The 56,617-nt window shown below is 71.6% G+C and carries 54 protein-coding genes, 1 tRNA gene and 1 pseudogene (1 of these 56 cut by a window edge); 40 read left to right on the forward strand and 16 right to left on the reverse strand.

The annotated features are described in order from the left end of the window. The 5 genes and pseudogenes from IOE58_RS00005 to proC form a co-directional block, all read left to right on the forward strand. A pseudogene (locus IOE58_RS00005) lies at positions 1-499 on the forward strand (DeoR/GlpR family DNA-binding transcription regulator); the annotation flags it as partial. Between the two features lie 104 nt (positions 500-603). Next, positions 604-5,367 carry a hypothetical protein gene (locus IOE58_RS00010; protein ID WP_193864374.1) on the forward strand — a complete coding sequence of 1,588 codons (4,764 nt, stop codon included), beginning with the start codon at positions 604-606 and terminating at the stop codon, positions 5,365-5,367. After that, entirely contained in the window at positions 5,364-5,654 is a 291-nt protein-coding gene (locus tag IOE58_RS00015) for a hypothetical protein (protein ID WP_193864375.1), read from the forward strand. The genes IOE58_RS00010 and IOE58_RS00015 overlap by 4 nt, the downstream gene beginning before the upstream one ends. 31 nt (positions 5,655-5,685) lie before the next feature. Continuing rightward, on the forward strand, positions 5,686-6,681 hold the full coding sequence (locus tag IOE58_RS00020) for a DUF368 domain-containing protein (protein ID WP_193864376.1): 996 nt from the start codon (positions 5,686-5,688) through the stop codon (positions 6,679-6,681). 75 nt (positions 6,682-6,756) lie between these two features. Next, complete coding sequence (proC, locus tag IOE58_RS00025; RefSeq protein ID WP_193864377.1) at positions 6,757-7,701, forward strand: pyrroline-5-carboxylate reductase; 945 nt, start codon at positions 6,757-6,759, stop codon at positions 7,699-7,701. Positions 7,702-7,704: 3 nt separating this feature from the next. Here the strand turns inward: proC and IOE58_RS00030 are convergent, their stop codons facing one another. Both IOE58_RS00030 and IOE58_RS00035 read right to left on the reverse strand, forming a co-directional pair. Beyond that, entirely contained in the window at positions 7,705-8,373 is a 669-nt protein-coding gene (locus IOE58_RS00030; protein WP_193864378.1) for a potassium channel family protein, read from the reverse strand. Between the two features lie 54 nt (positions 8,374-8,427). Next, positions 8,428-9,843, reverse strand: a complete 1,416-nt coding sequence (locus tag IOE58_RS00035) for a TrkH family potassium uptake protein (RefSeq protein WP_431831678.1) — start codon at positions 9,841-9,843, stop codon at positions 8,428-8,430. Between the two features lie 98 nt (positions 9,844-9,941). On the opposite strand from IOE58_RS00035, the gene IOE58_RS00040 reads away from it, so the two are divergent. The 4 genes from IOE58_RS00040 to IOE58_RS00055 all read left to right on the forward strand — a co-directional run bounded on the left by IOE58_RS00040 (position 9,942) and on the right by IOE58_RS00055 (position 15,069). Further along, complete coding sequence (locus IOE58_RS00040; protein WP_193864379.1) at positions 9,942-11,186, forward strand: acetoin utilization protein AcuC; 1,245 nt, start codon at positions 9,942-9,944, stop codon at positions 11,184-11,186. Positions 11,187-11,286: 100 nt separating this feature from the next. Beyond that, the gene (locus IOE58_RS00045) at positions 11,287-13,134 is read left to right on the forward strand and encodes a dynamin family protein (RefSeq protein ID WP_193864380.1); all 1,848 of its coding nucleotides are present in this window, start codon (positions 11,287-11,289) and stop codon (positions 13,132-13,134) included. Then, complete coding sequence (locus IOE58_RS00050) at positions 13,131-14,828, forward strand: dynamin family protein (protein WP_193864381.1); 1,698 nt, start codon at positions 13,131-13,133, stop codon at positions 14,826-14,828. The genes IOE58_RS00045 and IOE58_RS00050 overlap by 4 nt, the downstream gene beginning before the upstream one ends. Before the next feature lie 142 nt (positions 14,829-14,970). After that, entirely contained in the window at positions 14,971-15,069 is a 99-nt protein-coding gene (locus IOE58_RS00055; RefSeq protein WP_003792170.1) for a 30S ribosomal protein bS22, read from the forward strand. Between the two features lie 84 nt (positions 15,070-15,153). Here IOE58_RS00055 and IOE58_RS00060 read toward each other — a convergent pair whose 3' ends face one another. After that, positions 15,154-15,456 carry a glutaredoxin family protein gene (locus tag IOE58_RS00060; RefSeq protein WP_193864382.1) on the reverse strand — a complete coding sequence of 101 codons (303 nt, stop codon included), beginning with the start codon at positions 15,454-15,456 and terminating at the stop codon, positions 15,154-15,156. Between the two features lie 132 nt (positions 15,457-15,588). Continuing rightward, positions 15,589-16,128, reverse strand: a complete 540-nt coding sequence (locus tag IOE58_RS00065; protein WP_193864383.1) for a YceI family protein — start codon at positions 16,126-16,128, stop codon at positions 15,589-15,591. A 119-nt stretch (positions 16,129-16,247) separates the two neighbouring features. Here IOE58_RS00065 and IOE58_RS00070 point away from each other — a divergent pair, with 119 nt between their 5' ends. The 6 genes from IOE58_RS00070 (at position 16,248) to ccsB (ending at position 21,670) form a co-directional block, all read left to right on the forward strand. Then, positions 16,248-16,790 (forward strand): MarR family winged helix-turn-helix transcriptional regulator, encoded by a 543-nt coding sequence (locus IOE58_RS00070; protein ID WP_193864384.1) that lies wholly within the window; start codon positions 16,248-16,250, stop codon positions 16,788-16,790. Between the two features lie 66 nt (positions 16,791-16,856). After that, positions 16,857-17,510 (forward strand): histidine phosphatase family protein, encoded by a 654-nt coding sequence (locus tag IOE58_RS00075; RefSeq protein ID WP_193864385.1) that lies wholly within the window; start codon positions 16,857-16,859, stop codon positions 17,508-17,510. Beyond that, complete coding sequence (locus IOE58_RS00080; protein WP_193864386.1) at positions 17,507-18,082, forward strand: TlpA family protein disulfide reductase; 576 nt, start codon at positions 17,507-17,509, stop codon at positions 18,080-18,082. The genes IOE58_RS00075 and IOE58_RS00080 overlap by 4 nt, the downstream gene beginning before the upstream one ends. After that, on the forward strand, positions 18,079-18,909 hold the full coding sequence (locus IOE58_RS00085; protein ID WP_193864387.1) for a cytochrome c biogenesis CcdA family protein: 831 nt from the start codon (positions 18,079-18,081) through the stop codon (positions 18,907-18,909). Before IOE58_RS00080 ends, IOE58_RS00085 begins: the two co-directional genes overlap by 4 nt. Then, on the forward strand, positions 18,909-20,561 hold the full coding sequence (gene resB / locus IOE58_RS00090) for a cytochrome c biogenesis protein ResB (RefSeq protein WP_193864388.1): 1,653 nt from the start codon (positions 18,909-18,911) through the stop codon (positions 20,559-20,561). The genes IOE58_RS00085 and resB overlap by 1 nt, the downstream gene beginning before the upstream one ends. Further along, complete coding sequence (ccsB, locus tag IOE58_RS00095; protein ID WP_193864389.1) at positions 20,558-21,670, forward strand: c-type cytochrome biogenesis protein CcsB; 1,113 nt, start codon at positions 20,558-20,560, stop codon at positions 21,668-21,670. Before resB ends, ccsB begins: the two co-directional genes overlap by 4 nt. A gap of 72 nt (positions 21,671-21,742) precedes the next feature. On the opposite strand, the gene IOE58_RS00100 is transcribed toward ccsB, so the two are convergent. Then, entirely contained in the window at positions 21,743-22,123 is a 381-nt protein-coding gene (locus IOE58_RS00100; protein WP_193864390.1) for a PLD nuclease N-terminal domain-containing protein, read from the reverse strand. A 77-nt stretch (positions 22,124-22,200) separates the two neighbouring features. Between IOE58_RS00100 and IOE58_RS00105 the strand changes: the two genes are divergently transcribed. After that, on the forward strand, positions 22,201-22,521 hold the full coding sequence (locus IOE58_RS00105; RefSeq protein WP_193864391.1) for a DUF4229 domain-containing protein: 321 nt from the start codon (positions 22,201-22,203) through the stop codon (positions 22,519-22,521). On the opposite strand, the gene IOE58_RS00110 is transcribed toward IOE58_RS00105, so the two are convergent. The 4 genes from IOE58_RS00110 to IOE58_RS00125 form a co-directional block, all read right to left on the reverse strand. Further along, positions 22,489-23,394 (reverse strand): 1,4-dihydroxy-2-naphthoate polyprenyltransferase, encoded by a 906-nt coding sequence (locus tag IOE58_RS00110; protein WP_193864392.1) that lies wholly within the window; start codon positions 23,392-23,394, stop codon positions 22,489-22,491. The two genes, IOE58_RS00105 and IOE58_RS00110, sit on opposite strands and share 33 nt — an antisense overlap. Positions 23,395-23,473: 79 nt before the next feature. After that, complete coding sequence (locus IOE58_RS00115) at positions 23,474-24,709, reverse strand: AMP-binding protein (RefSeq protein ID WP_259890534.1); 1,236 nt, start codon at positions 24,707-24,709, stop codon at positions 23,474-23,476. 7 nt (positions 24,710-24,716) lie between these two features. Further along, positions 24,717-25,700 (reverse strand): 1,4-dihydroxy-2-naphthoyl-CoA synthase, encoded by a 984-nt coding sequence (locus IOE58_RS00120; RefSeq protein WP_193864393.1) that lies wholly within the window; start codon positions 25,698-25,700, stop codon positions 24,717-24,719. Then, positions 25,678-26,295, reverse strand: a complete 618-nt coding sequence (locus IOE58_RS00125) for a GNAT family N-acetyltransferase (protein WP_193864394.1) — start codon at positions 26,293-26,295, stop codon at positions 25,678-25,680. Before IOE58_RS00125 ends, IOE58_RS00120 begins: the two co-directional genes overlap by 23 nt. A gap of 50 nt (positions 26,296-26,345) precedes the next feature. Here IOE58_RS00125 and IOE58_RS00130 point away from each other — a divergent pair, with 50 nt between their 5' ends. From IOE58_RS00130 to IOE58_RS00140, 3 genes are all read left to right on the forward strand, one after another. Beyond that, entirely contained in the window at positions 26,346-27,323 is a 978-nt protein-coding gene (locus tag IOE58_RS00130) for an o-succinylbenzoate synthase (protein ID WP_193864395.1), read from the forward strand. Positions 27,324-27,341: 18 nt separating this feature from the next. Further along, a complete protein-coding gene (locus IOE58_RS14035; RefSeq protein ID WP_228018416.1) occupies positions 27,342-28,250 on the forward strand; it encodes a thiamine pyrophosphate-binding protein in 909 nt (302 codons plus the stop codon). Positions 28,251-29,328: 1,078 nt separating this feature from the next. Next, positions 29,329-30,429: a S1C family serine protease gene (locus IOE58_RS00140; RefSeq protein WP_259890529.1), complete on the forward strand. Its 1,101-nt coding sequence runs from the start codon at positions 29,329-29,331 to the stop codon at positions 30,427-30,429. Here IOE58_RS00140 and IOE58_RS14040 read toward each other — a convergent pair. Both IOE58_RS14040 and IOE58_RS14045 read right to left on the reverse strand, forming a co-directional pair. Beyond that, entirely contained in the window at positions 30,426-31,226 is an 801-nt protein-coding gene (locus IOE58_RS14040; RefSeq protein WP_348981819.1) for an isochorismate synthase, read from the reverse strand. The genes IOE58_RS00140 and IOE58_RS14040 overlap by 4 nt on opposite strands. Next, positions 31,163-31,738, reverse strand: a complete 576-nt coding sequence (locus tag IOE58_RS14045) for a hypothetical protein (RefSeq protein WP_228018417.1) — start codon at positions 31,736-31,738, stop codon at positions 31,163-31,165. The genes IOE58_RS14040 and IOE58_RS14045 overlap by 64 nt, the downstream gene beginning before the upstream one ends. Positions 31,739-31,905: 167 nt before the next feature. On the opposite strand from IOE58_RS14045, the gene IOE58_RS00150 reads away from it, so the two are divergent. Next, a complete protein-coding gene (locus IOE58_RS00150) occupies positions 31,906-33,333 on the forward strand; it encodes a cell division protein PerM (RefSeq protein WP_193864397.1) in 1,428 nt (475 codons plus the stop codon). On the opposite strand, the gene IOE58_RS00155 is transcribed toward IOE58_RS00150, so the two are convergent. After that, on the reverse strand, positions 33,311-33,739 hold the full coding sequence (locus tag IOE58_RS00155) for a hypothetical protein (RefSeq protein WP_193864398.1): 429 nt from the start codon (positions 33,737-33,739) through the stop codon (positions 33,311-33,313). The genes IOE58_RS00150 and IOE58_RS00155 overlap by 23 nt on opposite strands. 178 nt (positions 33,740-33,917) lie before the next feature. Between IOE58_RS00155 and purN the strand changes: the two genes are divergently transcribed. From purN to ppk2, 3 genes are all read left to right on the forward strand, one after another. Then, positions 33,918-34,514: a phosphoribosylglycinamide formyltransferase gene (gene purN, locus IOE58_RS00160; RefSeq protein WP_193864399.1), complete on the forward strand. Its 597-nt coding sequence runs from the start codon at positions 33,918-33,920 to the stop codon at positions 34,512-34,514. Then, a complete protein-coding gene (gene purH, locus IOE58_RS00165) occupies positions 34,511-36,175 on the forward strand; it encodes a bifunctional phosphoribosylaminoimidazolecarboxamide formyltransferase/IMP cyclohydrolase (RefSeq protein WP_193864400.1) in 1,665 nt (554 codons plus the stop codon). Before purN ends, purH begins: the two co-directional genes overlap by 4 nt. A gap of 117 nt (positions 36,176-36,292) precedes the next feature. Then, on the forward strand, positions 36,293-37,198 hold the full coding sequence (gene ppk2 / locus IOE58_RS00170; RefSeq protein WP_193864401.1) for a polyphosphate kinase 2: 906 nt from the start codon (positions 36,293-36,295) through the stop codon (positions 37,196-37,198). A 4-nt stretch (positions 37,199-37,202) separates the two neighbouring features. Here ppk2 and IOE58_RS00175 read toward each other — a convergent pair whose 3' ends face one another. After that, positions 37,203-38,705 (reverse strand): aspartate ammonia-lyase, encoded by a 1,503-nt coding sequence (locus IOE58_RS00175; protein WP_193864402.1) that lies wholly within the window; start codon positions 38,703-38,705, stop codon positions 37,203-37,205. 163 nt (positions 38,706-38,868) lie between these two features. On the opposite strand from IOE58_RS00175, the gene IOE58_RS00180 reads away from it, so the two are divergent. Continuing rightward, positions 38,869-39,159, forward strand: a complete 291-nt coding sequence (locus IOE58_RS00180) for a DUF3017 domain-containing protein (RefSeq protein WP_193864403.1) — start codon at positions 38,869-38,871, stop codon at positions 39,157-39,159. 39 nt (positions 39,160-39,198) lie between these two features. Here the strand turns inward: IOE58_RS00180 and IOE58_RS00185 are convergent, their stop codons facing one another. Then, on the reverse strand, positions 39,199-39,807 hold the full coding sequence (locus tag IOE58_RS00185) for a carbonic anhydrase (protein ID WP_193864404.1): 609 nt from the start codon (positions 39,805-39,807) through the stop codon (positions 39,199-39,201). 27 nt (positions 39,808-39,834) lie between these two features. Between IOE58_RS00185 and IOE58_RS00190 the strand changes: the two genes are divergently transcribed. The 3 genes from IOE58_RS00190 (at position 39,835) to galK (ending at position 43,745) form a co-directional block, all read left to right on the forward strand. Beyond that, on the forward strand, positions 39,835-41,292 hold the full coding sequence (locus tag IOE58_RS00190) for a threonine/serine exporter family protein (protein WP_193864405.1): 1,458 nt from the start codon (positions 39,835-39,837) through the stop codon (positions 41,290-41,292). Next, positions 41,292-42,359, forward strand: a complete 1,068-nt coding sequence (locus IOE58_RS00195) for a lactonase family protein (protein ID WP_193864406.1) — start codon at positions 41,292-41,294, stop codon at positions 42,357-42,359. Before IOE58_RS00190 ends, IOE58_RS00195 begins: the two co-directional genes overlap by 1 nt. 111 nt (positions 42,360-42,470) lie before the next feature. After that, complete coding sequence (gene galK / locus IOE58_RS00200; RefSeq protein ID WP_228018419.1) at positions 42,471-43,745, forward strand: galactokinase; 1,275 nt, start codon at positions 42,471-42,473, stop codon at positions 43,743-43,745. 17 nt (positions 43,746-43,762) lie between these two features. On the opposite strand, the gene IOE58_RS00205 is transcribed toward galK, so the two are convergent. Together IOE58_RS00205 and IOE58_RS00210 are read right to left on the reverse strand one after the other, a co-directional pair. Beyond that, positions 43,763-44,737, reverse strand: a complete 975-nt coding sequence (locus IOE58_RS00205; RefSeq protein ID WP_250646938.1) for an adenosine deaminase — start codon at positions 44,735-44,737, stop codon at positions 43,763-43,765. An 86-nt stretch (positions 44,738-44,823) separates the two neighbouring features. Further along, positions 44,824-46,068 (reverse strand): pyridoxal phosphate-dependent aminotransferase, encoded by a 1,245-nt coding sequence (locus IOE58_RS00210; protein ID WP_193864407.1) that lies wholly within the window; start codon positions 46,066-46,068, stop codon positions 44,824-44,826. A gap of 190 nt (positions 46,069-46,258) precedes the next feature. Between IOE58_RS00210 and IOE58_RS00215 the strand changes: the two genes are divergently transcribed. The 13 genes from IOE58_RS00215 to IOE58_RS00275 all read left to right on the forward strand — a co-directional run. Further along, positions 46,259-46,331, forward strand: a tRNA-Trp gene (locus IOE58_RS00215). Between the two features lie 63 nt (positions 46,332-46,394). Continuing rightward, a complete protein-coding gene (gene secE / locus IOE58_RS00220) occupies positions 46,395-46,667 on the forward strand; it encodes a preprotein translocase subunit SecE (RefSeq protein WP_193864408.1) in 273 nt (90 codons plus the stop codon). Between the two features lie 74 nt (positions 46,668-46,741). Further along, complete coding sequence (gene nusG / locus IOE58_RS00225) at positions 46,742-47,689, forward strand: transcription termination/antitermination protein NusG (RefSeq protein ID WP_193864409.1); 948 nt, start codon at positions 46,742-46,744, stop codon at positions 47,687-47,689. Positions 47,690-47,869: 180 nt separating this feature from the next. Next, the gene (rplK, locus tag IOE58_RS00230; protein WP_193864410.1) at positions 47,870-48,301 is read left to right on the forward strand and encodes a 50S ribosomal protein L11; all 432 of its coding nucleotides are present in this window, start codon (positions 47,870-47,872) and stop codon (positions 48,299-48,301) included. A gap of 4 nt (positions 48,302-48,305) precedes the next feature. After that, positions 48,306-49,025 carry a 50S ribosomal protein L1 gene (gene rplA, locus IOE58_RS00235; RefSeq protein ID WP_193864411.1) on the forward strand — a complete coding sequence of 240 codons (720 nt, stop codon included), beginning with the start codon at positions 48,306-48,308 and terminating at the stop codon, positions 49,023-49,025. 728 nt (positions 49,026-49,753) lie between these two features. After that, positions 49,754-50,773, forward strand: a complete 1,020-nt coding sequence (locus tag IOE58_RS00240; RefSeq protein WP_259792147.1) for a peptide MFS transporter — start codon at positions 49,754-49,756, stop codon at positions 50,771-50,773. A 109-nt stretch (positions 50,774-50,882) separates the two neighbouring features. Next, positions 50,883-51,353, forward strand: coding sequence for a hypothetical protein (locus IOE58_RS00245; RefSeq protein WP_193864412.1), 471 nt, complete (start codon positions 50,883-50,885; stop codon positions 51,351-51,353). 105 nt (positions 51,354-51,458) lie between these two features. Continuing rightward, entirely contained in the window at positions 51,459-52,871 is a 1,413-nt protein-coding gene (locus IOE58_RS00250) for an IS1380 family transposase (RefSeq protein WP_431831679.1), read from the forward strand. Positions 52,872-53,090: 219 nt separating this feature from the next. Further along, on the forward strand, positions 53,091-53,810 hold the full coding sequence (locus IOE58_RS00255; RefSeq protein ID WP_193864413.1) for a sensor histidine kinase: 720 nt from the start codon (positions 53,091-53,093) through the stop codon (positions 53,808-53,810). A 225-nt stretch (positions 53,811-54,035) separates the two neighbouring features. Then, positions 54,036-54,716 carry a response regulator gene (locus IOE58_RS00260; protein WP_193864414.1) on the forward strand — a complete coding sequence of 227 codons (681 nt, stop codon included), beginning with the start codon at positions 54,036-54,038 and terminating at the stop codon, positions 54,714-54,716. A gap of 110 nt (positions 54,717-54,826) precedes the next feature. Then, positions 54,827-55,177 (forward strand): hypothetical protein, encoded by a 351-nt coding sequence (locus tag IOE58_RS00265; protein ID WP_193864415.1) that lies wholly within the window; start codon positions 54,827-54,829, stop codon positions 55,175-55,177. Positions 55,178-55,270: 93 nt separating this feature from the next. Beyond that, on the forward strand, positions 55,271-55,942 hold the full coding sequence (locus tag IOE58_RS00270) for an ABC transporter ATP-binding protein (RefSeq protein WP_193864416.1): 672 nt from the start codon (positions 55,271-55,273) through the stop codon (positions 55,940-55,942). Beyond that, positions 55,939-56,617, forward strand: partial view of an ABC transporter permease family protein gene (locus tag IOE58_RS00275; RefSeq protein WP_228018421.1) — the 5' end (the start) only. 1,562 nt of this gene lie beyond the right edge of the window; only the first 679 of its 2,241 coding nucleotides appear in the window; its start codon is at positions 55,939-55,941; its stop codon lies off the right edge, out of view. The genes IOE58_RS00270 and IOE58_RS00275 overlap by 4 nt, the downstream gene beginning before the upstream one ends.

Here is a 56,617-nt window from a genome sequence, read left to right on the forward strand (position 1 = left end):
GTCCAACGGCGGTCGACCCCCCCCCCCCCCTGCCCGCCGTGCCGTGGCGCGGCCCGACATCGACTCGCGCGACGGCCGCCCGGGCCTGACCGTGGTGTGCGCCGCGCTGAACATCGCCACCGAGACCGTGCTGCGACCGGCCGTGCGCACCGTGGTGCTGGGAGGCGTGGCCGAGCCCTACTCCTTCGAGCTCATCGGCCCCCTGGCCACCGCCACCATGCGGGACCTCTGGCTGGACACCATGTTCGTGGGCACCGTCGGCCTCGACGTCCACGCGGGCCTGACCTGCAACTCCGATGCGGAAGCGGGGGTCACCCGGATCATGATCGGCCACTCCCGCCGCGTGGTGGGCCTGGCCACGGCCGAGAAGATCGGGCACCGTGCGCTCGCCGGCATCTGCCCCGTCTCCGCACTCACCGACCTGGTGATCGCCGGGCCCGTCACCCCGGAGCTGCGCGAGCACCTCGAGGAGTCCTCAGTGCGCCTGCACGAGGTGTGAACACGGCACCCGTGCCGAGCGCGACCCCGCTGTGAGGCACGCCTGACGCTCCCTACGGCACGCCTGCGCCTGCCTGTGGCGCGACCCCGGTAGCGTTGCGGGCTATGTGGAGATTCCTGCGCGGGAAGAAGAGCCCCGACCCGTCGGCCCCGCCTGCCGACCGCCGCGACGACGCCCCGGCGGCGACCCGCGGCAGCACCCGCGCCCCCTCCGCCACGGATGATGCCCACGGCGACGGCCCGTCCGTCCCGGCCGCCGGACCCCACAGCGCCGACGCCCCCGGCGGCGCCCGCCACGGTGCACACCTGGCCGAGCGGCGACGCGCCGGCGGTGAGCCCCCGCGCCACCCCGGGGTCGACGTCGTGGTCGAGCAGCGCCTGGGCGCGGCCGATGCCGGCACCGCCCCCGAGCAGGAGGAGGACTCTCTTCCCCGGCTCCCGCGCGAGCACCGCCCCCTCAGCCGCGAGGACGTGGTGGCCGATGCCCTGGACCGCTGGCGCCAGCAGATCACCGGCGGTCAGACCGCGCCTTCGTTCCTCACCCAGATGCGCGCCGGCACCACCTTCCTGGACCTCACCCATTCCCACCCCTCGGGCCTTGCGCAGCTGCTGGCCGGGCGGGGCCCCACCCGGCTGTCCTCGCTGGTGCGGGAGGTGGGCGCGCTGGCAGATGCACGCGCCCATGCCCGCACCCTGCGGGAGATCGCGGAGCGTCACGCCGAGGAGGTGGGCCTGACCACCTGCCACCTGGGCATCGGCGAGGCCACCTGGCACCCGGAGGACGGCTCCGAGCCCGTGCACGCACCGGTGCTGGTGCGGCCCATCACCCTGCGTCTGCGCGGCAACGCCCGCGAGGACGTCGACCTCGACCTCGACGCCACCGCAGATCTCAACCCGGTGCTGCTGCGCGCCCTGCGCGAGGCCGGCGTCGCGGTCGATGCCCGAGCTCTCCTGGCCACCACCGACAGCACCCACGGCTTCGACCCCAACCCGGTGCTGGACGCCTTCCGCGCCCTCGGCCAGCCCCTGCCGGGCTTCCGCATCACCCACGCGCTGGTGGTCGGCAACATCATGGACGCCGCCGGTTCGGTGGGGGAGGACCTCGCCTCCGACCTGGGCGACTGGGCGAGCAGCCCCGTGGTGGCCGCACTCGCCGGCCACGGGCCCGCACGGGACGAGGTGCGGGCCGGAGTCCGGGAGCAGGAGGAGGGCCACCAGGACCAGGACGACACCCTTCGGCGGGACCCGGGCCGGGACGCTCCGGAGCAGGACGCCCCGGATCTGGACGTGCTGGTCCCGGAGGACGAGCTGGTCGCCGCCGTGGACCCGGACCACCGGGAGGCACTCGCCCACGTGCTGGCTGGCAAGCACCTGGCGATCGCGGCGCCCCCCGGCGCGGACACCCTCGACCTGGTGGTGGACCTGGCCGAGGAGCTCAACGCCCGCGGCCGCAGCGTGCTGGTGGTCTCCCAGCGCCGCCGCAACCTCGCCCAGCTCACCGCCAGCGCCGAGCAGCGGGGCATCGACGAGCTGGTCTTCGACCTCTCCCCGGATCCGTCCCTGCAGCGCAACGCCTCCGCCTCCCTTCTGCGCAGCCTGCGGAGGGCAGGAACCTTCGGCCTGGGAGCCGAGGACTCCGCCGCCGAACCGGAGGAGCTCACCCGCACCCGCGAGATCCTCACCGGCCACGTCGAGGCCATGCACCGGATCCAGCAGCCATGGGGTGCCTCCGCCCACGATGCGATCTCCGCGCTTGCGGCACTGACCCGCCAGCGGCCCGCGCCGCGCACCACCGTGCGGCTGCGCTCGGATGTGGCCGCCCAGATGATCGGCCAGGAGCGCGAGAGGTACGCCTCCGCCCTGCGCGAGGCGGCGACCGTGGGCGTGCTCAGCACCGGCCCGGAGACCACCGCCTGGTACGGGGCACCCATCAGCTCCGACACCCAGGCCGAGCGTGCCGCCGCCCTGGTCGACGAACTGCGGGAGGGCATGCTGCCCCAGCTGCACCGCGCCGCCACCGCCACCGGGGAGAGGATCGGACTGCGCCCCGTCGACTCCCTCGACGAGCTGCTGGGGCGCCTGTCGATGCTGGAGCGCGTGCGCGGCGTGCTCACGATCTTCCAGCCGGCCGTGTTCCGCGCCGAGCTCGCCGACCTGGTGGCCGCCACCGGAGACAAGACCTGGCGCGCCGAGAACGGCGTCACCATGGGGTGGGGAGTGCGGCGCCGACTGCGCAAGGAGGGCGAGGCGCTGCAGCGCCCGGCCTCCCTCACCACGGACCTGCACCGCGACCTGATGGACGCGCGCCGGGTGCGCGACTCCTGGCGGCAGGTCGCCCAGGAGGACTCCGTCCTCCCCTCCGTCCCCGAGAACCTCGATCAGGTGCGCTCCACCGCGCAGCACGCCCAGCGGATCCTCGATGAGCTCTCCGTGCTGCTGGACGGCACCGAGGCCGGTCACGCCCTGGCCCGCACCCCCTTCGAGCAGCTCCAGCAGCGCCTGGACGCCCTGGACCGCGACCGCGACGACCTGGAGACCCTGCCGCGCCGCACCGAGCTGCTGCGCCGCCTGGACTTCGACGGGCTCGGTGAGCTGGTGGAGGACCTGCGCGCGCGCCGCGTACCGGCCGTCCACGTCACCAGCGAGCTGGACCTGGCGTGGTGGCGCAGTGTGCTGGAGTTCATCGCCGGCGCGGAGCCCACCATCTCCCAGTACGACGGCACCTCCCTCTCCCAGGTCGCCGAGCGGTTCCGGCGCCTGGACGCCGAGCACCTGGCCGGCTCCTCCGCCCGCGTCCACGCCGCTGCCGACGAGGTGCGGGTGCGCACCATGAAGGCCTACCCCGACACCTCCCGGGCGGCGATCGCCGAGCTGGCCCGGGCCTCCACCGTCTCCATCCGGGACCTCTCCGCGAAGTACGAGGACATCCTTTTCCGCTCGCGCCCCACCTGGCTGGCCTCGCCGTACCTGGTGCCCCAGGTGATCCCGCGCGGCCGTCACTTCGACGTGGTGATCGTGGCCGACGGCGGGCGGCTGCCCACCGCTGCGGCGCTGCCGTCGATCGTGCGAGCAGCCCAGACCGTGGTGGTCGGTGACCCGCTGGAGTACGGAGGGGACCAGCAGCCCAGCCTGCTGGACGACATGCTGCGGATCGCCACCCACGTGGAGCTGGGGCGGGACGACCGCCCCGCCGCCGAGGGGCTCCGCGCCTTCGCCCAGCGCCGCGCGCTGGTGCGCGAGGTGCAGGCCGTGCCCAGTCCGGTCGCCTCCGAACCGGACCGCCTGGTGCTGGTGGAGAACGGGCGCGGCCCGGTCACCGCCGGCATGGAGTACGTGGAGAGCACCGAGGGTGAGCTGCGCCGGGTCACCGACCTGGTGATCGAGCACGCCCGCAGCCGCCCGGAGCGGTCCCTCGCGGTGCTCACCTTCACCGAGGAGCATGCCCGGCGCCTGATGGAGCGGATCATGCAGACCGTCGCGGTGATCCCGGCACTGCGCGGCTTCTTCGACCCTGCGGCCAAGGAGTTCTTCACCGTGCTGCCGGCCGCCCACGCCTCGAGCATCGTGCGCGATGACGTGATCGTCTCGGTGGGCTTCGGCCGCACCCCGCACGGACGCCTGCTGCACCGCTTCGGCCCGCTGTCGGAGGCCGGGGGCCGCAAGGCCCTGGGCACCGTCATCACCCGAGCGCGGGGTCGCACCACCGTGGTCTCCTCGATCGATGTGCAGGACCTGGACCCCGCGCGTCTGCGCTCCGACGGCGCCCGGGATCTGCGCGCCATGCTCTGGGTGCTGCGCGGCGGGGCCGACGTCGAGGTGGTGCCGCAGGTGGCGGCCCTGACCGGAAGCGATCAGGTGACCCCGGCGCAGCCCGCCCCCGCACCCACCCCCGACCCGACTCCCGTCTCCGGCCCCGCGGCCGAGCCGGCGCCGGAGGCCGCGCACAGCAGCCCCGCCGAGGCCGAGACGTCGATGCCCGCAGAGGCCCCTGATGGCGGCCGCGCCGAGGGGGCGGAGATGTCCGACGAGGACTTCGACGCCGCCCTCGAGGCCGCCCTGGCCCGCAAGTCCACCGGCGACACCGCAGCGAACGATGCCACCGCCGAGGATGAGTCGGGCCCCGGGGCGCAGGCGGCGGCAGTCGGCAGCTCGTCCGAGGCCGCGGCACACGCCGAGGCGGAGGGCACGGCGGAGCAGCCAGCAGACGACGCCGTACAGGAGCCCGTCGACAGCGCCGGGCAGGAGCCCGTCGACGGCCCCGCCGGGGAGCTGGAGACCGATGCCCTGGTGCGGGACCTCGCCGATCGCCTCTGGCGGCTGGGACTCGTGGTGGAGAGCGACTTCGGCTCCACCTCGGACCGCATCGAACTGGCCCTGGGCCACCCCGAGCTGCCCGGTCGCCTGCTGCTGGCCGTGGACACCGACGGCTCCCGCTACGTGGGCACCGCCAGTCAGCGCGAGCGCGACCGCCTGCGCGCCGAGCGACTGGAGGAGGCAGGCTGGGCCACCGAACGGGTGTGGTCCTGGGCGCTGTTCATCGACCCCGACGGGGAGGCCGAGCGGATCCGCCGCGCCGTGGAGCGGGCCCTGCGCCTGGTGCAGACCGACGAGCAGGCCGATGCCCTCACCGGTGTGGGCACCGTGCGCCACCGCCTCCCGCGGCCGCAGATCCCCGCCGGGCACCCGCTCTCGTTCTACTCCAGTGAGGACTTCGACGCGGTGGTGGAGTACATCTGCTCCGACGGCCGTGCCCGCCTCGAGGAGCACCTGGCCACGGAGGTGCGCAGCTTCCTGGGCTTCGAGCAGCGCTCCGTGCTGCTGGACGTGTCCGTCTCCAGCGCGATCCGCCGCTATCAGGAGCGGCAATGAGCACCGAGCGCCCCGGGGGAGGGGAGCACCGGCCTCGGCGCGGGCCGGTGGTGATCTCCTCCCTCACCGGCAAGCCGATGGAGTGGGATCCCGATGCGGGCACGACGCGTGACCCGGGCGCATCGGCCGGCGCGGGTTCCCCGCGCGCCACCGGCAGCGCTTCGGGCCGGCGGCGCCCGATCCTCCCGGACCGTCTGGACGAGGACCAGCCGGAGCCGGGCGCCGATGAGTCCAACGACGCCCGCATCGCGGGTGATGTGCCTCCCCACTGGGGCCGCGGCCGCTGACCCCCGGCCCCCCGAGACGTACGCTGGAGCGATGACCGAGAGCGCGGCCACCACGACCACGACGTCCCCCTCCCCGCAGGAGACCGTCCGCGGGCCACGCCACCGCAACGTCCTCGGCAATGCCGCTCGCGGCGCGCTGATCGGCCTGGTGGAGACCATCCCCGGTGTCAGTGGGGGCACCGTAGCCCTGGTCACCGGGATCTACGACGAGCTGATCGATTCCGGCCACCACCTCACCTCCGCGGTGCGGCGCCTGGTCACCGGGCCTGACCGCCGCCAGGGTGTCCTCAACGAGCTCCGGGCGGTGCCCTGGGTGCTGGTGGTGCCGCTGATGATCGGCATGGCGCTGGCCGTGCTGCTGGTTGCCGGTCCCATGGCCCACCTGGTGGAGACCAGTCCCCAGCTGATGCGGGCCCTGTTCTTCGGCCTGGTGCTGGGCAGTGTGCTGGTGCCGATCAAGCTCTCCGGCGGCGCCTGGCGCGCGCCCGAGCTGGCACTGTTCGCCGCCGGTGCCCTCGGAGCGTTCGTGGCCACCTCCCTGCCCGGGGCGGCCCTCGAGCCGAGCCCGTGGGTGATCGCCCCTGCCGCCGCGATCGCCGTGTGTGCCCTGGTGCTGCCGGGCCTGTCCGGCTCGTTCATCCTGCTCACCCTGGGTCTCTACCAGCCCACGCTGCGCGCGGTCGATGCGCTGGACATCGGCTACATCGCCTGGTTCGGGCTGTGGGCGCTGGTGGGCCTGGTGGTGATCGTGCGGATCATGCGCGTGCTGCTGGTGCGGCACCACCGCGGCACCATGGTGGTGCTGGCCGGTCTGATGATCGGAGCCCTGCGCACCCTGTGGCCCTGGCAGGACGCCGGCGGAGGCCTGCTGGCACCGGAGGCGAACTGGCCGCTGCTGATCGCCACGGCGATCGGCGGAGTGGTCCTGGTGCAGCTGCTGGTGCTGATCGAAGGGCGCACCATCGACCGCGATCGGGACACGGGCGGCGGTGGCGACCCCTCCGCGATCGCACCCGCTGGATCCTGAACCCCTCCGCCGGCTCCGGTTCCTGGGGCTCCGTGCGCGGTGCTGCTCCCGAGACCGGCCACTACCCTGGGATCCATGACGGACAGCACCACGCCCCGGACCACGGCCCACCCCGATGCAGCCACCGCCGATGCAGCAGCTGGGGACGCAGCAGCCCCGGTTGCGTCATCCCGTGCTGACGGTGCCGAATCCGAGGCCCCCGGTCACGACCTCGCGGACCTCACCATCGTGGTGATCGGGGCGGGCAACATGGGCGGCCCCGTGGTGCAGGCGTTCCTCGCCTCCGGGGCCGATGCCGGCATGGTGCTGATCTCCAACTCCACCCCGGACAGCAGTGCCCGCGCCGCCCAGGAGCTCGGCGCGACCGCTGTCGAGGACCGCTCCTCCGCGCTGCGCGAGGCCGACGTGGTGGTCCTGGGCGTCAAGCCGTACCAGATCGTGGAGCTCACCTCGGAGATCGCCGAACTGATCCGCGAGGACGCCATCGTGATCTCCCTGGCCGCTGGGATCACCCTGCAGGCCATCGAGGACGTGCTGCCGGCGGGCCGCCCCGTCGTGCGGGCGATGCCCAACACCCCCATCTCGGTGGGGGAGGGTGCCGTTGGACTGATGCGCGGCAGCGCCGTCACCGAGTCGCAGCACGCGCTGGTGCGCGCCCTGTTCGCGCGGGCCGGGGTGGTCGAGGACATCACCGAGGAGCAGGTCCACGCCTTCATCGGCGCCGCGGGCTCGCTCTCGGCCTTCACCTTCTCCCTGATCGAGGCGATGACCGACGAGGCCGTGCGGCTGGGACTGAAGCGCGATCTGGCCGACCGCCTGGTGCAGCAGACCGTGCGCGGCGCCGCCACCATGCTGATGCGGACAGGTCAGCACCCCGCGGTCGCCAAGAACGGGGTGTCCAGCCCCGGGGGCACCACTGTCGAGGGCCTGGCGGTGATGGAGCGCCAGGGCGTGCGCCCCGGCATCGCCGCGGCCATGCAGGCCGCCGCCGAGCGCTCACGCGAGCTCACCGGGGAGTGAGGTTCACGGACGGGTGGAGAACCGCTCGATCAGGTCGGTGTGCCCCGAGACGATCAGCAGGTCGTGCTGGGTCACGATGGTCTCCGGCGTGGCGTAGGTGAAGTCCCGGCCCGGGGACTTCACACCCACCACGGTCACGCCGTAGGTGGCGCGGATGTCCGACTGCGCCAGCGTGTAGCCCTGGGTCTCACGCGGGGGCCGCATCTTCACGATCGCGAAGCCGTCGTCGAACTCGATGAAGTCCAGCAGACGGCCGTTGACCAGGTGGGCCACGCGACGGCCGGCGTCGGCCTCCGGGAACACCACGTGATGGGCGCCGATCCGCTCCAGGATCTTGCCGTGCGAGGAGGAGATCGCCTTCGCCCAGATCACCGGCTTGCCCAGGTCCACCAGGTTCGCGGTGATCAGCACGCTGGCCTCCAGGGAGGTGCCCACGCCCACCACCGCCACGGAGAACTCCGCGGCACCGATCTGTGCCAGGGACTCCATCTGGGTGGCGTCGGCCTGCACCACGTGGGTGAGGCGGCCGGAGTACTCCTGCACCAGGTCGTCACGGGTGTCCACGGCGAGCACGTCGGTGCCCAGCTCCTCGAGCGTCAGGGCGATCGAGGCGCCGAACCGACCCAGGCCGATCACCAGCACTCCGCTGTCGTCGCGTTCTCTGCGAGGCACGTCTCCTCCTTCGTCGGCCGCCACAGTCTAGGTCCGTGCCGGACTCCTGCGTGATCAGCCCACCACCGGGCGCTCGTGCGGCAGGCGCACCATCCGCGAGCGTTGCCGCAGTGCCAGCGCCGCCCCCAGGGTCATCGGGCCCAGGCGCCCCACGTACATGCACACGATGATCACGTACTTCGCCGGGCCGGACAGATCCGGGGTGATGCCGGTGCTCAGGCCCACGGTGCCGAAGGCGGAGAGCGCCTCGAACAGGGTCTGGTCCAGGGTGAAGGGGGTGATGCGCAGCAGCGCGAAGGTGGCCGCGAACACCACCGCTGCGCTCATCACCAGCACGCCGATCGCCTGCCGGATCGTCTCCTGCGGGATGCGCCGGCCGAAGGCCTCCACATCGGGGTTGCCACGGATCTCCGCCCAGATCGACAGCACCAGCAGCGCGAAGGTGGTCACCTTGATGCCGCCGCCGGTGGAGCCCGAACCGCCGCCGATGAACATCAGCAGGTCGATGAACAGGCGTGACTCACCGGTCATCTGGCCGATGTCCAGGGTGGCGAAGCCCCCGGAGCGCGGCATCACCGAGGCGAAGGCCGCCGCCAGCAGCTTGGTGCCCACCGAGTGTTCACCCAGGGTGGCCGGATGGGCCCACTCCATCAGCAGCAGCCCCAGCCAGCCGGCCCCCAGCAGGACCCCGGAGGTCGCGGGGGTGAGCTGGGAGGGCGGGGACCGGCGGGGGGGCGGGCGCCAGGCCCGGGCCACCGCCAGTATCACCGGGAAGCCCAGCGATCCCACCGCGACCGCGAGGCCCACCGGCACGGTGAAGAACGGATCGGCCAGGTACTGCGCGGTGCCGGCCGCCTCGGGGACGAACCCCGCGTTGTTGAACGCGCTGATCGCGTAGAACAGCCCCAGGAACAGCGACTCGCCCAGGCCGTGCTCGGTGACGATCATGTACGGCGTCAGCGCCACGAAGGTGGCCGCCTCGAAGGCGGTCGAGGTGATCACGATGGTGCGCAGCACCCCGCCCACCTCGGCCAACTGCTCGGCGCGGGTCTCCCGCGCCGCGATCAGGCGCTGTGCGAGCCCCATCGACCGCAGCACCGACAGTCCCAGCAGGGAGGCCAGGGTGAGCACGCCCAGCCCGCCCACCTTCATCGCGATCATGATGACCACCAGCCCGAAGGTGGACCAGTGGGTACCGGTGTCCACGGTCACCAGGCCCGTCACGCAGATCGCGGAGACAGCGGTGAACAGGGCGTCCACGAAGGGGGTGCGCTGCCCGTCGGCCGCGGCGATCGGCAGTGACAGCAGCGCGGTGAACACGCCGATCATGGCGGTGAACACGATCAGCAGCAGGCGCGCGGGGGAGGAGCGTCCCAGCTCCTCGAAGAACTCGCTGATCGCGCGCCGCCAGCGGGCATTGCGCGACATGGGCGGCAGATGGCTCGGGGTGCCCGTCACGCGAACGGCCATGGCACCTCCTGCTGGTCTTCGGGGCCCGCGCAGCTGCGCGCCCTCGTCGCGGCGCAGTCTACGTCGGCATGCGGCCTGCGCTGGGTACGCTTCGGGACATGCTGGCAGACGACGCGCCGCCCACCACCACTGCGGATTCCTGCGCGGTGGTGTGGGACGAGGGGTTCTGCCGCTACGACTTCGGGCCCTACCACCCCATGTCCCCGGTGCGCCTGACCCTCACCCTCGACCTGGCGCGGGCGGCCGGACTGCTGGATCGTCCCGGCGTCGAGGTGATCGAGGCGCCGGTGGCGAGCGAAGAGCAGCTGGCCACCGTGCACGAGCGCCCCTACATCGAAGCGGTGCGGCGCGCCTCCGCCCCGCTGCTGCTGGAGGCGCACGACGAGCTGATCGGCGTGGGTATCGGCGGGGACGACGTCCCTGCCTTCCCCGGCATGCACGAGGCCTCGGCCCAGATCGTCGGCGGCTCGATCGCGGCGATCGACGCGATCCGCTCGGGCCGCGTCGCCCGCGCGGTCAACGTGGCCGGCGGCATGCACCATGCCCGTCCCGGCCGGGCCTCCGGGTTCTGCGTGTACAACGACGCGGCGATCGCCATCCGCCACGCCATCGACGAGGGCGAGCCGCGAGTGCTGTACGTCGACGTGGACGTCCACCACGGCGACGGCGTGGAACGGGCCCTGTGGGACGAGCCCCGGGCCGTCACCGTCTCCATCCACGAGAGCGGGGAGCACCTGTTCCCCGGCACCGGCTTCGTGCAGGACACCGGCGGTGCGGGTGCGCTGGGCTCCGCGATCAACGTCCCTCTGCCGCCCCGCACCGATGCCGACGGCTGGGTGCGGGCGATCCGCGCCACGGTGCCCGCGCTGGCCCGAGCGATCCGCCCCACCCTGCTGGTCACCCAGCACGGAGCGGACACCCATCGGGTGGACCCCCTGGCCGACTTCACCGTCTCCCTGGAGGCGCAGCGCGCGGTGATGGTGCTGATGCGCGAGATCGCCGACGAGGTGTGCGAGGGCCGCTGGCTGGCCCTGGGCGGCGGCGGGTACGCGGTGGTGGACGTGGTGCCGCGCTCCTGGGCGCACCTGATCGCGGTGGCCACCGGTGACCCGGTGGACCCCGATCAACCCCTGCCGCAGGCCTACCTGAACGCGGAGGCCCGCGCGCGACTCGAGCACGGGCTCACCCCGGAGCCGGCGATCCGCACCTTCGGGGACGGCAGGCCGCTGGCCGTGCGCGACTGGGAATCCGGCTTCGATCCGGAGGATCCTCTGGACCGAGCGGTCCAGGCCGCCCGCCGGGCCGCCTTCCCCGAATGGGGCCTGGACCCGTTCCACGACTGACGACCACGGCGGATCGGTGCCCGGCCCTCGCCGAGCATCCGTCGCGGGAGGGACACCTGCCACAATGAGCCCGTCACATCACCGTCCCGACGGGGGAACCATGAACGACCGGGGATCCATCACCACGGAGCAGCCCACCGTGCTCGGCACCTTCGCCGAGGACCTGCGCTCCTTGGAGCTCCCGTTGCCCATCGAGGGAGCGGAGCAGGCCCGCCGGGAGGTCTCCGGGGCCCTGTCCCAGCTCGCCGACCACGTCGCTCCGCGCCTGGCCTCCCTGGACGCCCCGCTGCTGGTGGTGGTGGGCGGCTCCACCGGTGCCGGCAAGTCCACCCTCGTCAACGCCCTGGTGGGGCATCCGGTCAGCCGCACCGGCGCCATCCGCCCCACCACCCGGCGGCCCGTGCTGCTGCACCATCCCGAGGACTCCGCCTGGTTCGCCGGCTCGCGGATCCTGCCGGGCCTGGCGCGGGTGCGCGGGGACGGCCAGCCCGTCGCAGCGCAGGAGGCCCTTCCCCCCGCCGGCGGTGATGCCGGGGCGGCCGGTGCCGGGGACGAGGCCGCCGCCACCAGCCTCGAGCTGCGCGCCGAGCCCTCCATCCCCCGGGGCCTTGCGATCCTGGATGCCCCCGACATCGACTCCGTCTCCACCGGGAACCGGGAGCTGGCCCGCCAGCTGCTGCGCGCCGCCGACCTGTGGCTGTTCGTCACCACCGCCAACCGCTACGCGGACGCCGTGCCCTGGGAGGTGCTGCGCACCGCCGCCGAGCGGGACGTCACCGTCGCCGTGGTGATGAACCGCATTCCGGACAGGCCCGGCGTCGCCGAGGAGCTGGGCCCGGACCTGCGCGCCATGCTGGATCGCGAGGGCATCGAGGTGGCACGCCTGTTCCTGGTGGTCGAGAGCGAGGTCGACGAGCGCGGCATGCTGCCCGCTGCCGCCGTCGGCGAGCTCACCGGGCACCTGCGGGACCTCGCCGCCGATGCGGAGGGCCGCGGAGCGATCGCCCGCCGCACCCTCGCCGGGGCCGTGGGCCGCCTGGCCGGCTCCGCCCGCGAGATCGCCGACCATGCCCGCATGCAGGAGTCCGAGCGGGACCGCCTGCACGCCGAGGTGGTGGCCGCCTTCGCCGATGCCCGCGACCGCATCGAGCAGTCCATCGGGGACGGCTCCCTGCTCCGAGGCGAGGTGCTGGCCCGCTGGCAGGACGTGGTGGGCACCGGCGAGTTCTTCCGCGGGGTGGAGAGCTTCGTGGGGCGCATGCGCGATCGCATCGGCGAGATGCTCAGCGGCCGCCCCGCCCCCTCGGTCGCCGCGGAGCAGGCCCTGGGCACGAGCCTCGTGCACGTGGTCATCGACGAGACCGCACGCGGTGCCGAGCGCGCCGAGCAGTCCTGGCGCAGCAGCCCCGCCGGGCGCTACCTCGCCGAGGGCCAGGACCTCTCCCGCATCCCCGACGGGTACGGGGAGGAGGTCGCCGCTGCCGTGCGCGCCTGGCAGGGCGACGTGCTGGAGCTGGTGCGCCAGGAAGGCGCGGACCGTCGCACCCAGGCCCGGCTGATGTCCCTCGGTGTCAACGTGGTCGGGGTGGCACTGATGATCGCCGTGTTCGCCTCCACCGCCTTCATCCCCACCGGCCTCGAGGTCGGCGTGGGGGCCGGCACCGCCGTGGTCGGCCAGAAGCTGCTGGAGACCCTCTTCGGCGACGAGGCCGTGCGCCGCATGGCGCGCATCGCCCGCGAACGCCTCACCACCCGCCTGGACTCCCTGGTCGCCGGGCGGTCCGCGCCCTTCGAGGACCGCCTGGCGGAGCTGAGCGGCATCGGCGGGGCCGAAGCGCTGGATGCCGATGCTGACGCCCTCGAGGCCCTGGCCGCCGAGATCCGCGAGGACCGCGGCGCACGCCCCGAGCAGGGCACGGCATCTGCAGACTGGGAGGGTCCCCGATGAGCCCCCGTCGACGACGCGGGGATCAGACCGTCCCTCTGGTGCAGCGCCTGGACGCCCTGGACCGCGCCGTCGAGGTGCTCGAGGACGTCGCCCCCACCGGGGAGGTCCAGGCCGCCCGCGAGATCATCGACCGCATCGACCGGCGCCGCGCACTCTCCGCCGAGCACACCGTGATCGGCCTGTTCGGCGCCACCGGCTCCGGGAAGTCCTCCCTGGTCAACGCGCTGGTCGGAACCGAGGTGTCCAAGGCCGCGGTGCGCCGCCCCACCACCTCCCGCCCGGTCGCCGCGGTGCTGGGCGAGGTGGGCTCGGACGAGCTGCTGGACTGGCTGGGCGTGCCGGACCGCCACCACCTCGACGGCAGCGGCACGGCCCTGGAGAAGGCCGGCCAGGAGCCCGCCCGCAAGCGACGGCTGCGGGCGGCCGATCCCGAGGTGCCGCCCGGCCTGGTGCTGCTGGACCTGCCGGACCTCGACTCCGTGCAGGTGGACAACCGCGCCGTCGCCGCACGCATGACCGGCCTGGTCGACGTGATCGTGTGGGTCACCGACCCTCAGAAGTACGCCGATGCGGTGCTGCACCGCGAGTTCGTCCAGCCCTTCGCGAGCCATGACGCCGTCACCGTGTTCGTGCTCAACCAGATCGACCGGGTGCGGCCCGGTGAGCGCGAGGCCGTGGTGGCTTCTCTGGAGGGCATCGCCCGGGCCGATGGCCTCACCTCCGCGCCCGTGCTCGCCGCCTCCGCCACCACCGGTGAGGGCCTGGAGGAGCTGCGCACCCACCTGCTGGACATCGCCCGCACCCGCGATGCAGCGGCCTCGCGGCAGCGCGCCGATGTCGCCTCCGCCGCCGAGCGTCTGCGCGAGGCCGCCGATCCCGCCGGCCTGCGCGAGCGCGTGGACGACGGCACCGTGGACACCCTGACGGAGGACCTGGCCGCCGCGGCGCGTGTGGAGCCGGTCGCCAAGGCCGTGGGCGCGTCCTACCGCTACCGCGCCTCCGGCCGCGTGGGATGGCCGCCGCTGCGCTGGCTGCGGCGCTTCCGCGCGGATCCGCTGCGGCGGTTGAACATCGGTCAGGAGCGCGACGAGGAGGGCCTGGAGCGCACCTCCCTGCCCGAGCCCGATGCCGGGACCCGCGCCCGCGCCTCCGGTGGGGTGCGCGCCTTCGCCGATGCCGCCTCCGAGGGCGGCACCGATCCGTGGCGATCGGCGGTGCGCCGTGCCGCCCGGTCCCACGAGGAGGCCCTGCCCGACGCTCTGGACCAGGCCGTCGCCGAGGCCGATCTGCGGGGCCGGGCCACGCCCTGGTGGTGGCCGGTGTTCGACGTGCTGCAGTGGCTGGCCCTGCTCACCTGGGTGGTGGGGCTGGGCTGGCTGGCCCTCAACGCCGCCCTGGTGTTCTTCGGGATCCCCCCGCTGCCGCTGCCGATGATCGAGGAGCTGTGGATCCCGATCCCGCTGCCCACCGCCCTGATCGTGCTGGGCGTGGCCGCAGGCATCCTGCTGGGCATCACCGGGGCGGCGCTCGCGGCGATGACCGGCGCCTGGCACCGGCGGCGTGCCCGGCGGGTGCTGACCGTGCGGGTGCGCGACGTGGCCGATGACCTGGTGGTGGATCCGGTGCAGGAGCAGCTGGACCGTGCGGCCTCCGCTGCGAGCGATCTCGCACTGGCGGCCGGGGAGTCCCGCTGAGTCGGGTGTAGAATGATGCGTCGACCGTGGCGCTCCTCCGTGCCCTCGCCCGTGCAGCAGCGCTGAGGCGGGAGCGAGCGGGGCGCGCACTCCCGAACAGCTGGACCACCCGCAGGCTCATGCCTGCAGAACTGAGGCACCTATGGGTTCTGTCATCAAGAAGCGCCGCAAGCGCATGGCCAAGAAGAAGCACCGCAAGCTGCTTCGCAAGACTCGTCACCAGCGCCGCAACAAGAAGTGAGCGCAGCGTGAGAATCGCGGCCCCCGCCCATCAGGGCGGGGGCCGCGGTTCGTCCGGGGCCGGGGTGCTGGGGGCGCGGGCCGCTCAGCGGCGGCGCAGCAGGCGGCGCCACAGCGGCACCGCGAGCGCGGCCCGCAGCTGCTCGGCATCGACGCGGTAGCGGGAATGGACCTTCCCATCCACGATGATCACCGGGACGTCGTGGTCCCAGTCGCGTCGCAGGGTCTCGTCGGCGTCGATGTCCTGCACGTCCACGGTGGTACCGGCCCGGTCGGCCTCCGCCCTCACCACGGGCAGGGCCTCGTCGCACAGGTGACAGCCGGTGCGGGTGAGGTAGACGATCCTCGCGTCGGGATCGATGGGGGAGGGGATGCGGCGCTCGCTCATGGGGGAACCCTACCGACAGCACGACGGGCCGCTCGCCAGATGGCGTGCGGCCCGTCGTGGGCTCACAGAGCCGGCCCCGGGGAAGGGAAGGGGGCCTTCGGTCTCAGCGGTGCTGGATCAGCCGATCGGCGATCAGGCGGCGGTCGGCGCGGTGAACTCGGCCTCGATGGAGATGTGCACGTCGTCGGAGACCAGCACGCCACCGGTCTCGAGGGCGGCGTTCCAGGTCAGGCCGAACTCCTTGCGGGAGATCGTGGTCTCGCCGGTGAAGCCGGCGCGGTACACGCCGAAGGGATCGGTGGCAGCGCCCTCGTAGGCGAAGTCCAGGACCACCGGGCGGGTGGTGTCGCGGATCGTGAGCTCGCCGTGCAGCTCGTCGCCCTCGACCTTGGTGGACACGAAGGTGATCTCCGGGAAGGTCTCGGCGTCGAAGAAGTCACCGCTGCGCAGGTGGTTGTCGCGGTCCTCGTTGCCGGTACCGATCGAGGCGGTCTTCATCACGGCCTTGAAGCTGACATCCTGTCCCTCACCGACGGTCAGGGTGCCCTCGACGTCGGCGAACTGGCCACGGGCCTTGGAGATGCCGGCGTGACGCACGGTGAAGCTCGCGGAGGTGTGGGCGGGGTCCAGGGTCCAGACGCCGGGGGTGAGGCCATCGAACTGCTCGGTCATGAGGTGTCTCCTTCGTAGACGGGGAACGCCCCGGGGTGGGGCACCCACACATGCTTGAAAGCTAAACTATACTGCGAGGGCAGTGCAAGGGCACCTCCCGATCGAACCAGGAGAACGTGATGCAGTCCATATCCGATGACGACCGGCGCTCCGCGGACGCCTCCACCCCCGAGGGCCTGTGGCTCAGTCACGCGGAGCAGGGGGCGTGGCGCCGCTTCCTGTACGCCACCACCCTTCTCAACGAGCGCCTGTCGATGGCACTGGAGTCCGCACCGGAGATCGACCTGACCCTGGGGGAGTACGAGATCCTGGTGCGGCTGTCCGAGGCCGAGGCCGGCTTCATCCGCATGTCCGACCTCGCCGACCAGGTGGTCCACTCCCGCTCGCGCCTGACCCACACCATCACCCGCATGGAGAAGCGCGGGCTGGTGGAGCGGGTGCGCTGCTCGGCCGACGGCCGCGGCCGCCAGGCCCGCCTGACCGAGCAGGGCACAGACCTGCTGCGCCAGGCGGCACCCCTGCACGTGCGGTCCGTGCGCGAGCTGCTGCTGGACATCGTGGGCCACGAGGACTTCCTGGAGCTGGGCCGGATCATGGGACGCACCCTGCCGGAGGGCGCTCCGGTGGAGCTGCCGCGTCCGTCCGCTCACATGCAGGCGTGACCCCGCCTGATTCGAAGCTTGGGTTGGTACCGTGAGCCCGCTCAGCCTCGGGAGGAATGCGCACCCATGACCACCACCGTCGTCCACCTCGTCCGCCACGGCGAGGTGAACAACCCCGACCGGATCCTGTACGGCCGCATGCCCGGCTACCGGCTCTCCGATCGCGGGGCGCAGATGGCTCTGCGCGTGGCCGATCACCTCGCCGGGGAGGACATCGCCCTGGTGCGCTCCTCCCCGCTGCTGCGCGCCCAGCAGACCGCCGCCCCCATCGCGGCCGCGCATCAGCTGCCGGTCACCACCGATCAGCGGCTGATCGAGTCCGGCAACCGCTTCGAGGGCCAGCGCATGGGCCACGGCGATGCGAAGCTGAGCGATCCGCGCAACTGGCGCTGGTTCGTCAACCCTCTGCGCCCCTCCTGGGGCGAGCCCTATCGCGAGCAGGTGGCCCGCGTGCTGGCGGCCATGCACCAGGCCCGCGCCGAGGCCGAGGAACTCGGCGGGGACGCCGTGCTGGTCCTGCACCAGCTGCCTATCTGGCTGGTGCGGCGCAGCGCCGAGGGCAAGCCCCTGCCGCACGACCCGCGGCGCCGGCAGTGCTCGCTGTGCTCTGTCACCAGCTTCCGCTTCGCCGGCCCCCACCTGGCGGGTGTGGACTACGCCGAGCCCGCCGCGGACCTGGTGGCCGGCGCCGTGGACGCCACCGGGGGCAAGCTCACATGACCCTGCGACGACGCTCCGTGCTCGCCGGTCTCGGCCTGCTCCCCGCGGGAGCGCTGCTGGCCGCCTGCGGCACTGACACCTCCGACCGCTACGACACCGGCTACGTGGGCGGCGACGGCGTGACCACCGAGATCCCGCCCGAGTCCCGCGAGGAGCCGCTGGAGTTCGCCGGCGCCACCTACGAGGGTGAGGAGTTCGCCGCAGCCGACCGGCGCGGCGAGGTGCTGGTGGTCAACGTCTGGTACGCCGCCTGCCCGCCGTGCCGCAAGGAAGCGCCGGACCTGCAGGCCGTCAGCGAGGAGTACGCCCCCGAGGGCGTCTCCTTCGTCGGGGTCAACGTGCGTGATGCCGCCGGCCCCGCCCGGGCCTTCGAGCAGACCTACGGCATCACCTACCCCTCCCTGCCGGACACCGACGCGCAGATCATGTACGCGCTGCGGGGGCAGGTGGCCCCCAACGCCGTCCCCTCCACCCTGGTGCTGGACCGCGAGGGCCGCGTGGCCGCCCGCATCTCCGGCGCGGCCGACCCCTCCGTGCTGCGCGCCATGCTCGACCGGGTCCTGGCCGAATGATCGTCGCCGAGATCGGGGAGGCCTTCCAGGCCACCGCGCTGTCCGGATCACTGCTGCTGGCCATCGCGGTGGCCGCCGCCGCAGGCGTCGTCGCCTTCCTGTCCCCGTGCGTGCTGCCCGTGGTGCCCGGGTACCTGGGGTACGTCTCGGGCCTGGCCGGGCAGGGCGCGACAGCGGCCGCCGGTCGGGCAGGCACCGGGGGTGGCCGGGCGCAGAAGCGCCCCGCCGCGCCCTCCCGTGGGCGCATGGTCGCCGGCAGCGCCCTGTTCGTGGCCGGGTTCACCGTGGTGTTCATGCTGCTGGGCGGCTTCGCCGGTGCCGTCGGGTACCTCCTGCAGGAGCACGCCGTGTGGATCAACCGGGTCGCCGGCGTGGTGGTGATCCTCATGGGCCTGGTGTTCATGGGCGTGTTCCCCCAGCTCAGCGGAACCACAAGGGCCTCCGGGAAGAAGCCCGACGCCGGCCTGCTGGGCGCCCCGCTGCTGGGTGTGATCTTCGGGCTGAGCTGGACCCCGTGCATCGGCCCCACCTACGCCGCCATCATCGCCCTGTCCCTGGACGGCACCGCTGGCGACGGGGCGGCCGTGCGCGGCGGCATCCTCGCCCTGGCCTACTCCCTGGGCCTGGGGCTGCCTTTCGTGCTGTTCGCCCTGCTGTTCGAGAGGGCGCTGGGCCTGAGCCGCGCCCTCAGTCGCCACCGCCGCACCATCGGACTGCTCTCCGGGGCCCTGCTGGTGGCCATCGGCGTGCTGCTGCTGACAGGGCAGTGGGCGGCCTGGATGGACCAGCTGCAGGGCATGATCGCGACCTTCGAGCCGGTGGTGTGATGAGCTCATCCCGACCCTCCCGTGCCTCGCGACGCCCCCGCCCGGCCGCTCCCGCGCTGGGCCTGCGCGGCACCCTGCTGTTCCTGTGGCGCCAGCTCACCAGCATGCAGACCGCCCTGATCCTGCTGATGCTGCTGGCGATCGCGGCGATCCCCGGCTCCCTGTACCCCCAGCGCAACGTCAACCCCGGCCTGACCGACCAGTACCTGCAGGAGAACGGCCGCTGGGGGGAGATCCTCGACTCGCTCGGCTTCTTCGAGGTGTTCTCCTCGCCGTGGTTCTCCGCGATCTACCTGCTGCTGTTCATCTCCCTGATCGGCTGCATCGTTCCGCGCGTGGGGGTGCACCTGAAGCAGCTGCGCTCCACGCCCCCGCGCACCCCCGCCAAGCTCACCCGCTTCACCGGGTACACCCGGCAGGAGCTCCCCGGTGCGGACGCCGACGCGCTGCTCGACCGCGCCCACGCCGCCCTGCGCCGCTCGCGGTACCGCACCGAGCGCCTGCAGGAGCGGGCCTCGCGCTCGATCACCGCGGAGCGCGGCCTGCTGCGCGAGAGCGGCAACCTGCTGTTCCACATCGCCCTGGTGGGGGTGCTGGTGTGCGTGGCGGCCGGTCATCTCACCGGCTACCGCGGTCAGATCACGGTGGTGGAGGGATCCGGCTTCTCCAACTCCCTGACCCAGTACGACTCCTTCGAGCCCGGTGCCTGGTTCGACACCTCCGAGCTGCCCGAGTTCCGCTTCACCCTGGAGCAGTTCCGCGCCGCGTACGACGAGGAGCCCACCTCGCCCAACGTGGGGCAGCCCCTCTCCTTCGAGGCCGACGTGCAGGTGACCACTGCGGGCCAGGAGCCCTTCGCGCAGACCCTCGAGGTCAACAAGCCGCTGCACGTGCCGGGCGCCTCGATGTACCTGCTGGGCAACGGCTACGCCCCCGAGGTCACCCTGCGGGACCCGGAGGGCACCGTGGTGGCCGAGGGACCGGTGATCACCGTGCCCACGGGGGACACCGGCTACACCTCCCAGCTGGTGATCAAGGCCCCGGACGCCCGCCCCGAGCAGACCGCCGTGGTGGGCTACTTCCTGCCCTCCGGCGTGATCGACGAGCAGGGCCCCCACTCGGTGTTCCCCGATCTGTGGAATCCGATGCTGGTGGTCTCCGTGCACCACGGCGACCTGGGGCTGGACGAGGGCGTTCCCCGCAACGTGTACGAGGTGGACGTCTCCCAGCTGGAGCAGCTGACCGGCCAGGACGGCAGCCCCGTGCTGATCAGCCTGGAGCCCGGCCAGCAGATCGACCTGCCCGATGGCTCCAGCCTCTCCTTCGACGGGGTGCGCCGCTACGCCGCGTTCGACGTGGCGCACAACCCCTTCGAGCCGTGGCTGCTGGGCTTCGCGCTGGCCTCGGTGGCCGGTCTGATCCTCTCGCTGTTCGTGCCGCGCCGCCGCATGTGGGTGCGCGTGACCGAGGCCGACGGCGCCGCGGTGCTGGAGGTGGCGGGCCTGGCCCGCAGCCAGGATCCCGCCCTCGCCGACGACGTCGCCTCCCTGGCCCAGCGGCTATCCTCGTCGATTGACCACCACGACGGGCCCGAGGGCCCGCAGCCTGCGCAGTCCAGCACCGCCCCGACCACCGGAGGACGACCCTCGTGATCGACCAGCAGCTCGCCGAGTTCTCCAGCCTCCTGATCGTGATCACGATCGTCCTGTACGTGCTCGCACTGATCGGCTTCACCGCCGACCTGGCCGGCACCACCGCACGGCGCAGCGACGCGCGCCTGGCCGCCCGTGAGGCGAAGGAGGCCCGCGAGCCCGTCGGCGTCGCAGCGAGCGGCGCCACCGACTCCGCCTCCGTCGATACGACGGGTGCGCACACCGGCGTCGGGGGGACCGACGCGCCCGTGGCCGGATCCGGCGGGCAGGATCCTGCCGCGGATCTCGGCGCAGCGGGCGGGGTGCCCGCCCAGGGAATGTCGGCCCAGCGCTTCGCCTTCCTGATCGCCGGTGCCGGCACCGCCCTGCACCTGGGAGGCGTGATCCTGCGGGCCCTGGCCACCCAGAGGGTGCCGTGGACCAACATGTACGAGTTCGCCATCACCAGCGCGGCCCTGGTGATGGCCGCGTTCCTGGTGTTCTCCATCAAGCGCCACGACCTGCGCGCCCTGGGCACCTTTGTGGTGGGCCCGATCCTGCTGCTGCTGTTCATCGCGCAGCGCTTCTGGATCGTGCCGGCCGCAGAGCTCACCCCCAGCCTGCAGAACTCCCACTGGCTCGTCATCCACATCGGCGTGGCGATCCTGGCCACCGCCCTGTCGATCCTCGGCGCCGTGGTGGCGGTGATGCAGCTGCTGCAGGCCCGCCACGAGAGGGCCCTGGTGGAGAAGGTCGCCGCAGGGGAGGAGCGCCCCGAGCACTGGGGGCGCTTCGGGCACGTACTGGACCGCCTGCCCTCCTCGAGCGTCCTGGAGGGGCTGAGCTTCCGCATCCACTCCGTGGGCTTCGTGTGCTGGACCTTCACCCTGATCTTCGGCGCGATCTGGGCGCGCGACGCCTGGGGCCGCTACTGGAACTGGGATCCCAAGGAGGTGTGGACCTTCGTGATCTGGGTGATCTACGCGGCCTACCTCCACGCCCGTGCCACCGGCGGCTTCCGCGGCAGCCGTGCGGCCTGGCTAGCCCTGGCAGGGTTCGTCGCCGTTGTGTTCAACTACACGATCGTCAACACCGTCATCAACGGGCTCCACTCCTATTCGGGGCTGTGAGCAGGGAGAACCCCCCTCGCAGCGCTCCGGCGCAGGTCTGGCCCGCGGCACGGACGTGCAGGTCGTGGCGGTTCAGGCCGAGGGCGGGTCCTCGGGACCCTCGCTGCGCTGCTGATCCTCACGGGCCTCCCGCTCCTTCCGCAGGCGCTCCTTCTCGCGGCGCTCGCGACGGATGTCCTCATCGAGCTTGCGCAGGAAGTCCGGGTCCTCGTCCGGCGCGATCGGTCCGCTGCGCCGCGGCCCGCCCCGCCCGGGCCCGCGGCCGGTGCCGTCGGTGCGGTCCTTGCCGACCAGCAGCCACGTGATCGGCCCCACCCAGGGGATCAGCACGATCAGCACGATCCACGCCCACTTCGGCAGCCCGCGCACCTCGTCGTCCTGGGTCTGGACGCAGTCCGCGAGCGCGAAGATCGCAAGGGCGATGGAGAGGATGGCCGGGATCGCGCGAAGCATGGATCCAGTCTAGGCAGGGTCCCTGGTCGGCGGCTCGGAGCAGGAAGCACCCACCAGGGGGACCTACCCTGGTGGGTATGCGAGAGATGGTCGTCTATGCCGTGCTGCGGCTCGCCCTGTTCGGTGCGGTCTGGTGGCTGCTCACCCTGCTGGACATCGGGGTGATGCTGGCGGGCGTGCTGGCGGCGCTGCTCTCGATGCTGGTGTCGATCCTGGTCCTGGACAAGGTGCGTGACCGCGCCGCGATGCGGTGGAAGGATGCCGATGATCGTCGTCGCGCCAAGCGCGGGCCCATGGTCGACGAGGACGCCGAGCACGAGGACGCCCTGCTGGACAGCGCGGAGAGCTCCGGTCGTGAGGAGCCCTCAGATCACCAGGCCGGCCAGCAGCAGCACTGAGAACACCAGCTCGAGCTTCCCGGTGGCGCCCAGCACCGGGATCAGGTCACGGCCCATCGCCCCTCCCAGCACCGTGCGCGCCGGCATGATCGCCAGCGGCAGGGCCAGCAGCACCAGCAGCACTGGCCACTGCGCCACCATCACCGGCACCATCAGCACGAACGGCACCAGCATGGTCGCGGTGAACAGCCATCGGGTGCCCCGATCGCCCAGGCGCGCCGCGAGGGTGCGCTTGCCTGCGATCGTGTCGGTGGGGATGTCCCGCAGGTTGTTGGTGAGCATGATCGCCACTGCCAGCAGGCCGATCGCGATCGAGGCCAGCAGCGCCACCCACCCGAACCGCAGCGTGATCGCGTAGGCGGTGCCATTGACCGCCACCAGCCCGAAGAACACGAACACGAACAGCTCGCCCAGGCCCAGGTACCCGTAGGGCTTCTTGCCGCCGGTGTAGAACCAGGCGGCCGCGACGGCGGCGGACCCCACCACCAGGGCCCACCAGATCCCGGCCACCGCGATCAGCGCCACCCCGAACAGGGCGCCTGCGGCCAGGGAGCCGATGGCGGCACGCTTGACGGTGGCCGGTGCGGCAGCTCGGGAACTGGTGAGGCGGAAGGGCCCCACGCGCTCGTCGTCGGTGCCGCGGATGCCGTCGGAGTAGTCGTTGGCGTAGTTCACGCCGATCTGCAGGCTGAGCGCCACGGCGAGCGCCAGCAGGGCGCGGGGCAGCACCACGCCGAGCAGGGTGCCGGCGTCGAGGGAGTCGAGGCCGCGCAGCTGCCATATCGCCGCGCCGGTGCCCGCCGCCACCGGGGCCACGGCCGCCGGCCAGGTGCGGGGGCGTGCCCCTTCGATCCACTGGGAGACGGTGGCCACGGCGGTCCTTCCGGGAGTGCTCAGGCGAACGGTCGACGTCGGAGCGCGTCGAGCGGGGGAGGGCATCCGGGCCGGGCGGTCAGCCGCCTGCCGGATCGGTGAGATCGGTGGCGACCCGCCGGGCGGCGGACCGATCGATCTTACCGATCCCCAGCAGCGGCAGCTCCTGGACCACGTGCACCCGCTTGGGGATCATGAAGGAGGGCACCTCGGTGGTGCGCAGCGCCGAGCGCACCAGGGACGCCGCCTCGGCCGGCTCCACGCCCGCCTCGAGGGTCACCAGGGCCTCCACCCGCTGGCCCCACTCCGCATCCGGCACGCCCACGACGACGGCCGAGCGCACCAGCCCGCGCAGCATCAGGGAGCGGTCGATGGCCCGCTCCACGTCCTGCGGGAGCACTTTGCGGCCACCGGTGATGATCACGTCGTCGGCGCGACCCAGCACGCTCAGGGCGCCCTCGGCATCGAGCGAGGTCAGGTCCGAGGTGGCCAGCTCCGTGCCGATCGCTTCGCTGCTGCCGTCCGCGAACAGGTACCCCAGGGCGAGTGTCGGGGAGGAGACGAGCAGGCGGCCGGCGCCCTCGGCGTCGGCCCCGTCGATCCGCAGGCGCACCCCGGGCAGGGCGGTGCCGTCGTACACGCAGCCACCGGCGGTCTCGGAGGAGCCGTAGGTGGTGCGCACCGCGATCCGCTGGCCACGGGCCCGCGCCAGCACCTCCTGCGGGGTCGCGGCCCCGCCCACCAGCACCGCGGTGAAGCGGCGCAGCACGGCCCTGGCCCGGGCATCGGCGCCGGTGGCCCCGGTGACGACGCGGGTCAGCTGGGTGGGCACCAGGGAGGTCAGCGCCGGCAGTCCCGCCTCCTGCGCCTGCGCCAGCGCCGGCTCGGCCAGGGCCACGAAGGCGGTGGAGTCGAAGTGGCCGCGCAGGTCCGGCAGCGGCCGGGGGAGGGCCGGGCCGTCCAGCCCCAGCACCTGCGCGGTGCGGTGGGCGCGGGCGATCACCTGCACCCCGGCGATGTGCGTGGGCGGCAGCAGGGGCAGCCAGTAGCCGTGGCCGATCAGGGAGGCGGTGGCGTCCTGCGAGGCCAGCAGCGCCTGCCGGGACAGCGCCACCGCCTTGGCCGCGCCGGTGGAGCCGGAGGTGGGCACCACCAGCGCCGCATCCTCGAACCCGGCGGGCAGCTGCGCGGGAGGATCGAAGGGGCCCAGCCACAGCCTGCCGTGCCCGGCCATCACCTCACCGATCGCGTGTGCGTGCTCGGTGAGGGAGGCGGCGGAGGCGTCGTACGGGGCCGGCCGGATCCACGACGTCACGGCGATCTCAGCCCTGCGGGTGGGGGAACCGGGTCCAGTCGGGGTCGCGCTTGTGCAGGAAGGCGTCGCGGCCCTCGACGGCCTCGTCGGTCATGTAGGCAAGGCGCGTGGCCTCCCCGGCGAACACCTGCTGGCCCATCAGACCGTCGTCAGCCAGGTTGAAGGCGAACTTGAGCATCCGGATCGCCTGCGGGGACTTGGTGGCGATGGTCGCGGCCATCGCGAGGGCCTCGTCCTCGAGATCGGCGTGGTCCACCACCCGGTTGACCGCGCCCCAGTCGTAGGCGTCCTGCGCCGAGTACTCCTCGGCCAGGAAGAAGATCTCCCGGGCCCGCTTCTGCCCCACCTGCTTGGCCAGGTACGCCGAGCCGTAGCCGCCGTCGAAGGAGCCCACGTTCGCATCGGTCTGCTTGAAGCGGGCGTGCTGGCGGGAGGCGATGGTGAGATCCGCGACCACGTGCAGGGAGTGGCCACCGCCGGCGGCCCAGCCGTTGACCACCGCGATCACCACCTTGCCCATGGTGCGGATGAGGCGCTGCACCTCCAGGATGTGCAGGCGGCCCGAGGAGCCGGTGCGCGCCTGGTCGGTCTCCGCGAGCTCCTCGGCCTCGGCGTACTCGTAGCCGGCGCGGCCGCGGATGCGCTGGTCGCCGCCGGAGCAGAAGGAGCGCCCGCCGTCCTTGGGGGAGGGGCCGTTCCCGGTCAGCAGCACCACGCCCACGCCGGTGTCCAGGCGGGCATGGTCGATAGCCCGGTACAGCTCATCCACCGTGTGCGGGCGGAAGGCGTTGCGCACCTCGGGACGATCGAAGGCGATGCGCACCACCGGCAGGTCGTGGCCGGTGGAGTCCTCGCTGCGCTGCACCCCGCGGTGGTAGGTGATGTCGGTGAAGGCAGAGCCGCCGTGCTCGGCGGCCGTCACCTCCCGCCAGCGCGAGGGATCGAAGGTCTCGGAGACCTGCCGGGGCTCAGGAGCGGGGGTGGTCGTCATGCCCCCCAGGGTAGTGGGAAGGCGCCATCTCCTGGCCCTGCGGCGCCCAGGGCAGGCGCGGTGTGGACGGTGCCCGATCGGTGCGCAGGCGCCCGTAGGCGAGCACGTCGTGCCGCTCCCCGTCGATCAGGAACTTCTGTCGCTCCACGCCCTCCTGCACGAAGCCCGCTGCACGCGCGATCGCTCCGGAGGCTGGATTGTTGGCACGATGTCCCAGCTCGAGGCGGTCCAGCCCCCACCCGCCCTGCTCGAGCGGGGCCAGGGCCCGATCCGCCACGGTGGCCGCCGCTCGGCCGATGAGCCCACGGCCCCGGGGCTGCGCGGGCATCCAGTAGAAGAACCATCCCGCCCGGTTGTCCTGGTCGATGCTCAGGGCCACCAGGCCGATCATGCTCCCCGAGGAATCGGTGACAGCGACCGCCCGGCGCTGCTCGCCCCGCAGCCAGTCCACGTAGGTGCGGGCCTGCTCGATGGTCTCCACCTCACCCTGACGGGCCATGTCGGGGTGGGAGGTGAAGGCGGCGAGCACCGCGTCGGCGTCCGCAGCGCCCACGGGACGCAGGGAGTACGGGCCGGATGGCTGAGGGGACGTCATGACCCCATCCTGCCCTGCTGGGGCGGTGACCCGGCCGATACCCTCGAGAGATGCACATCCCCTCTGCTCTGCGCGAGCTCGGCATCGATCGGGCGGTGGCCTGGTCGATCCCCATGACCATGCGGTTCCGCGGCCTCACCGAACGCGACGGCGTGCTTCTGCACGGCCCCCGGGGCTGGTCGGAGTTCTCACCCTTCTGGGACTACGACGTGGAGGAGTCCGCCTCCTGGCTGCGGGCAGCGCTCGCCGATGCCACAGCCGAGCGGCCTGCCCCGCAGCGCCGCGAGATCCCCGTGAACGTCACCGTGCCCGTGGTGCCCCCGGCCCTCGCCGCCCGCATCGCCCGGGTGGGCGGCGCGCGCACCGCGAAGGTCAAGGTCGCCGACCCCGGCTGCGATCTCTCCCAGGACGCCGACCGGCTCGCCGCCGTGCGTGAGGCCATGGGACCCGAGGCCCGCATCCGCATCGACGCCAATGCCGCCTGGACCCTCGAGGAGGCCCTGGCGGCACTGCCGGTGCTGGACAGGGCCGCCGGGGGGCTCGAGTACGCCGAGCAGCCCTGCGCGAGCATCGAGGACCTCGCCTCCCTGCGCCGGGCCCTGGACGTGCCGATCGCAGCCGACGAGTCGGTGCGCCGCGCCGAGGACCCTCTGCGGGTGGCCCGCGCCGAGGCTGCTGATGTGCTGGTGATGAAGGTCCAGCCCCTGGGCGGGGTGCGGCGCTGCCTCCAGCTCGCCGAGCAGGCCGGCCTGCCGGTGGTGGTCTCCTCCGCGCTGGAGACGGGGGTGGGTCTGAGCGCGGGGCTGGCCCTGGCCGCCGCGCTGCCCGAGCTGCCCCACGCCTGCGGCCTCGCCACGGCGGCGCTGCTCACCGGCGATGTGACGGCTGAGCCCCTGCACGCCACCGGCGGCACCATCGCCGCCGTGCGCCCGGAGCCGACCGAGGAGCAGCTGGTGCGGCACGCGGCCGGGCCGGAGCTCACCGCGAGGTGGCAGGCGCGCCTGGCCGAGTGCTCTGCGCAGCTGTGAGGGTTCTACGCTGTCACCATGCCTGATGCCGAGCAGCGCCCCGAGGTCGCCCCACTGACCGCGCCGGCCCCCACCGGGTCCGGGGCGGTCGACGAGGCGGTCGTGCTGTGGCGCGCCCTGGGCCTGCTCGGCGTGCGCGAGACCGTCCTCGCCCCGGGATCCCGCTCCGCCCCCCTGGTGTACGCCCTCGCGGATGGGCAGGTGGCCGACATGCTCCGGCCCCACGGGCGGCCCGACGAGCGCGCGGCCGGCTCCGCCGCCCTGGGCACCTCGCGCCACGACCCCGCCCCCCCCGCCGCGGTGGCCACCACCTCGGGCACCGCGACCGCCCACCTGCTGGCCGCGGTGATGGAGGCGCACCACTCCCGGGTGCCCCTGATCGTGCTCACCGCCGACCGCCCGGTCGAGCTGCGGGGCACCGGGGCGAACCAGACCACTTCTCAGGTGGGCCTGTACCGCGACTTCGTGCGCTTCGAGGCGGATCTGCCCGCGCCCACCGCCACCGGGGCGACCCCCGTCGAACTGCGCACCATCGCCATGACCGCCGCCCGCGCCATGGCCGCGGCCACTGGCACCCATCCCGGACCGGTGCACCTGAACCTCGGGTTCCGAGACCCCTGGTGCCCACGACGCCCGGCCCCGGAGCTGCTGCCGGTCCCGACGACGACACGGATCCCGGCGCCACCGGTGCGGCCGACGATGCGGACTCGCCCGCACGACCGATCGTGCTCACCCGCAGGCCACGCCCCGGCGCCCCGCCGCCGCACCCCGTGGCGGTCTCCTCCCGCACGGTGGTGGTCGCCGGTGACGGCGCCGGACCCGATGCCCGCGCCTTCGCCGAGCGCCATCGGCTGCCGCTGCTGGCGGAGCCCAGTTCCGGTGCCCGCGGCGGCGACATGCTGGTGCCGGGGTATCCGGCGCTGCTGAGCGAGATCATGGCGGATCCTTCGCACGACCTGCGGCCCGAGCGGGCCGTGGTCTTCGGGCACCCCACCCTCTCACGACCCGTGCTGGGGGCCCTGTTGGGCGCCGAGGACGTCGAGGTGATCGTCGTGGATTCCACCTCGAGCTGGCCCGACGCGGCAGGCCGCGCCGCTCTCACGGTGCCCGCGGCCACCGGTGATGATCGCGCGGACAGCGAGGAGCTCGCCGCCCGCCGCACCCGCGTCCAGGCCTGGCGCGGCGCGGCCGCATCCGCCGCCCGCCCCCTGGGCTGGCAGGTGGGGGCGGCGCTGGCCGTGTGGAACGCGAGCGAGGAGCACGACGTGCTGGTGCTGGGCTCCTCCAGCCTGGTCCGGGACCTCGAGCAGCACGCCGGGAGCACGGACGCCCGGGTGATCGCCAACAGGGGACTGGCCGGCATCGACGGCACCACCGCCATGGCCACCGGCCTGGCCCTGGCCCACCGGGACCACCCCGGGCGGGTGCGGCTGCTGGTGGGTGACCTCACGGCGCTGCACGACCTCACGGGCCTGATCATCGGCCCGGAGGAGCAGCGCCCGGATCTCGACGTGGTGGTGGTCGACGACGACGGCGGTCGCATCTTCGGGGGGCTCGAGCACGCCGCCGCCCCGCCCGCGCTGCTGCGGCGCTTCTTCACCACCCCGCACGGCGTGGACATCGCCGGTGCCGCCGCCTCCCTCGGTGCCCGCACCGAGTCCGTGTGCACCGATGAGCTGGCCGGCGCGCTTGCGGCCCCCAGCCGGGGGATCCGGGTCATCGTGGTCCAGGAGTTCTCCCGTCGGCGGTCATCGATCTCGAGAGACGGGATGGTCGAATGAGCCCCGCGCAGGATGATCCCGGGCAGTCCCCGAACCCCTGGGATCCCTTCGCCTCCCGGACCGGGGAGGACGCTCAGGGGCCATCCGCGCTCCGACCGCCGCAGCCGGAACCGACGCCGCCTGCCGGGCCGAGCGGCACCGCGGTCGAGGCATCGCGGGTCAGCCGGGAGGCCGCCCCGCACGCCCACCCGCACACCCCGCGGCGCGGCCCCGGTTGGGGAGGGGTGAGCGCCCTGGTCCTGGCCGGGATGCTCCTGTCCAGCGGTGCCACCCTGGGCGGAGTGGTGGCCTACGACCGGATCATCGCGCCGCTCACCTCGGCACAGGCACCGAGCGAGCCAGCCTCCCCCTCGCCCACCGGCCCGGACGTGGAGCCCGTCTCGACCGGTGGGGCGACGGTGGCGGACTGGAGCGAGGTGGCCGAGCAGGTGGCCCCGAGCACGGTCGCCATCCAGGTGCGCACCGCTACCGGCACCAGCCAGGGCACCGGCGTGGTGCTCTCCGAGGACGGCTCCGTTCTCACCAACGATCACGTGGTGGCCGGAGGGGACCAGGTGCAGGTCACCCTGGCCGACGGCCTCACGTACACCGCGGCAGTGGTGGGCGCTGATCCCAGCACGGACCTGGCCGTGATCCGCCTGGACGCACCGCCCCCGGACCTCCAGCCCGCCACCTTCGGCGACTCCGAGCTGGTCGAGGTGGGGGATCCGGTGATGGCCGTCGGCACACCGCTGGGGCTGGAGAACACCGTCACCACGGGCATCGTCTCGGCAGTGGACAGGCCCGTGACCACCGAGGGAGAGGAGGAGGACGGCTCCGACGCCGCCTTCACCTCCGCCATCCAGACCGATGCCGCCATCAACCCCGGCAACTCCGGGGGGCCGCTGGTCGACGCCCGCGGTCACGTGGTGGGCGTCAACACGGCCATCGCCGCCATCCCCGGCACGGATCGTGCCGTGGGGAGCATCGGACTGGGCTTCGCGATCCCCTCGAACACCGCGCGGCTGATCGCGGATCAGCTGGGGGAGGGCGGCACGGTGCGGCACGCCTACGTGGGCGTCACCACCCAGGACGGCACCCGCAGCGTGGGCGACGTGACCCACCGCGGTGCCGAGGTGGTCGGCGTGGAGCCGGACAGCCCGGCGGTGGAGGCCGGCATACAGGAGGGGGACCTGATCACGGCGTTCGACGACGTCAGCATCGGCGGGGCTGCGGCGCTGACGGCCGTGGTGCGCGGCCAGGAGGTGGGATCCGAGCACACGCTCACCGTGGTCAGGGGCGAGAAGGAGCGGGCGATCCGGATCACCCTGGGGGAGAGGCCCTAGCGCTTGACGGGGCCGTTCCCCGTCCCGGCCGTCCCGCCGCGCAGTGCCCGCAGCATGGGCCGGTTCTTCGCGAGCACCTCGGCGTGCTCGGAGACCGGATCGGAGGCCGCCACCAGGCCGCCCCCGGCCTGCAGGGCGACGGTGCGGTCGTCCACCAGGTGCGCCATCCGCAGCGCGATCGCCCACTGCCCGTCGCCCCGGGCGTTCATCCAGCCCACGGGGGAGGCGTAGCCGCCGCGGTCGCGCGGCTCCAGGCGGGCGATGATCTCGTCGGCCGCCTCCCGCGGGGTCCCCGAGACCGCGGCCGAGGGATGCAGCCGTGCGGCCACGTCCAGGCTGGTCACCCCACGTAGCAGGCTCGCCGAGACATCCGAGGCCAGGTGCTCCAGCCCCGGCAGCCGCAGCACGAACGGCTCCGGGGACACCGTGACGTCGAGGGCCACGTCCACCAGGCGATCCACCACCGAGTCCACCGCGAAGGCGTGCTCGGAGCGCTCCTTGGCGTCCCCGCGGAAGGTGCGGCGGTCCTGTTCGGACAGCTCTGCGCCCTCGGCCACCGGACGGGTGCCTGCCAGCACCCGGGAGAACACACGGCCGTCCTCGGTCTGGGCGAGCATCTCGGGGCTTGCCCCCACCACGTCCTCGAGGTGGTACACCCAGGTGCTCGGGTACTCGCGAGCCAGGCGCGCCACCAGCGCGGCCCGACTGACGGGCGCGCCGGAGCGCACCGTGGTCAGCTCGGAGAGCACCACCTTCTGCGCCTCGCCGTCCGTGATCGCACCGACCGCGTCCCGCACCAGGGCCTGGTACTGCTCTGGGGTGTGCGAGGGTCGATGTCCAGCTCGCCGGGGTCGGGTGTGCGCGGGTGGGGGAACAGGTCGCGCCAGGAGGCGGGCACCTCGGGCTCGACACCCGTCCCCACCACGGTGAGGAAGGCCTCGCCCTCCTCCACCCCCAGCGCCGCCTGCGGAACCATCAGCGTGGAGGGCCGTGCGGAGCCGTCGGCGTAGGAGAAGCTGCCCAGGGCGATCAGGCCGCTGGCCCGGGTGCGCACCTCGTCGTCGATGCGGCAGCGCTGGGCCAGGTGCTGGAAGGCAGCGCTGGCGGCGGCGAAGCGGTGCGGCCCGGCCGTCTGCACCGACCAGGCCGTCCCCACGGCGACCAGGCCCTGGCCGTGACGCAGCCAGGCGGCGCTGAGGTGCTCGGGCACATGCCCCAGCAGGTCGACCGGTTCATCGATCCGCAGGGTGCGCACCACCAGCTCCGACGTGTCGTCGGCGAGGGCGGGGGACGTGGGGAGGGAAGGCATCGGGACTCATTATGCGACAGGTCCTCCGCGTGCGGATGGTCACCGGCGGCACCCCGATGCCGCCTGCGCCGGTGAGGGGGTCTCAGGTGCGACGATGGTGCGGGCGCCCCCCGCGGTGCCCGTCGGCCCTCCCGGGCCGCCCGATGGACGGATGGACGGAGCAGTGCGTGAGAAGCAGCGGCGAGAGCATCGCGAGCCCCCTGGTGCGGGGAGTGCTCGCGGCCGTCGTGTCCCTGGGCACCGCGATCGCGGTGACCGTGATCCCCGCGCTCGCCGCCCAGGTGGCAGGCACCCGCTCAGCCGCCACCGCCCTGGACGCCATCATCATCGGCCTCAACGTGCTGGTGCTCGGGCACGGCGGCGGCATCACCCTGTCCACCGGGGTGATCGACGGCACCGTCACGCTCACCCCCCTCGGGCTGATGGCGCTGTTCGTTCTGGTGTCCGCTCTGGGCATGCGCCGCGTGGGCTATGTGCTGGGGCTGGTCGAGCACGATGCAGGGCTGCGGCCGCGCGCGCTGGGGGACGCCGGCGCGGCACTGGGCGCCTACACCGTCGTCTACGCGATCGGGGTGGCGGCGCTGGCCGCCCTGGGGCGCAGCGTCGATGCGGCCCCCATGATTGTCCCGGCGTTCCTCTCCGGCGCGCTGGTGGCAGTGGTGGGAGGCCTGCTCGGCGTGCTCCGGTCCCTGTCACGGCGCCCCACGGACAGCTCCCCGGGAGTGCGGGTGCTGGGTCTGCTGCCCGCCCCCTTCGACGCTGTTGCCCGCGCGGTGCTGCTGGCCCTGGCCGGCCTGGTCGCGGTGGGGGCCCTTGCCGTCACCGGCCAGCTGCTGTGGGGCATCAAGGGCGCCGCTGCCCTGTTCGAACAGCTGGGCCCCGGGATCGTGGGCGGGATCGTGCTGACCCTGCTGCAGCTGGCCCTGCTTCCCCTGCTGATGGTGTGGGCACTGGTGATCCTGCTGGGCGGCACCGTGACCATGGGCACCGGCACCGCCTTTTCCCTGCAGGGGGTGGAGACCGGGCTGATGCCGGCCCTGCCGATCCTGGCGGCCCTGCCGGAACCGGGCCCCGCACCCGAATGGGCGATCGCGTTGATGCTGGTGCCCCTGGCCCCCGTCGTGCTGGGCGCGGTGCGCCTGGTGCGGGACGTCGAGCACCTGGACCTCCGGGACCGGGTGACCGCGTGGGTGGCCTACCCGCTGGTGCTGATGGTGGTGATCCTGCTGCTGGCCGGGCTGTCCACCGGTGGCATCGGCGACGGACGCCTGGCGCACCTGGGCCCGCAGATGGGCACCCTGCTGATGCCGCTGCTGCTGCTGACGGTGGGCGGCACGGGCGCGGTGCTGGCGTTCATGGCCACCGCATTGATCCCCTGGACGCAGAAAGCGGTGACATCGCTGCGCAGCCGCGTGGAGTCCGCCGAGGAGAAGGAGCGTGCCGAGCGCACCGGGGCAGGTGATCCCGCACCCGCGCAGGAGGACGGGGAGGTCCACGAGGACGCCCCGGACCCTGTGGAGCGTGAGGAGCCTGCGCAGGCTCAGGACCCCGTGGAGGTGCCTGCGGAGGAGCTCAACCCCCCAGCAGACCGGTGATCCAGTCCGTCATCGACTCCTGCGCCTCCTGGGCGCACTGCGACTTCGCACGCTCGGTGATCGCCGTGCGCACGCACTCCTCGCGCTGCACCGTAGGGCCGTAGAACACCAGGGAGGTCACGGTGCCCAGCACGATCAGCAGTGTGGCGGGAACGCCCACCACGGCGGAGAAGATCGCCATCCCCCGGCGCCCCTCCCGGAAGGCGGTCACGATCAGGGGGATCAGCAGCACCAGCGCGATGAGGCCTGCCAGCCCGCTCAGCAGCGAGTAGGGCAGCGGAGCCAGCATCAGCAGCCACGCGGCCAGCAGGGCGAAGCTGAGCGCCCCGAGCAGCCGACGCTGCCTGGTGCCGGTGGTGGACTCGTCCCGTGCGCCGCCCTGCGGTTTCTTCTCATCGCTGCTCATCGTGGACCATTGTGCCCCGTCCGCCTGGACCCCGTGTCACCGCGTGCAGGCCGCTCGCAGATGGGGGCGGGCTCGCCCCGCGGTCGGCGCTGACCCCCGGACCGACGCCGACCCTCGGGCCGGCGCCGACCCTCGGACCGACGACGGCGCGCACACGCCCCTGCACTACCCTGGCACCGTGTCCCGCACCCCCGTCGTCGTCCTCATCTCCGGCACCGGATCCACTCTCGCCGCCCTGCTGGAGGCCGGTGCGCACCCGGACTGCCCCTACGAGATCGTCGGTGTGATCGCCGACAAGGAGGCCGCGGGCCTCGCCCACGCGCGCGCTGCGGGCGTGCCCACCGCCGTGGTGCGCCTGGCCGACCACGCCGACCGCGCCGCGTGGGATCGCGCGCTCGCTGAGGCCGTCGCCGGCTTCTCCCCGCGCCTGGTGGTGCTGGCCGGGTTCATGAAGCTGCTGGGAGCACCGCTGCTGGAGGCCCATCCCGGGCGCATCATCAACACCCACCCCGCCCTGCTTCCCTCCTTCCCCGGCGCCCACGGCGTGCGCGACGCCCTCGCGCACGGGGTGAAGGTCACCGGCGCCACCGTGATCGAGGTCGATGCCGGTGTGGACACCGGCCGCATCCTCGCCCAGGTCGCCGTCGAGGTGCACGAGGACGACACCGAGGCCACCCTCCACGAGCGCATCAAGCAGGCCGAGCAGCCGCTGCTGGTGGACGTGGTGCGCCGACTGACCGCTGCGAACCGAACCGAACAGGAGCCCATCGCGTGACCACTTCCGACCGCCGCCCCTTCCGCCGCGCCCTGCTGTCCGTCTACGACAAGAGCGGCATCGTCGAGCTGGCCCGAGCGCTCGCCGACGCCGGCTGCGAGATCGTCTCCACCGGCTCCACCGCGGCGACCGTCCGCCAGGCCGGGATCGAGGTCACCGACGTCGAGCAGATCACCGGTTTCCCCGAGATGCTCGATGGCCGTGTCAAGACCCTCCACCCCCGCATCCACGGCGGGATCCTCGCCGACCAGCGCCTGGAGGACCACGTCTCCCAGCTGGCCGACCACGACATCGCCCCCTTCGACCTCGTGGTGGTGAACCTCTACCCCTTCGCGGAGACGGTCGCGGCCGGCGGCAGCTTCCAGGAGATCATCGAGAAGATCGACGTGGGCGGCCCCACCATGGTGCGCGGCGCCGCCAAGAACTTCGCCTCGGTGGCCGTCGTGGTCGAGCCCGAGGACTACGCCGAGGCCGCCCGTGCAGCGGGGGCCGGTGGCTTCACTCTGGGGGAGCGGCAGGAGCTGGCCGCGGCTGCTTTCCAGGTCACTGCCGGGTACGACGAGGCGATCGCCGCCTGGATGATGGGCGCCCTGGACGGGGACGACGCCCAGGACGCCGACGGCGCCGAGCAGGACGAGGCGGAGGAGGTCAGCGACACCTACCTGCTGGACATGAGCGACGAGGACGCTGCCACCATGGGCTTCGCCGCCACCCTGCGGTACGGCGAGAACCCCCACCAGCGCGCCCGCCTCGCCGTGGTCGACGAGGAGGATCCCGGTCTCGCCGGCGCCGAGCAGCTCGGCGGCAAGGCCATGAGCTACAACAACTACGTCGACGCCGACGCCGCCCTGCGTGCTGCCTACGACCACGACCAGCCCTGCGTGGTGGTGATGAAGCACAACAACCCCTGCGGCATCGCCGTCGCGCGCGAGGGCGAGGACATCGCCGCCGCCCACGCCCGCGCTCATGGCACCGACCCGGTCTCCGCCTACGGCGGGGTGATCGCCGCCAACCGCACGGTCACCCTGGCGATGGCTCAGCAGGTCAAGCCGGTGTTCACCGAGGTGATCCTGGCGCCCGGCTACGAGGTCGAGGCCCTCGAGCTGCTGCACAGCAAGAAGAACCTGCGGATCCTGCAGGTCGCCGACCGGCCCCGCGGCGGGGTGGAGATCCGCACCATCTGGGGCGGCACCCTGGTGCAGGACGTCGATGCCCTCACGGCCGGCGGGGACGACCCTGCCACCTGGACCCTGGCCGCCGGGGAGGCCGCCGACCAGGACACCCTCGCCGACCTCGCCTTCGCCTGGCGGGCCGTGCGGGCGCCCAAGTCCAACGCGATCCTGCTGGCCAAGGACGGTGCAGCCGTCGGCATCGGCATGGGCCAGGTCAACCGCCTGGACTCCTGCCGGCTGGCCGTGGCCCGCGCCAACACCCTCGGCGAGCATGCCGAGGGCGAGCAGGCACCGGAGCGGGCACGCGGAGCCGTCGCCGCCTCGGACGCCTTCTTCCCCTTCGCCGACGGTGCCCAGATCCTCATCGACGCGGGCGTGACCGCGATCGTCCAGCCCGGCGGCTCCATCCGCGACGACGAGGTGATCGCGGCCTGCCGCGAGGCAGGGGTGACCCTCTACCTCACCGGCACCCGCCACTTCGCCCACTGAGCCCGACGGCACTCGGCTCGCGGCTCGCGCTTCGCGGACGCAGGGGTCACGGAAAGCTGTCGGACCGGGGCAATAGAGTGAGCGGTAACCCAGGCGAGTGATCGAAGGAGAGCAACGGTGAAGATCCCCGACAACCAGAGTCTGCGCGAGTACATCGAGCACCTGCGGGACGAGGGCTACTCCGTCACCGACGGCCACACCCCGGACCCGGACCTGATCGACCCGCAGGGCAACCCGGTGTACACCTGGCAGGAGGGGTACCCGTACGAGACCCGCATGGACCGCGACGAGTACGAGCTGGAGAAGTACCGCCTGCAGGTGGAGCTGCTGAAGTACCAGTACTGGCTCGAGGACAACGACCAGAAGTCGATCATCATCTTCGAGGGGCGCGATGCGGCCGGCAAGGGCGGCACCATCAAGCGCTTCACCGAACACCTGAACCCCCGCACCGCGCGCGTGGTCGCGCTGAACAAGCCCAGCGACCGCGAGCGCGGCCAGTGGTACTTCCAGCGCTACATCCAGCACCTGCCCACCTCCGGGGAGATGGTGCTGTTCGACCGCTCCTGGTACAACCGCGCCGGGGTGGAGCGGGTGATGGGCTTCGCCTCCCCGGAGCAGTACGAGACCTTCATGAACCAGGTCCCGCACTTCGAGCGGATGCTGGTGGATTCCGGCATCCACGTCACCAAGTTCTGGTTCTCCGTGTCCCAGAAGGAGCAGCGCACCCGCTTCGCGATCCGCCAGCTGGACCCGGTGCGCCGCTGGAAGCTCTCCCCGATGGACCTGGAGTCCCTGGACCGCTGGGACGCGTACACCGAGGCCAAGCTGGAGATGTTCCGCCGCACGGACAAGAAGTACGCGCCCTGGACCATCATCCGCTCCAACGACAAGAAGCGCGCACGGCTCAATGCGATGCGCTACTTCCTGTCCCAGTTCGAGTACGAGGGCAAGGACCACGACGTGGTCGGTGAGCCCGATCCGAAGCTCGTGATGCGCGGCAAGCAGGAGGAGGCCGACGAGTAGCCAGTCAGCTCTCGTGGGTCCGCTCCTCGTCCTCGGCGGTCCGCTCCTCGGCAGCCGGGGGCTCCTCCGCGACCGTGAGCGCCGGGATCGTGCCGGTGGCCGTGGGCCGTACCGGGCGGGTCATCGAGGCAGGTGAGAGCAGCCCTGCCAGGCGCCGCTCGTCCAGCAGGCCCCTCTCCAGCACCAGGTCCGCCACCGGCCGGCCCGTCTCCAGGGCCTCGCTGGCCACCTCGGTGGCGGCGGCGTAGCCGATCACCGGCACCAGTGCGGTGATCACCCCGATCGAGTGGCGCACGTACCCGTCCACCACGTCCCGGTTCACCTCGATCCCGGCGATGCAGCGCTCCGCCAGCGTGGTCATCGCCCGGGTCATGATGCGCGTGGACTCCAGGATGTTGAAGCAGATCACCGGCTCGAAGGGGTTCAGCTGCAGCTGGCCGCCCTCAGCGGCGAAGGTGACGGTCATGTCGTTGCCGATCACCTCGAAGGCCACCTGGTTGACCACCTCGGGGATGACCGGATTGACCTTGCCCGGCATGATCGAGCTGCCGGGCTGGACGGCAGGCAGTCGCAGCTCGGCGAAGCCCGCACGGGGCCCGGAGGAGAGCAGTCGCAGATCGTTGCAGATCTTGGAGATCTTCACCGCGATGCGCTTGAGCACACCGGAGAAGGTGACGAACGCGCCCGTGTCACTGGTGGCCTCCACCAGATCCGCGGAGACGGAGAACGGGATCCCCGTGAGCTCGGCGAGCTCGCGCGTGGCCAGCTCCGCGTAGCGAGGATCCGAGGTGATGCCGGTGCCGATCGCGGTGGCCCCCAGGTTGACCTCCTGGAACAGGCGCGAGGTGCGGGTCAGGCGCTCGACGTCCTCCGCGATGGTGGTGGCCCAGCCGCGGAACTCCTGGCCCACGGTCATCGGCACCGCGTCCTGCATCTGGGTGCGGCCCATCTTGAGGATGTCGGAGAACTCCTCGCCCTTCTCCCGCAGGGTCCCGATCAGCTGATCCATCGCCTCGGCGAGAGCCGGGAACGACAGCAGCATCGCCAGGCGCACCGCCGTGGGGTACACGTCGTTGGTGGACTGGCCCAGGTTCACATGGTTGTTGGGATGCAGCTGCTCGTAGTCGCCCCGCTCCAGGCCCAGGATCTCCAGCGCGCGGTTGGCGATCACCTCGTTGGCGTTCATGTTGGTGCTGGTGCCGGCGCCGCCCTGGATCATGTCCACCACGAAGTGCTCGTGCAGAGCACCGTCCACGATCTCCGCGCAGGCCTGCTCGATGGCCTCGGCCCGGCGCTCGTCCAGGGCTCCCAGCTGCCGGTTCGCGCGAGCCGCTGCCCGCTTTACCTGCGCCAGCGCGATGATCAGCTTGGGGAAGTGGCTCACCGGCACCCCGGTGATGTGGAAGTTCTCCTGGGCGCGCAGGGTCTGGATCCCGTAGTAGGCATCGGCAGGCACGTCGCGGTCGCCCAGCAGGTCGTGCTCGCGGCGAGTGGCGGAACTGGTCATCGGGAGTCCTCCGGGGATGGATGCGTGTGGCCGCGTCGACGGGGCCGGCGGGGGGCCGCCGGGGCGTGCCGACGGTCCGGGGCCGACGGCTCTGACGGCCCCGCTCAGCGTATCCCGCGCCGGGGCCTCCCGAGCCGGATCGGCGGCACCGTACGATGGGCCGGTGATCTCCGACCCCTCACCGTTCACGGTGCGCGCGGCGCTCCGACGCCAGGCCGTGCTCACCGTGGCACTGCTCGCGCTGGCGGTGATCCTGGTGGTCGGTGCGCTGGGTGCGGTGCCGCTGGCCGGCATGCTGCTCGCGGCACTGATGGCCGTGCTGGCAGTGATGCGACTGGTGCTGCCCACCGCCGCCGTCGGGGCGCTCGCCGTGCGCTCACGCGCCGTGGACGCCGCAGTGATGCTGGTCATCGCGGCGGGGCTCGCCGTACTCTCGACCTCACCGAACCTCTGATCCACGGGAGCGCCTCAGCCCCAGGGGACCTGAGAGCCGTCAGTCCTGGACCAGGACCATGCGTCCGTCACCCAGGCCGTACACCCCGCCCACCACGGACAGCAGTCCGGAGCGCTGGGCCTCGCGCACCAGGGCGGAGCCGGCCGTCAGATCGGTGATCGTGCCGCGCACGTGCCGGGCCACCGCGTCATGGGAGGGATCCTCGGGATCGAGGTGGTCGCGCACGCCCTCCACCAGTGCGGGCATGGAACCGGGCAGGTCGTGCCCGTCAACCAGGTAGCGCTGGGCCGCGGCCACGGCGCCGCAGGACTCGTGCCCCAGCACCAGGGCCACGGAGACCCCCAGCTGCGCCACCGCGAACTCCACCGATGCCACCACCGAGCGGTCCAGCACGTGTCCCGCCGTCCGCACCACGAACAGGTCGCCGAACCCCTGGTCCAGCAGGATCTCCACGCTCACCCGCGAGTCCGAGCAGGCCAGCACCACGGCGTGCGGGTGCTGACCGTCGGTCAGGGCCCGACGATGCGCATCGTCCTGGTGGGGGCGGCGCGGGCGGCCCTCGGCGAAGCGGAGGTTGCCGTCGATCAGGGCCTGCAGCGCCTGTGACGGAGTCGGTCGGGAGCGGGGGTCCGGTGCGTTGGAGAACACGCGAGACAGTGTGACACGATCAGGATCGTGCCCACCGATACCGCGCGCCTGCACGCCGTGTTCGACCTCGCGATGAGGATCGGTGAGGGCCTGCTCTCCAACGGTGCTGCCGCCTCCGAGGTCACCGCGACCGTCCTGCGGGTCACCAGCTCCTCGGGCCTGCGCAACGTCTCGGTCCAGGTCACCTTCGACGAGGTGACCATCTCCTATCTTCCCGATCAGCTCTCCGCGCCCTTCACCCGGGTGCGCTCGGCGAGCGCGAGAGTGCAGGACTTCTCGCGCCTGGCCGCCTTCGAGGACATCACCCACCGCTACATCGCCGGTGACCTCGACCTGGACGAGGCTCGGCGCCTGGCCGAGGAGATCCCGCGCCAGAAGGCCGCCTACCACCTGGGACTGGTCACCGCCGGCTTCGCGATGATGGGCGGTGCCGCTGCCCTGAGCCTGGGTGCCAAGCCCCTGGTCGCCACCGCCGCGACCCTCGCGGCCGGGATCCTGATCCTGGCCGGGGAGTACCTGACCCGGTGGCGCATCCCGCAGTTCTACTCCCAGGCCCTGGGGGGACTGGTCGGTGTGCTCACCGCGGTGGTGGTGGACATGATCGACCCCACCGTGAACTCCTCGATCGTGGTGGTGGCCTGCATCATCGTGCAGCTGGCGGGACTGACCTCCTTCGGCGCGATGCAGGATGCTGTCACGGGCTGGTACATCACCGCCTCCGGGCGGATCCTGGAGACCCTCATGCTCACCGTCGGCGTGGTGGCAGGGGTCCGCGGGGGACTGCTGCTGGCCGATCGCCTGGGGGCCGACATCTCCGTGAGCGCCTCCATGCCGGTCTCGCTGATCTCCGTGCTGGTGCTGGTGGTCTCCGGTGCCGGGATGGGCCTGGGCTACGGAGTGGGCACCCAGGTGCCCGCCCGCATCCTCGCCTGGACGGCCGTGGTGGCCGTCGGCTCGGCGGTCACCTCCCACGTGCTGTCGGTGCTGGTGCTGGACCGGGTGTACGCCGTGGCCATCACCGCGTTCCTGGTGGGCGCGGTCTCCGTGGTGATCGGCGACCGGCTGCGGGCCCCCGCTCTGGCCATCGTGATGGCAGGTGTGATCCCCCTGGTTCCCGGCAGCCGCATCTTCCGGGGCCTGCTGGGGCTGGGCAGCGACGTCGCCGAGGGCGCGGTGGAGCTGTTCGGCGCCGCCGAGGTGGCGGTGGCCATCGCCGCCGGCGCGATCCTGGGCCAGCTGGCGCTCGCCCGGCTGATCGCACGACTGCCGCGCGGCCGCATCTCCTACACCCCGGTCATCTCCTCCCCGTTCACCACGCTGCGCAGGCGACGTATGTCACTGGGTCTGCGGCGATCGAGACGAAAGGGCCGGACGGCGCATCTCGAGCCGTCTACGATGACCGGTGAGATGACAGCGCTGTCGCCCAGCCTCCTCGAGGAACTCGAGAGCTCCCCGGTGCGGCGCTCCGAGCACAAGGAGAACTGATGAGCAGCCCCGCGATCGTCGCCACCGGCGCGTACTCCCGCAGCGGCACCGGCCGCGGCACCGGAATAGAGCTGATGCGGCTGACACCGGGGCAGGGACAGGCCGCTTGCGGCGTCGAGCGCCTGGCCTCCGTCGAGCTCGAGAATCCCACCTTCCTGCTGTGGAGTCGTGACGGCACCCTGCTGTACGCCGTGCTGGAGACCTCGCCCAGCCGCCTGGTGGCGCTGCGCGTGAGCGAGGACGGCACCACCGCCGAGCTGGTCGCCGACCTCCCCCTGCAGGGGGAGGGGGCGTGCCACCTGGCCTACGGCCACCGCGCCCGCACCCTGGTGATCGCCGACTACGGCTCCGGCTCGGTCGAGACGGTCACCCTCGACGAGCAGGGCGTACCCGTGGAGCTAGTCGACTTCGACAGCCACCGCCACCACGCCGACGGCCTGGACCCGCACCCCCACCAAGTGGTCCAGATGCCCGGCACCGAGCTGCTGGCCGTCCCGGACCTGGGGCTGGACCGCGTGTTCCTCTACGCGCAGGACACCACCGGCCAGATCGACCTGGCCGGCGAGATCCCCCTGCGCCGGGGCAGCGGGCCGCGCCACCTGGTGGCCGACCACGAGTCCGAGCTGCTGCACATCTCCTGCGAGCTCAACGGAACGGTCGCCACCGCCGTGAGGCAGGAGGGCGAGAGCGACCCGAACCTGCCGCGCCCGGTGCGCGGTGCCCAGTACCGCTGGGCGGTGCGCACCACGGTGCAGGCCAGCGGGCATGAGGGCACCAATGCGCCGTCCCACCTCGAGCTCACCGCCGATGAGGGGCACCTGCTGGTCGCCAACCGCGGCCCGGACACGATCTCCCTGCTGTCCCTGGTGGCGATGCGCCCCCGGCTGGTCGCCGAGATCGAGGTGGGGGCCCACCCCCGCCACTTCACGCAGCTGGGCGACCTGGTGCTGGTAGCGGCGCAGGAGGCCGACCGCATCGACGTGCTGCGCGTGGAGGGCGAGCGCCTGAGCACGGTGGGGGAGCCGATCGAGTCCCCCTCGGTGGCATGCCTCGCCGTTCGTCCCTGACGTGCGTCCCTGATCATGGGCCCGGTGCCTTATAGACTCTCCAACCGCTGAAGAGAACATCCCGGGGACCTCGGATCCGACCGGGACGGCGTCCGTCACGGAAGGATTCTGATGACCACACCTGCCGGCCACGAGAGCACGACCGCCCCGGGTTCGGCACCCGGACCGGACGCGGATGCGCAGCCCCAGGGGCTGCTGTCGACGGCACCGGACCGCGCCCGGGCCGCACAGCGAGTGGAGGAGGCGTTCGCGCAGTCCTTCGGGTACAGCCCCGACGGCGTGTGGTCCGCCCCTGGCCGTGTCAACATCATCGGCGAGCACGTGGACTACCAGGACGGCCTGTGCCTGCCTATGGCCATCTCCCACCGGTGTTTCGCAGCGGCCGCACGCACCCCCACCGACCGCGTGCGCCTGCGGTCCCTCCAGAGCGACGTGGAACTCGACATCGACGCGGGGGAGCTCGCCCCCGGTGCGGTCGAGGGATGGCCCGCCTACGTGGCGGGAGTCCTGTGGGCGCTGCGCTCGTTCATCTCCGGCTCCGCCACGCAGGGCATGGACGTGCTGATCGACGGCCACGTCCCGCTGGGCTCGGGGCTGTCCAGCTCCGCGGCACTGGAGTGCGCCACCGCCGAGGCCATCGAGTCCCTGCTGAGCCTGGGAACCACGCCCCTCGAGCGGGTCAAGGCCGCGATCACTGCGGAGACCGAGTTCGCCGGTGCCTCCACGGGAGGCCTGGACCAGTCCGCCTCGGTGCTCTCCCGCGCCGGGCACGCCCTGTTCCTGGACTGCCGCGCCTTCTCCACCCGCCCCGTGCCGTGGGACCTGGGCTCCCAGGGCCTGGCGCTGCTGATCACCGACACCCGCGCCGAGCACTCGCACGTCGACGGCGAGTACGTGGCCCGGCGCGCCGACAGCGAGCGCGCCGCCGAGCTGATCGGTGTGCCCACCCTGCGCGAGGTCCCCTTCGAGCAGCTCGAGGAGGCACTGGGCCGCATCGAGGACGACACGGTGCGCCGTCGCGCCCGGCACGTGATCACCGAGATCCGGCGCGTCAAGGAGTTCGACGGGCTGCTGTCCTCCGGCAGCGTGCGGGACCACCTGGCGGAGCTCGGCGACCTGCTGAACGCCTCCCATGACTCCCTGCGCGATGACTACGAGGTCACCGTGCCGGCGCTCGACGTCGCCGTGGACGCGGCCCGCGCCGCGGGGGCCCACGGTGCCCGCATGACCGGGGGCGGCTTCGGCGGCTCGACGATCGCGCTGGTGGAGGCGGAGCAGGCCGAGGCCGTGGCCGGTGCCATCGCCCACGCCTTCCGCCAGCAGTCGCTGGGTGAGCCGGTGTTCTTCCTGGCCCTGCCCAGTGAGGGCGCCGGTCAGGACCGCTGATACGCGGGCGCGCGCCCTCAGTCCGCCGGCGGGGCGGGGGTGCGCAGCCACTCCTCGACCCCGCCCAGCAGGCGGGCGCGCACCTGCTCGGGTGCGCTGGACAGCCGGATCGAGGACGCGGCCAGGTGGGCCAGCTCCCCGTCATCCATGCCGATGGCCCGGGCGGTCTCGTACTGGTCCAGCAGACGCGAGTTGAACAGCAGCGGGTCGTCCGCGCTCAGAGCGATCAGGGCGCCCGCATCGACCAGGGTGCGCAGCGGCACGTCTGTGGCCTCCCGGAACACCCCCAGGGAGGCGTTCGAGGCCGGGCACACCTCCAGCCCGATGCCGCGCTCCACGATCTGCTCCAGCAGGCGGGGATCCTGGGCCGCCCGCACGCCGTGGCCCAGACGGTCGGGCGCCAGGCTGTCCACCACCTCGCGCACGTGGTCCGGGCCCAGCAGCTCACCGCCGTGCGGGACCGACAGCAGGCCCGCCTCCCTCGCGATCCGGAAGGCGGGGGCGAAGTCACGGGTGTCCCCGCGGCGCTCGTCGTTGGAGAGCCCGAAGCCGACCACCCGGCCCGGCTCCCGCTCGGCGTGGCGGACAGCCAGCCGAGCCAGGGTGCGGGCATCCAGCGGGTGACGGGTGCGGGAGGCGGCGATGATGATGCCGATGCTCACGCCCGTGGCGTCCTCGGTGAGGCGGGCCTCGTCCAGCACGATCTCGATGGCCGGGGTCAGCCCGCCCACGTGCGGCGCGTAGCTGGTGGGATCCACCTGCAGCTCGAGCCGCCCGGAGCCCTCGGCGGCGTCGTCCTCGGCGGCCTCCCGGATCAGGCGCCGCATCGCCCCCTCGGAGTCCACCACCGCGCGCGCCGCGTCGTACTGCCGCTGGAAGCGGAACCAGCCGCGATGCGTGGGCTCCACCTGCAGGGCCGTGTCATCGGTCAGGGAGCGCGGCAGGCGGATCCGCCGCTCCGCCGCCAGGTCCCACAGGGTCTGCGGGCGCATCGAGCCGGTGAAGTGCAGGTGCAGGTGGGCCTTGGGGAGCGCCGCGAGGTCCCGGCCTGTCCCGGTGCTCACTGCGGAGCCGGTGCTCACGATCCGAGCAGGGCGATCACCCGGTCGATGCCCTCGGCCAGGTCCTCGTCGCTGAGGGCGTAGGAGAACCGCAGGTGGCCGGGCGCGCCGAAGGCCTCTCCCGGCACCGCGGCCACCTCCGCCTCCTGCAGGATGACCGCGGCCAGCTCGGTCGAGGTCTCCACGTGCGTGCCGCGGATCTCCTTCCCCAGGGCGCCGTGCACGTCCGGGAAGGCGTAGAACGCCCCGGTGGGGGTGGGGACCGTGAAGCCGGGCACCTGGGAGAGCTTCTGGACCATGAGCCGGCGCCGACGGTCGAAGGCCTCGCGCATCTGGTCGATGGGCTCCATCGGGCCATTCAGAGCGGCGATCGCGGCGCGCTGGGCGATGTTGTTGACGTTGGAGGTGAGGTGGGACTGCAGGTTGCTGGCCGCCGCGATCACGTCCTCGGGGCCGATCATCCATCCCACCCGCCAGCCGGTCATCGCGTAGGTCTTGGCGACCCCGCCCAGCACGAGCGTGGAGTCGACCAGCTCGGGGACGACGGACAGCACCGAGGTGAAGGGGGTGTCGTCGTAGGTGAGGTGCTGGTAGATCTCGTCGCTGATCACCCACAGCCCGTGCTCGAGCGCCCACTGCCCGATCTCCCGCAGCTGATCTGCGCTCATCACCGCGCCGGTGGGGTTCGAGGGGGAGCACAGCAGGATGGCCCGGGTGGCGTCGGTGCGGGAGGCCTCCAGCTGGGCGAGGCTGGGCAGGTACCCCTGGTCGGCGCCCGCGAGCACCGTGACCTCGCGGCCCCCGGCCAGGCGGATCGCCTCGGGGTAGGTGGTCCAGTAGGGGGCCGGCAGCAGCACTTCGTCGCCCGGATCCAGCAGGGTCGCGAAGGCCTGGTACACGGCCTGCTTGCCGCCGTTGGTGATCAGCACCTGGCCCGGCTCCACGGTGAGGCCGCCCATCCGGGTGGCGCTGTCCGCCACGGCCTGGCGCAGGGCGGGCAGGCCGGCGGTGGGGGAGTAGCGGTGGTTGGCGGGGTCGCCCACCGCATCCCGTGCCGCGTCCACGATGTGCGCGGGTGTGGGGAAGTCCGGCTCACCGGCGCCGAAGCCGATCACGGGACGACCGGCGGCCTTGAGGGCCTTCGCGGTGGCGTCCACGGCGAGGGTGGCGGACGGGGCGATGGAGCTGATGCGCCGTGAGATGCGGGCGCGGTCGGCTGCAGGGAAGGAGGCTGCGGGGCTGCGATCGTCGGCGGTGGTCACGCCCCCATCGTGGCAGAGGCGGGCCGGGTTCGTCAGGAAGTCCGGCCCATGTGATCTGCCCCGGGTCGATTCGCACCGGGTCCGTGAGGCTTGTATGCTGATCGCTGGCCCGAACCGCTACGGCGCGTCACAGCACCCCACCGTGCTGCCGCGGCGTGCCCCCGGGCCGCGCGGGGATCCTTCCCCGCGAAGGGTAGTGGCGCAATTGGTAGCGCAGCGGTCTCCAAAACCGCAGGTTGCAGGTTCGAGCCCTGTCTACCCTGCCCGTCCGTCCGGGCCTGCCCGGCCGGATGCGGATGACCTCGACGAGATCGGACAGTCCACACGTGAACTCCAGCCAGCACGCACCGTCGGCGCCCGCGCGCGGCGACGGTCGGGGAAACGGGTCCAGCAACCCGTTCCTGGCCATCGGTCTGTTCATCCGCCAGGTCATCGCTGAGCTCAAGAAGGTCGTCGTCCCGACCCGCAAGGAGCTGATCGTCTACGCGATCACGGTCCTCGCGTTCGTCATCGCGATGATCCTGTACATCTTCGGTCTCGACTTCGTCTCCAGCTGGCTGTCCCGGATCGCGTTCGTGGTCCCGGACCAAGGGCTCTGAGCTCGCGTCGAGACCCAGCCGGGTCCGCGACCAGGCCCGATCCGATCCACAGCCGCCAGGAAGGCAGGTTCACGATGGTGAGCGACCCGAACGCATCCCGTGAGGACTCCTACGACGACGTCGACGACACCCTGTCGTTCTCCTCGTCCCCCGAGACGCAGAACGCCTCTGCCGGCGAGCAGGTCGATTCTGCCGTGCAGACCGAGGCTGCCGATGACGCCCTGGGCACCTTCGACTCCGTGGACCCCGACGGCGAGGGCCTCGGGGTGAGCGCCGACGCCGAGGACGCGCTGGATGCCACGGATGCGGGCGATGCCGAGGCCGAGGCGGATGCCGTCGCCGATGCGGGCGAGGAGATCACCGAGCAGGCCGATGATGCGGCCACCGCGGAGGAGCCCGCCGCCGAGGAGCCCGAGGAGGAGGACCCGCTGGTCGCCCTCAAGCGCCAGCTGCGCTCCGCCCTGGGCGAGTGGTACGTGATCCACTCCTACTCCGGTCACGAGAACCGGGTGAAGACCCAGCTCACCACCCGTATCGAGACCCAGGACATGGAGGAGTACATCTTCCAGGTCGAGGTCCCGATGGAGGACGCCACCGAGGTCAAGGGCGGCCAGAAGAAGGTCGTGCGACGCGTGCGCGTGCCCGGCTACGTATTGGTGCGCATGGAGCTGACCGACGAGTCGTGGCGAGTGGTGCGCGACACCCCCGGCGTCACCGGTTTCGTGGGCAACGCGACCGATCCCACGCCGCTGACCTTCGACGAGATCTACTCGCTGCTGGCACCGTCCGTGGGCCTGCCCGAGAAGAAGCGCAGCGGCTCGGCCACCAAGGCCGCCGCCGCACAGAAGATGCCGGCCTTCGAGGTGGGCGAGTCGGTCACCGTGATGGACGGCCCCTTCGAGACCATGCCCGCCACCATCTCCGAGATCCACACCGAGGCGCAGAAGCTGCAGGTCCTGGTGTCGATCTTCGGTCGCGAAACCCCGGTCGAGCTGGGCTTCGACCAGGTCGCGAAGATCTGAGACTCGGTCGTCGACGAAGATCACTCCCGATCCCCCTCGACGTCCGCGCGGCGCTCCCGTAGCGTCGCACCCGGCCCTCGCCGCGCCGGAACCCCGGTTCCCGGCGCGATGGCCCAGGGCCAATTGTGGGAGGAGCGCCTGATGAGCTCCGCCCGGACCACGACACAGTAAGGAAGAGCAATGGCTCCCAAGAAGAAGATCGCGAGCGTCATCAAGCTCCAGATCCAGGCCGGCCAGGCCACCCCTGCGCCGCCCGTGGGTCCCGCGCTCGGCGCTGCCGGCGTGAACATGATGGAGTTCGTCAAGGCCTACAACGATCGCACCGCCGACATGCGCGGCAACATCGTGCCGGTCGAGATCACGGTGTACGAGGACCGCTCGTTCACCTTCATCACCAAGACCCCTCCGGCCGCCGAGCTGATCAAGAAGGCAGCGGGCCTGCAGAAGGGCTCCGCGACGCCGCACACCGACAAGGTCGGCAAGATCACCCAGGCTCAGGTCCGCGAGATCGCGGAGACCAAGATGCCTGATCTGAACGCGAACGACATCGAGGCCGCGGCGAAGATCGTCGCCGGCACCGCTCGTTCCATGGGCATCACGGTGGAGGACTGACGACATGGCATTCCGCAGCAAGGCTTACAAGGACGGCGCCGCTAAGATCGAGGACGGCCGCCTCTACTCGCCGCTGGACGCCGTGCGTCTGGCCCAGAAGACCAGCCCGTCGAAGTTCGACGCCTCGGTCGAGGTCGCGATGCGCCTGGGCGTGGACCCGCGCAAGGCGGACCAGATGGTGCGCGGCACCGTCAACCTGCCCAACGGCACCGGCAAGACGGCCCGCGTGATCGTGTTCGCCACCGGCCCCCAGGCCGACGCCGCCCGTGAGGCCGGCGCCGACGAGGTGGGCGACGACGAGCTGATCGAGAAGGTCGCCGGCGGCTGGACCGACTTCGACGCGGCCGTGGCCACTCCGAACCTGATGGGCAAGGTCGGCCGTCTGGGCCGCGTGCTGGGCCCCCGTGGCCTGATGCCGAACCCCAAGACCGGCACCGTCACCATGGACACCGCCAAGGCCGTGTCCGACATCAAGGGCGGCAAGATCGAGTTCCGCACCGACCGCGCGGCGAACCTGCACTACATCATCGGCAAGGTCTCCTTCACTGATGAGCAGCTGGTGCAGAACTACGTCGCGGCGCTCGAGGAGATCCTGCGTCTGAAGCCGGCCTCCTCCAAGGGCCGCTACATCACCAAGATCACCGTGTCCACCACCATGGGCCCGGGCATCCCGGTCGACGTGAACCGCACCCGCAACCTCCTGGAGGACACCGACGAGTCCTGAGACTCCTCGGTTCCTCTCACGGCGCCCCGTCCACCCCAGCGGTGGGCGGGGCGCCGTCGTCGATAACGGGGCCGCCGTGCGCCGGTCTGTAGTGCCCACCGCGAAGCACCCACCGCACAGTTCCCAGCGCACTGCGCGGCCCGCCGTCGGCGCGAGCAACGCTGCTAATACGATGAGTCCGGGATGCGAGACACCATGGTGATTTCGGGACCTTCGAGGTGAGCGTCGCCGATGAGAACCGGGACCCTGTATGCGCCGGAGCAGAGCAGCTCCGCACGCCTCCCGCGGATGCACTGGGACCGCCGGAGGCCCCTATGTGTCTGGAAGGATCCTCTCCCCATGACTGAGTCCCGACCTCCACGCAACACCGAGCCGCCTTCTCGCCAGGGTCCGGGCGGCACCGGAGCCACCGCCCTTGGGCCCGATGGCACCACGGCACCGCGCATGCGCTTCGCCCCCGACACCCTGCGCCACGGCCCCTCGGCCGAGGACCGCTCCTTCATCGGCCACCCCGGCGGTCTGCCGTGGATGCTGCAGGTGGAGATGTGGGAGCGCTTCAGCTGGTTCGGCATGCGCGCGATCCTGCTGTACTTCCTCGTGGACACCGTCGCCAACGGCGGCCTGGGGCTCTCCACCACCGCCGGACAGGCGGTCGTCTCCGCCTACGGCGCGGCCGTGCTGCTCATGACCATCCCTGGCGGCATTTTCGCCGACCGCATCCTGGGCCCGTGGATGTCCACCCTGGTCGGCGGCTCCATCACATCGGCTTCATCGCCGCCGCGATCGGCATGGCGCTGGCCCTCATCTCCTTCTGGTACGGCCGCAAGAAGCTCTCCACCTTCGCGTACACCGTCCCGAACCCGCTCAAGCCAGGGGAGGGGAAGAAGCTGCTGGGCCTCGCGGTGGTCATCGCCGTGGTCGCCACGGTGCTGGTGGTCCTGTTCCAGCTGCTGCTGGGGGAGCTCACCAGCGCGATCGCCTGGGCGCTGTTCCTGTTCGCCCTCGGCACCGCCGGCGTCTACTTCGTGACCATGGTGAAGAGTCCCAAGGTCACGCCCGAGGAGCGGGTGCACCTGGGCGCCTTCGCCCCGCTGTGGGTGGGCAACGTCCTGTTCGTGCTGATCTTCGAGCAGGCCGCCGGAAAGATGGCCACCGTCGCGCTGGAGCACACGGACCGTTCGGTGCTGGGCCTGTTCGAGCTCACCCCCGAGACGTACCAGTCCTTCAACCCCACCTTCGTGCTGATCCTCGCCCCGATCCTGGGCTGGCTGTTCCTGAAGCGGCAGGGGCGCTTCCCCTCCACGGCGCAGAAGTTCGCGATCTCGCTGGTGATCATCGGTATCTCGGCGCTCATGATGGGCTACGGGTTCAGCGCCTTCCCGGGCGGTGCGGCGCTGGCCCCGTTCTGGTTCCTCATCGCCGTGTTCGTCGTGCAGACCGTCGCGGAGCTGCTTATGAACCCGGTGGGCCTGTCGGTTACCACCAAGCTCGCTCCGCGCCACTTCGCCTCCCAGACGATGACGCTGTGGTACCTCGCCCCGGCCGTCGGCATGGGGCTCACCTCCGTGGTCATCCAGCTCATGTCCGGTTTCTCCGACGGCGTGTACTACGCGGTCCTCGGTGGCGTGACGCTGCTCGTCTCCCTGGGCATGTTCGCGATCGCCCCCTGGGTGCAGTCCAAGATGGACGACGTGGAGACTCGGCACGATGAGACGGCCGATGAGGAGGCCGTGTCGGCCGAGGGCTGATTCCCCAGGGTCCTGAGCCCTCAACGCTCGTCAGGTGTCCCGTCCACCCCGCGGTGTGCGGGACGCTGCAGAGTCGCCCCGTTCTTCCGCTGTGCGGCATGATCAGGTCATGACGTTCATCGGAACGCTCGAGCTTCCCGGCGAGTTGGAGGACTCCCGGGCGATGCGCTGGCGACGCCGTGTGTTCGGGCCACGTCTGATCGACGGCCCTGTGCGTGGCATCGCGCTGTTCCTCATGGTGCTAAGCCTGTTGCCCACAAACTTCAATCAGCCCGGCCCGCTGTACGCGGCGACGGTGGTTGCCAGCGCGGTACTCACTCTGCTCGGGGCATGGTTCCCTGGCGCAGTTGCGCTGGCCTCCACGGTGGGATTCCTGGGAGAGATCCTTCTGTTCCCGGCATCACTGGGAAACTTCTTCCTGCCGCTGATCGTTTCAGGGGCGGTAGCGATGGTGCATCAGCGGTGGAGCGTCCTGACCGGTGCTACAGCAGGGCTTGGCCTCGCCACGATGATCCAGACCTTCTCGTGGCCGGACCCCACCACGGATCCGCCCGTCTTGGTTGACCTCGAGTTTTCATAGCGGTGTGGTCTCGATGGGTGGGAGGCATAGAGAAAGGTGCTCCTGGCCTGGGATGATACGGGGTGTTGAAGCTCGTAGCCATCCGCCGGAAGGAGCACCTTTCAGGTGTCCCACCCTACCTTGTTCTTCTACCCCCGTCCGCGCGTGGACATCGCTGAGGTCCCGGCCCTCTCGCATGCTGGTGCGGTGCTGCTGACCGACACGATCCACGCCACCGGCCTCGCCTCTTCGCTGCGGGAAGCACTGGCTCCGTGGACGAAGCCGCTGGCCGAGCACCACGCGGCGAAGGTCCTGCTGGACCTCGCACTCACTCTCGCAATCGGCGGGGAGCATGCTTCGGATACTGATCTGCTGCGTTGCGAGCCGGGCCTGTTCGGTGATGTCGCCTCGGCCCCGACGATCTCCCGCACGCTCACCACCCTCGCCCAGGACGCGCCCACCGTGATCGAGGCGATCTCGAAAGCCCGCCGGGCCGCGCGTGAACAGGCCTGGGCCCTGGCCGGAGACCATTCCCCGACTGTGGGGGCGAGCGTGAAGAGCCCGCTGGTCATCGACCTCGACGCCACCCTGATCACCGCCCACAGTGAGAAGGAGCAGGCCGCACCGACGTTCAAACGCGGCTTCGGATACCACCCGTTGTGTGCGTTCCTTGACCACGGCAGCGACGGGACCGGGGAACCACTGGCGATCCAGCTGCGCCCCGGCAACGCCGGCTCCAACACCGCCGCTGATCACATCACCGTCACCCGTGACGCTCTGGCCCAGCTGCCTGCGGGCCTGCTGGCCCGGGGCGGGCGGGGGTCGAAGAAGATCCTGATCCGCACCGACGGGGCCGGCGGCCCCAAAGACTTCCTGGCCTGGCTCCAGCGGCAGCGTCCGGCCTACTCCGTCGGGTTCACCCCCCCTGCGAACACGCCTGACCTACTGGAACGTATCGACGAGGCAAAGGCGTGGACCCCCGCCTACGACAGCGAGGACGAGGGGATCCGCGAGGGGACATGGGTGGCGGAGCTGACCGGGCTCCTTGACTTAGCCGCGTGGCCTGCCGGGATGCGGGTGATCGTGCGGAAGGAACGTCCTCATCCTGGGGCGCAGCTGCGGATCACCGATCACGAGGGGATGCGCATCACCGCGTTCGCCACCAACTCCCCGCGCGGCCAGCTTGCCGTCCTGGAACTGCGGCACCGTCGCCGTGCACGCTGCGAAGACCGGATCCGTAACGCCAAGGACATGGGCCTTGAGAAGTTCCCGCTGCAGTCCTTCGCGCAGAACCAGATCTGGTGCCAGATCATCCAACTCGCCTCCGAGCTCGTCGCCTGGATGCAAACCATCGCCTTCAGCAGGCACGACGCGAGGAAATGGGAACCCAAACGGCTCCGCGCGCGGTTGTTCGAGATCCCCGCGACCCTCGTGCGCCGCGCCCGGCACAAGGTCCTCCACCTCGCCGAACATGCACCCGAAGCCGTGAGGGTCCTGACCGGCGTCAACCGGCTCCGCACCACCGTCGCACAGACCTAACCCGGCGAGACCACCCGCCCCTACGACCAGCAGCTCCTCTTCTCGGGAGTGGAACCCGACCGCCCGCAACGGACACTGCGACGATCTGTCATACCCGAATGCCAGAATCAGCAGCTCAACACCGGCAACGACGCCGACCCACCCCGCTCACCAGCCCCATGAAACATCGAGGTTGACTGGGCAATCTGGCTATTCGCTATAGCCCTCGCGGGAGGAGCTTTGCTTCTCCAGACCCATCTCAATCGCGCTGTCGCCCACGCAACAGACTCTGCCGTCGAGGCAGAGCGTCAGCTGGAGCGGATTCGGCTCCAACACGCTGCTGACACGCACGACACCGTCTCAAACGCCCTGATGACCCAGAAGGCGATCATCACCGTTCTTGCCGGCTCCCCTCAGTCCACCGTGGATCGCCAGATCCTGGGTGAGCTGGCTCTGGTGAACTCGCGGGCGCAACTGGGTCTCCGGCAGCTCCTTGCGCGGATCCACGGCGCCCGGTCGTCAGCGAGCCCTGTCGATCTGCTGCGGGAGATCGAGCGCACGGTGCTCACGATCCGCTCCAGCACGGAGGCTGCTGGGTACACCATCCACAGTACCGTGAGCATCGCAGACATGCCTGTATCGGCCAGCTTCGCCGAGGAGGTTCAGCTGATCCTCTTCGAGCTGATGACGAACATTCTCAAACACTCCGGGTCGCCCGATCGGGCCACCCTGGAAGTCTCGACCACGTCCGGGGCACATGGCCGGGAGCTGATCCTCGCCACCTCGAATCCAGCATCGCCCCGCGACGATCTTCCTGCGGCACCGTGGTCGATCGAGCATCGCGCACGACGTCTCGATGGCGCCTGCACCATGGCTCAGCGGGGTCATTGGGTCCACGTGCGCGTCACGCTCCCCCTCAAGTGCCAGCCCGATCATCCTGAAGCTCATCCGTGCAGATGATGCGCTCCGACTACGTAACCGATCCAATGCTTCTATGGGAAGGACGCTGCTCATCATTCTATGCTCCGTGCTCATCATGTTCGGGGTGCCCTCTGGTCGTACCGAGGTTCCCTCCCGCGGACCAGATATCAATTCCGAGGCCATCGCTCAGCATCCCGATGGGCACGAGATTCGGTGTCAGTTCTGGCGCTTGTTCGACCCCGCGCGGTACGCCAAGGAGTGCCTATGACGGCGAATCCGCGCCCGGGAGAGAAGGACGTCGTGCGGGTCCTGATCGTGGACGACGACACATGGACCGCACGCGCACTGGCCCAGACCATCACGGCCTCCGGTCAGATCGAGGTCGTCGCGCATGCGCACGAAGGGTCTGCTGCGGTGGAGCTGTTCCGGGCCCATCGGCCTGACGTCGTCCTCATGGATGTCTCCATGCCTCGCGGCATGAACGGCATCGATGCCACCGAGCGCATAATGCGCAACGATGCCGAGGCCAAGATCATCCTCATCACGACCTCATGCCCGAGCCTGGCGCTGCGCCGTGCCCTGGCCTCTGGAGCACTCGGAGCTGTGGCCAAGGACGCCCCCGCTGATGTGCTCGTCGACGTCGTGCTCTCCGTCATGGCAGGACCGTCGTCTGCAACGCTGCGAGAGCAGACGGCCGAGCTCCTGCACGCGGTCGATGCCTCCACTGGTACAGATCACCCGGTGCCGCGCCTCACCGCCGCGGAATTACAGACCCTGCAGCTGCTGGCCCGCGGCTGGAACTACGAGGAGATCGCCGCCCACCTCGTCATCAGCGTCAACACCGTGAAAACGCACACCAGCCATCTCCGCCAGAAGCTCGACGCACGCAACCTTCAACAGCTGCTTGTCACGGCTCGTGCGTACCGATTCATCGACCCGCCCTGACCCCGCCTGGCGGTAGTTCATTCGCCCAGATGATGCCGCGGCTCTGAGCCTCAGTGACGATGTGGATGCGAGCCGACGATGGCTCGCATCATCACCGAAGGAGATCCTCGATGAAGAACCTCACGACCAAGGCAATCCTTACTGCGACCGGAGCTCTCATCGTGCTGGGCGGAGGGCTCAGCTCCGCGAGTGCTTACACGTCCTACCTTGCTGATAGTGCGGGCCGAGCCGATGTAACCAGCACGCGCACGTCCTACTCCGTGAAGGACACCAAGGGAGATGGATATCGGGTCTACGGCGACTTCTGGCTCAATACTGGCGCCAAGCGCCAGCTGGTGACGAAGGCGTACAACCAGACCGTCTCCCAAAAGCTCTCTGGTTCGGAGAAGGTAGCGTCCTTCCGGGCGTGCCTGGATCGTCCCGTCGAGCTTGATACTTGCGCCAAGCGACAGTACATCTGATCCCCACTCTCGCCACGCCCGCCTCGGCAGCGCCACATGGCCGAGGCGGGCGCTTCCCCACTACGTACTTCCTTCACGAAAGTCTCTTCGCCCATGCTCGAGGTTCATCAGCTCGTCATCGCCTACGGCCGACGCACAGTCCTCTCCGGTGTTGATTTCACGCTTCCAGCAGGTGCGTCGGCAGCCGTGCAGGGCCGTTCTGGAAGCGGAAAATCCTCTCTGCTCGCTGCGATCCTCGGCATGGTGACACCGTCCTCGGGGGACATTACTGTCAACGGCGAGTCGGTGATCAGAATGCGCTCGGCGGCGCGGCGAGATTTTCTCCGGCACACCGTGTCCATGGTCTTCCAGCACGGTGAGCTCATCGATGAGCTCGAGCCGTCGGAGAACGTCGAGGTTGCGGCGCTGCTCGCGGGGCAGAGCCGCCACGATGCCCGTCAAAGTGCAGCGCAGCTCCTGAGTGATCTCGACGTGCAGGCCACCGGGATCCTCACACGAGATCTTTCCGGTGGTGAGCGGCAGCGCGTCGCCGTGGCCAGGGCACTCATCACGAAGCCTCAGCTCGTCCTCGCCGATGAGCCGACCGGTTCTCTCGATGCCGAGTTCCGGGACATGGTCGGTGACCTCGTGCTGTCGATACCCGAGCGGTGGGGCAGCTCTGTTCTCATGGTGACGCACGATCCGGACCTCGCGGCTCGTGCCGATTCCTCGTATCGCGTTGTGGCGGTTCCAGGAGAGTCCTCGCGGTGGGAGGCGGTTGCATGAGCATCGGCCGAAGCACCCCTCAGGCGGCCACGATGTTTCGCCTTGGGTGGCGGGGGGACGCCACACACTTCGAGCGGCGTATCGCCTCGGCGATGATCGCGCTGGCCACGGCTGCGATGGTGCTGTCCACAGGGTTCCTCGGGATCATCTGCGCGACGTTTCAGGAGCGGCTCGAGACCGACCACAGCCGTATCGCAGATGGCTGGTTCTCCGGTGAGGACGCCACGGCAGAGGGAGCACGGTGGCGCATCGTCGCTGACGCGGTCGAGGACCGATGGGTCGACGTCATCATCGTCGTCCCCGAGGAATCCACTCCCCTCCCTCCCGGGCTGGAGGCCTGGCCGGAGCCCGGGACCGTCGTGCTGTCACCAGCACTTGCCGCTCATCCTGATGGTGCAATCATCGCCGAGCGCTATGGAGTCTTGTCCCAGCAGCAGGTACAGGGAGACGGTCTCGTCTCACCCCAAGAGCGCATCGCATATGTCCGACCCAGCGCTGCAACCGAGCAGCAGACCTTCGGTTACTCCGTTTCATCGTTCGGAATGCCTTCCCCCGTTGAGCTGACCAGCGAAGGGCTGACCGGCGGCCCCGCGCGCCAACGGGGCATCTGGAACATCACCATCGGTTTTACGCTCGGCGTCATCGCCCCCGCCCTGTTGTTCATGGCCATCGCAT

The organism is Brachybacterium epidermidis, assembly GCF_015209585.1.
In the GTDB taxonomy this organism is placed as follows: Bacteria; Actinomycetota; Actinomycetes; order Actinomycetales; family Dermabacteraceae; genus Brachybacterium; species Brachybacterium epidermidis.

What these genes read in the sequence shown, in the direction of transcription:
- IOE58_RS00070 (WP_193864384.1), top strand. Translation starts at nt 16,248, where the DNA reads ATGCAGTCCATATCCGATGACGACCGGCGCTCCGCGGACGCCTCCACC.
- proC (WP_193864377.1), top strand. Translation starts at nt 6,757, where the DNA reads ATGACGGACAGCACCACGCCCCGGACCACGGCCCACCCCGATGCAGCC.
- IOE58_RS00260 (WP_193864414.1), top strand. Translation starts at nt 54,036, where the DNA reads ATGACGGCGAATCCGCGCCCGGGAGAGAAGGACGTCGTGCGGGTCCTG.
- IOE58_RS00055 (WP_003792170.1), top strand. Translation starts at nt 14,971, where the DNA reads ATGGGTTCTGTCATCAAGAAGCGCCGCAAGCGCATGGCCAAGAAGAAG.
- resB (WP_193864388.1), top strand. Translation starts at nt 18,909, where the DNA reads ATGAGCTCATCCCGACCCTCCCGTGCCTCGCGACGCCCCCGCCCGGCC.
- IOE58_RS00265 (WP_193864415.1), top strand. Translation starts at nt 54,827, where the DNA reads ATGAAGAACCTCACGACCAAGGCAATCCTTACTGCGACCGGAGCTCTC.
- IOE58_RS00065 (WP_193864383.1), bottom strand. Translation starts at nt 16,128, where the DNA reads ATGACCGAGCAGTTCGATGGCCTCACCCCCGGCGTCTGGACCCTGGAC.
- IOE58_RS00155 (WP_193864398.1), bottom strand. Translation starts at nt 33,739, where the DNA reads ATGAGCAGCGATGAGAAGAAACCGCAGGGCGGCGCACGGGACGAGTCC.
- IOE58_RS00205 (WP_250646938.1), bottom strand. Translation starts at nt 44,737, where the DNA reads ATGCGCCCGCAGACCCTGTGGGACCTGGCGGCGGAGCGGCGGATCCGC.
- IOE58_RS00100 (WP_193864390.1), bottom strand. Translation starts at nt 22,123, where the DNA reads ATGCTTCGCGCGATCCCGGCCATCCTCTCCATCGCCCTTGCGATCTTC.
- IOE58_RS14045 (WP_228018417.1), bottom strand. Translation starts at nt 31,738, where the DNA reads ATGCCTTCCCTCCCCACGTCCCCCGCCCTCGCCGACGACACGTCGGAG.
- IOE58_RS00010 (WP_193864374.1), top strand. Translation starts at nt 604, where the DNA reads ATGTGGAGATTCCTGCGCGGGAAGAAGAGCCCCGACCCGTCGGCCCCG.
- IOE58_RS00175 (WP_193864402.1), bottom strand. Translation starts at nt 38,705, where the DNA reads ATGACCAGTTCCGCCACTCGCCGCGAGCACGACCTGCTGGGCGACCGC.
- IOE58_RS00075 (WP_193864385.1), top strand. Translation starts at nt 16,857, where the DNA reads ATGACCACCACCGTCGTCCACCTCGTCCGCCACGGCGAGGTGAACAAC.
- IOE58_RS00040 (WP_193864379.1), top strand. Translation starts at nt 9,942, where the DNA reads ATGCTGGCAGACGACGCGCCGCCCACCACCACTGCGGATTCCTGCGCG.
- IOE58_RS00050 (WP_193864381.1), top strand. Translation starts at nt 13,131, where the DNA reads ATGAGCCCCCGTCGACGACGCGGGGATCAGACCGTCCCTCTGGTGCAG.
- rplK (WP_193864410.1), top strand. Translation starts at nt 47,870, where the DNA reads ATGGCTCCCAAGAAGAAGATCGCGAGCGTCATCAAGCTCCAGATCCAG.
- IOE58_RS00195 (WP_193864406.1), top strand. Translation starts at nt 41,292, where the DNA reads ATGAGCAGCCCCGCGATCGTCGCCACCGGCGCGTACTCCCGCAGCGGC.
- nusG (WP_193864409.1), top strand. Translation starts at nt 46,742, where the DNA reads ATGGTGAGCGACCCGAACGCATCCCGTGAGGACTCCTACGACGACGTC.
- IOE58_RS00080 (WP_193864386.1), top strand. Translation starts at nt 17,507, where the DNA reads ATGACCCTGCGACGACGCTCCGTGCTCGCCGGTCTCGGCCTGCTCCCC.
- galK (WP_228018419.1), top strand. Translation starts at nt 42,471, where the DNA reads ATGACCACACCTGCCGGCCACGAGAGCACGACCGCCCCGGGTTCGGCA.
- IOE58_RS00130 (WP_193864395.1), top strand. Translation starts at nt 26,346, where the DNA reads ATGCACATCCCCTCTGCTCTGCGCGAGCTCGGCATCGATCGGGCGGTG.
- IOE58_RS00060 (WP_193864382.1), bottom strand. Translation starts at nt 15,456, where the DNA reads ATGAGCGAGCGCCGCATCCCCTCCCCCATCGATCCCGACGCGAGGATC.
- IOE58_RS14035 (WP_228018416.1), top strand. Translation starts at nt 27,342, where the DNA reads ATGCCTGATGCCGAGCAGCGCCCCGAGGTCGCCCCACTGACCGCGCCG.
- rplA (WP_193864411.1), top strand. Translation starts at nt 48,306, where the DNA reads ATGGCATTCCGCAGCAAGGCTTACAAGGACGGCGCCGCTAAGATCGAG.
- IOE58_RS00035 (WP_431831678.1), bottom strand. Translation starts at nt 9,843, where the DNA reads ATGGCCGTTCGCGTGACGGGCACCCCGAGCCATCTGCCGCCCATGTCG.
- IOE58_RS00085 (WP_193864387.1), top strand. Translation starts at nt 18,079, where the DNA reads ATGATCGTCGCCGAGATCGGGGAGGCCTTCCAGGCCACCGCGCTGTCC.
- IOE58_RS00245 (WP_193864412.1), top strand. Translation starts at nt 50,883, where the DNA reads ATGACGTTCATCGGAACGCTCGAGCTTCCCGGCGAGTTGGAGGACTCC.
- IOE58_RS00270 (WP_193864416.1), top strand. Translation starts at nt 55,271, where the DNA reads ATGCTCGAGGTTCATCAGCTCGTCATCGCCTACGGCCGACGCACAGTC.
- IOE58_RS00120 (WP_193864393.1), bottom strand. Translation starts at nt 25,700, where the DNA reads ATGACGACCACCCCCGCTCCTGAGCCCCGGCAGGTCTCCGAGACCTTC.
- IOE58_RS00125 (WP_193864394.1), bottom strand. Translation starts at nt 26,295, where the DNA reads ATGACGTCCCCTCAGCCATCCGGCCCGTACTCCCTGCGTCCCGTGGGC.
- IOE58_RS00015 (WP_193864375.1), top strand. Translation starts at nt 5,364, where the DNA reads ATGAGCACCGAGCGCCCCGGGGGAGGGGAGCACCGGCCTCGGCGCGGG.
- IOE58_RS00105 (WP_193864391.1), top strand. Translation starts at nt 22,201, where the DNA reads ATGCGAGAGATGGTCGTCTATGCCGTGCTGCGGCTCGCCCTGTTCGGT.
- IOE58_RS00045 (WP_193864380.1), top strand. Translation starts at nt 11,287, where the DNA reads ATGAACGACCGGGGATCCATCACCACGGAGCAGCCCACCGTGCTCGGC.
- IOE58_RS00020 (WP_193864376.1), top strand. Translation starts at nt 5,686, where the DNA reads ATGACCGAGAGCGCGGCCACCACGACCACGACGTCCCCCTCCCCGCAG.